Origin of the sequence: Variovorax gracilis (assembly GCF_030317115.1) — a bacterium.
In the GTDB taxonomy this organism is placed as follows: Bacteria; Pseudomonadota; Gammaproteobacteria; order Burkholderiales; family Burkholderiaceae_C; genus Variovorax; species Variovorax gracilis.
Genome location: NZ_JASZYF010000013.1, coordinates 54,179 through 108,394 on the forward strand (window position 1 = coordinate 54,179; position 54,216 = coordinate 108,394).

Below are 54,216 nucleotides of genomic sequence, written 5' to 3' on the forward strand. Positions count from 1 at the left end.
GAGCAGGCGCAGGCGTTCGTCCGGCACGGCATCGCCGCCGGTGGCGTCGGCACCGACTTCGTCGGCCAGGAGGAGCAGCAGGGTCTGCGCCGCGTCGTCCTGGACGCGGCTGTGGCGCCAGGCGTCCAGGGTGCGGTTTCGCGCGACGCTCAGCAGCCACGCTTCGGGCCGGTCGGGGACGCCGTCCGCCGGCCATCGCTCCAGCGCGCGGGCGAAGGCATCCGCAAGCGCGTCTTCCGACGCCGCGATGTCGCGCGTGCGCGCCGAGAGGATGGCGACCAGCCGCCCGTACGACTGGCGTGCGGCCTTCTCCGCAGCCGCGCGAGCCTCCTGGACCCCCGAGTCGGTCACATGTCGGGCGTGCTGAAGACCGGCCGGACCTCCACGCCCCCTGTGCTCGCACAAGGCGCGCGGGCCGCCCATTCGAGGGCAGTGTCGAGATCCGCCACGTCGATGACGAAGTAGCCGCCGAGTTGCTCCTTGGTGTCGGCAAAGGGGCCGTCCTGCACCTGGCGCTTGTCGCCGCGCACGCGCAGCGTGGTGCCGGTCATCGGCGGATGCAGGCCGTGGCCGTTCTGCACGATGCCGGACTGGCGCGCCGCTCCGACATAGGCCATCCATCCGGCGCGGTACGCCTGCGCTGCCGCTTCGTCCCGCTGGTCGAATTCCGACTGGGGCTGGTAGAACATCAACATGTATTGCATGGAACCTCCGCAAAGAGAGAAAGGAACATCGAGCAGGATCGCTCACAGCAATGACGGTGCGCAAGCGGTCATTTCGACAGGGCGTTCCGAAGATTCTGGGGCGCGGGTAAGCTCCGCGCCATGCAGACACTTCCCACCTACGACGACGTAGTCGCCGCGGCCGCGCGGCTCGAAGGCAATGCCCACCGCACGCCTGTGCTGCGTTCGCGGACCGCGGACGCCCGCTGGGGTGCTCAGTTCTTCTTCAAGTGCGAGAACTTCCAGCGCATGGGCGCATTCAAGTTTCGCGGTGCTTTCAATGCCCTGTCGAAATTCGATGCGGCCCAGCGCAAGGCCGGGGTGATCGCTTTTTCATCGGGCAACCACGCACAGGCCATCGCGCTGGCGGCCGGCATCCTCGGCGTGCCCGCCGTGATCGTGATGCCCAACGACGCGCCCGCGGCCAAGCTCGCCGCCACTCGCGGCTATGGTGCAGAGGTGGTGCAGTACGACCGTTTCACCGAAGACCGCGAAGCGCTCACGCGCCGGTTGGCCGGCGAGCGCGGCATGACGCTGATCCCCCCTTACGACCATCCCGACGTGATTGCGGGGCAGGGCACGGCGGTGAAAGAACTGATCGAGGAGGTCGGCGCGCTCGACGCGCTCTATGTCTGCCTGGGCGGTGGCGGCTTGACGAGCGGTTCAGCGCTCTCGGCGCGCGCCCTGTCGCCCGACTGCAAGATCTACGGCGTCGAGCCCGAAGCCGGCGATGACGGCCTGCAGTCACTGCGCGCGGGCCGCATCGTCCACATCGAAACGCCGAAAACCATCGCCGATGGCGCGCAGACCCAGCACCTGGGCGAATACACCTTCGGCATCATCCGGCGTGATGTGAACGACATCGTGACGGTGAGCGACGCGCAGCTTGTCGATGCGATGCGCTTCTTTGCCGAGCGCATGAAGATGGTGGTAGAGCCCACCGGCTGCCTCGCGTTCGCGGGGGCCTGCGCCGCAGGCGATGGCATTGGCGGAGCGCGCGTCGGCGTGATCATCAGCGGCGGCAACGTCGACCTGGGCCGCTTTGCGGCACTCCTGTCAGGAAACGCCTAGGCTTTGATTCCCTCCGCGCTGAGGTGAAGCACGCGATCGGCGCGCGCCGCTGCCGCTTCCGAATGCGTGACCAGCACCAGCGAGGCGCCATGTTCGCGCGTTTGCGCGATCAGAACATCCATGACGCGGGCGGCGGTGGTCGGGTCGAGGTTGCCGGTCGGCTCATCGGCCAGCAGCAGTGACGGGCGGTGCACCAAGGCGCGCGCAATGGCCACGCGCTGCAATTGGCCTCCGCTGAGTTCCTGGGGAAGGCGCTCGCCCAATCCCGCAAGGCCGACGGCGTCGAGCATCTGCGTCACTCGCGCATCGCTGGCGGGGCCGCGTTGGCCGAGCAGCATCAAGGGCAGCCCGACGTTCTGCGCGACATCCAGATGCGGCAGCACGTGAAAGGCCTGGAACACGAAGCCGACGTGCTTGCGGCGCCATAGCGCTCGTGCCTCGGCACGAAGTGCGCCGATGTCCGTGCCGTCGTGAATGACCGTGCCCGAGTTCCAACTGTCGAGCCCGGCCATGCAGTTGAGCAGCGTCGACTTGCCGACCCCCGATTCCCCGACGATTGCGACGAATTCACTGTTCGCGACGTCGAGCGACACGTGCTCGAACACCGGCACGTCGCCGTAGTGTTTGCCCAGGTCCGTGATGCGCAGCGTCATGCGATATCGACGACCTGCCGCACAACCTGCTCGATGGCGTCCGGGGCTTCCGCGGCGACCACGTGGCGCTGCGGCATGCTGCGCAGCCAGGTGATCTGGCGCTTGGCGAGCTGGCGCGTCGCTGCGATGCCGCGTTCGCGCAGCTCGGTGATGGGCCATTCGCCGTCCAGCGCTTCCCAGGTCTGGCGGTAGCCGACACAGCGCATCGACGGCAAATCCGCGACCAGGTCGCCCCGTGCGCGCAGGGCCTGCACTTCGGCGATGAAGCCGGCTGACAACATCGCGTCGAAGCGCGCGGCAATGCGTTCGTGCAGCCATGCGCGATCGGTGGGTTCCAGGGACAGGAGCGCGGCGGCCTGCCAGCCGCCGCCGGTGGCGCCCGCCGCATGAAAGCTCGACAGCGGTTGCCCGCTGCTATGCCAGACCTCGAGCGCGCGCTGGATGCGCTGGCTGTCGTTGGGCGCCAGACGCGTGGCGGTGATGGGATCGACTTCCGCGAGGCGGGCGTGCATTGCCGGCCAACCCAGCGCGACGGCGTCGGCTTCGAGCTGTCGGCGCACTTCCGGATCGGCTGCTGGCATGGCGTCGATGCCGTCGGCCAGTGCCTTGAAGTACAGCATCGTTCCGCCCACCAACAGCGGCAGCCGGCCCCGCGATGTGATCTCGCCGATCAGCCGCCTTGCGTCCTGCACGAATGCAGCGGCACTGTAGGCCTCGCGCGGATCGCGGATGTCGATGAGGTGGTGCGGCACTTCGGCACGCTCTTCGAGCGTGGGCTTTGCGGTGCCGATGTCCATGCCGCGATAGACCAGTGCGGAATCGACGCTGACGATCTCGACCGGCCGGGCCCGGGCGATGGCCAGCGCGGCCGCGGTCTTGCCGGACGCGGTCGGGCCGGCCAGGGCGACGTAGCGCGGAGCAGGGGAGGCCGTCGACGTGCCGGAAGCACCCGGCTCGGTTTGCGAAAGGGCCGGTACGACAGTGGGCGGCATGCGCCCGAGGTTAACAAAGCCGGTGGGCGGGGGCGTCCGCGGCGTGTCAGATCGCCTGTCCGGACAGCTTGGCTTGGGTGTGCGCGGTATCAGGCAGCGCGGGTCGCGAAGGCGTCGCAGCCGTTTCGGCTCCCGCGGCCATCTCGGCCGGCGACTCCTTCATGCGAAACAGTTGCGACAGGGCAGCTCGGTACTGCACCTGTCCGATCGAATTCGCGTTGTGATGCGAACCGCCTTCGACGAGGACAAACAGCTTGGGCACGGTTGCTGCGTCGTACAGCTTGCGGCCCAGCGTCGGGTTGATCAGGCTGTCGGCTGCGCCATGCACCACGAGCAGCGGCGCACCGATGTCCTTGACTTTGCTGATGGCCTCGAAGCGCTGCGTGATGAAGGGACCGAAGGGCAGCCAGCCCCACTTGAAGCTGCTCACTACATCGGCGATCGACGTGAAGGTGCTTTCCACGATGGTGCCGCTCTCGTCGGTCACGCGGGAAGCCAGGTCGATCCCGATCGCGCCGCCGAGCGAGTGGCCGAAGATGTAACGCGGCTGTTTGGGGTGCTTCGCTGCCAGCCAGGTCCATGCGGCGTAGGCATCTTCGCGGGCCGAGTCTTCCGACGGCAGTCCCTTGGAACTCTTGCCGAAGCCGCGGTAGTCGATCGCCAGCACCGCGAAGCCCAATTCGTGCATTCGGCGCATTCTCGGGGCAGAGCCGGCCACGTTGTACCGTGCGCCGTGCAAATACAGCAGGACGGGCGTATCAGGCGATTCGGGCGCGCCAGCGAGCCACAGGCCATGCAGCCGTGCGGGCTCGCCGGTGAGCGATGACTTGAAATCGATCCAGACGTCGTCCATTCCCTGGCTCATGGCTTGCGAATTGCCCCAGCTTCGGTCGCTGGGTTGGAAGATCCACTCGCGTTGGCGCTCGTCGAGGGTGGAACAACCGCCCGCCAGCAGGGCGACCAGGGCGGTGGCGGATGCGAAGAGGGTCCAGGATTTCATGAAGGCTGAAGGACAGGCGGATAGCCAGAAAGTTCAACGACAGACCCCATGCAACGCGCGTGCCCGGTCCCTCGATGACCCATGAAAACCCTCGGTTTGGGGTTCAACCAACGTCAAATGTGCGGATTTCCGCGCGCCGTGAGCCCGGAAACCTCCCGGTCGGCAGTTTGTAAGCGAACGAAAAGTAGCGCCTAACGACCGCGCATGAACAGCGAGTCCAACTCGCGAACCGAGAGCTGGCGCCATGTCGGGCGCCCGTGGTTGCACTGGTCCGAGCGCTCGGTCGCCTCCATCTGGCGCAGCAATGCGTTCATTTCGTCGAGCGTGAGCTTGCGGTTGGCGCGCACGGCGCCGTGGCAGGCCATGGTGGAGAGCAGTTCGTTCTGGGCGCGTTGCACGACGGTGCTGGCATCGTGATGGGCAAGTTCGGCAAGCACGCTGCGAGCGAGTTCGACCGGGTCGCCGTCTGCCAGCGTCCCGGGCACGGCGCGCACCGCCAGCGTGCGTGGCGAGAAGGGTGTGATCTCGAGGCCGAGCGACGGCAATACGGCGGCACAGGCCTCGGCCGTCGCTACTTCCTGGGGCGTGGCGGCGAAGGTGGCGGGGATCAGCAGCGGCTGGCTGGTGATCGAGGCGCCGTCCAACTGGGTCTTGAGGCGCTCGTACACGATGCGTTCGTGCGCGGCGTGCATGTCCACGATCACCAGGCCTTGGCTGTTCTCGGCCAGGATGTAGATGCCCTGCAGTTGCGCCAGTGCGCGGCCGAGAGGCCAGGCCTCGGATTCGGGGGGCGCGGCCGCATCCGGCCGTGCAGCGGGCGAGACAGCTTGCGGCGCCGCGGGTACTACCCAAGGGCTGCTCGCGACCGCGGGGGCCTCCGCGGGCTTCTCCTGCCGGTACGCCGGCCACATGGCCGCGGCATCGCCAATGCCGCGTTCCGCGGCAAAGTGCACTGCGGGTTGCGTCCACGACGCCGAGGCCGGCAGCATGCGCGGCTTGAAGAAGGGCTCGGCCGGCGCGGCGGTGGCGTCGCCGGAGCGGGGTGCGGCGAGTGCATCTTCGATGGCGTGGCGCACCGCCTGGTGCACTTCGCGCCCATCGCGGAATCGCACCTCGATCTTGGTCGGATGCACGTTCACGTCGACCCGCGCCGGGTCGATCTCCAGATAAAGCGCATAGACCGGCTGGCGCTGCCCGTGCAGAACGTCCTCGTAGGCGCTGCGAACGGCGTGCGCGAGCACCTTGTCGCGCACGAAACGGCCGTTGACGTAGAAGAACTGCTGGTCGGCCCGTGAGCGAGCCGCATCTGGAATGCCCGCGCGGCCGGTCACTCGCACCGGGCCGGCGGCGTGATCGACCGCGACGCTGTGCGTCACGAAATCGTCGCCGAGCGTGTCGGCGAGCCGTTGATCGCGGGTGATGGCGGCGCGCCACTGCTCGATCAACTTGCCCTCATGCCAGATCGAGAAGCCGACCTCGGGCCGTGCGAGGGCGTGACGACGGACGGACTCGATGCAATGTGCCAGCTCGGTCGCGTCCGTCTTCAGGAACTTGCGGCGCGCCGGCGTCGCGAAGAAGAGTTCGCGCACCTCGACGGTGGTGCCGGTCGCGCGGGCCACCGGGCGCAACTCGCCGGTGCGGCCGTCGAGCATGAAGGCGTTGTCGGCGCCCGCGAAGCGAGAGAGGATGCTCAGTTCCGCGATGGCATTGATGGCCGCGAGTGCCTCGCCGCGAAAGCCCATCGTGCCGACGGTCTCGAGATCGTTCAGGCTCGCGATCTTGCTCGTGGCATGCCGGCGCAGCGCGAGCGGCAGTTCGTCGCGCGGTAGTCCTTGCCCATCGTCTTCGACCGAGATCAGGCGCACACCGCCGGCGGAGAGCCGCACCGTGATCTGGCGCGCACCGGCGTCCAGCGCATTGTCGAGGAGCTCGCGCACCACGGACGCGGGCCGTTCCACCACCTCGCCGGCCGCGATCTGGCTGATGAGTTCGTCAGGAAGTTCGCGGATCGGGCGGCGTGCGGCCGGATCGACGGAAGTAGGAAGGGCGCTCACGCAATCATTCTAGAAGGGGCCTTGCGCCCCTGTCGCGATAATGCGCGCCATGGAAATCATCAGCTTTCTCATCGACTTCGTCCTGCATGTCGACAAACACCTCGAAGCCTTCGTCATTGCCTACGGGCCGTGGGTGTACGGACTGTTGTTCCTGATCGTGTTCGTCGAGACGGGGCTGGTCGTCATGCCTTTCCTGCCGGGCGATTCGCTGCTGTTCATCGTCGGCGCGCTGTGCGGAGCGGGGTTGATGAGCTTCGGGCTGGCGGTGCCGATCCTCCTGGCGGCAGCGATACTGGGCGACCAGTGCAACTTCAGCATCGGCCGTTACTTCGGCCCCAAGGTCTTCAAGTGGGAGAGCTCGCGCTTCTTCAACCGCAAGGCGTTCGACCAGGCCCATGCGTTCTACGAGCGCTACGGCGGCGTCACGATCATCCTTGCGCGGTTCATGCCGTTCATCCGCACCTTTGCGCCTTTCGTGGCCGGCGTGGCCGAGATGAATCGAGGCAGGTTCACGCTCTTCAACGTCGTGGGTGCGCTGCTGTGGGTGGTGGGCCTTTGCACCGTCGGCTATTTCTTCGGCAACCTTCCGCTCGTCAAGGAGCACCTCGAGAAGATCATCTGGGCGCTGATCCTTGTGCCGGGCCTGATCGCGATCTACGGCGCCTGGCGCGCCCGCGGCGCGTCCTCGGCGCGCTGAGTCGCCGGAACTACGGCCGCTGCCGGGGCGGCACGCGCGCCGTCAGCGGCCGCGGAACATAGGTGGGATCGAAATGGAACCCGCCGCCGAAGCGTGCTTCGATGTCCTTGCAACGCGCGGCGATGTCTTCCGGTGTCGGCTTGCGGCCGTTGTCGATCCAGTCGAGCAGTGCGGCGAACAGCGTCGGGTATTCGGCATCGCTCAGATAGCTGTGCTCGGATTCGCTGCTGAAGGTCTGCACCAGCAAGTCCGCAGTGCCCGCGCGTTCGCGCACATTGCGGTAGACCGATTCGAGTTCGACGAAGGCCGTCGGGTCGTCGATGGCGTGGAGGCCGAGCGTCGGTACGTTCACGCGGCCGGTCGGGTCGCTGTCGGCAGCCAGTTTGCGAACGGCGGCAGGGTCGGCACGGTAGCGCTGCACGCCGGAATTGAGCGCGACGTCGTCGCGCGAGCCGCTGTACATCACGCCGATGTTGCCGAAGGGGTTGCCCCCATCGAGTCGCTCCTGCACCACGTCGCGAAACAGAAAAGTCGCCCAGTTCATGTTGCCCACGAGTGAACGTTCGGGGATGCGAATCGTGTCGAGGATCGTGGCGAGATTGGCACGCTGTTGCGGCGTCCGATCCTCCGGGGACATGCGCACGCCGGTGCAGGCGTCGATGCGGCGCAGCAGTTCGGCGGACGTGAGTCTGGATTCGCGCGGCAGCCCTTGCCAGAGCGGGTAGGCAGGCTCGCCGGGCAGGGGATGGTTGTTGCAGACGTATTGATAGACGACACGCAAGTCCAACCGGTAGTCATAGGCTTGCGTTCCTCCGCCGAGCACGCCGCTGGTGAGGAGCAATCCGTCATACGGCCCTTTGCGACCATCTACGGTCGCGTAGAGCTCGGCCGCTTTCGCGGCGACGCCTGCACCGTAGCTCTGGCCGTGCAGCACGGTGCGCCGAGGTGCGCCGAAGGTCTGGACGAAGAGCGAACGCAGTCGCTCGGTGTCCTCGGCAGCCATCGTGACGCCATACCCGCCGCGCCGGTACGTGGATCCGGCCCACGCGTAGCCGGCCTTCACCGTGACGGCCCATCGCTGCAAGTCTTCGGTGGCGCGTGCCATGGTCGGCGCGCCCAACTCGGGGCCGCCATGCGCGTGCATGACGAGCACCCCGTTCCAGTCGGCAGGTATGGCGATCCAGTAGAACGCGTGCGCGCTGTCTTGCCCGCTGTAGCAGCGCGCGTCGATGGGCAATCCCTTGGGACATGGAGACGCGGCAGGCTGCCCGCCAGCGCCTTGCGGCTGCGGCTTGTCGTCGGTGATGGAACTGCACGCGCCAAGCGCGAAGGCGCAGGCAGCAATGACGGAGCGAAGAATGCTTTGTCTCATGCCGCGTTTATACGGTCCCTGGCTCGCCATGAAAAAGCGCGCCCGAAGGCGCGCCATCTCGATCTTCATCACCTCGATCAACAGGTCAATAGCGCGGACCGTTGTTGGGGTAGTAACTGTTGCTCGGGTAGTAGTTGCGTTGATTGCGTTCGTCGACGCTGCGGCCGACCTGGTTGCCGATCAGGCCACCGATGGCCGCACCACCGACCGTGCTGGCCGTGTTGCCGCCCACTGCATTGCCGATCAGCGCACCACCCACCGCGCCACCCGCGGTGCCGAGGTTCTGATTGGGCCCGCTTGCGCAGCCGGCCAAGGTTAGAACGCAAGCGGCAGAGGCTGCCGAGATCCAGAGTCTTGTCTTCATGATGTCCACCTTTCAGTGATTGGTGAATTCATTCTCTGGAGAAGCCTTCGCCGAGGTGTAGGAGATGGCCCCGGTGTAGTGCCCGAAAGGATGGTCGCCCCTTGCGCGACTGCAGCGACCCGCACTGCGCGACCACGGCTTGTTCAACTCGAGCGTCTGCGCGAAAGATGGATGCCGGCGATCATGCAGCGTACCGAGCCGCCCGCCATCTCGATCGTCGGCACCGCAAGCGGAACCAGCCGCGCCGAGCGCTCGATGACCGCCTTCTGCTGCGCCGTGAGGCTGTCGCAGGCGCGCTGCGAGAGCGCGAGGACGCGGCCGTCGCGCCCCGAGAGCTCGATCGCATTGCCCGCAAAGTTGGCAATCTGCTGCGCGCTCAACGCAATGACGTCGCGTCCCGATTCCTCCAGGCGTGCACGCACTTCTTTCGCGCGGCGGGTGTCGGAGATGAGGTCGAGGCCCGCCATGGCGAACTCAGTCGCGACGCACATCAGCACGTTGGTGTGATAGATCGGCTGCCCGCTCGGATCGGCCGAGTCGAAAGCCATCGGCTCGAAATTGAAATGCGTGCTGAAGTGCTCCAGCGCGACGGGGTCCGCACGATGGGAGCGCGCAACGTAGGCAACGCGCGCCATGTGGTCGAACACCATCGCACCAGTGCCTTCGAGGAAGAGGCCGTCGTGCTCCAGGCCGGAGTAGTCGATGACCTCCTGAACGCGGTACTCGGCCTTGAGCATCTCGATGACGTCAGGGCGGCGCTCGCGGCGGCGGTTCTCGCAGTACATGGGATAGAGCGCGACGTGGCCGCCCGGATGCGTGGAGAACCAGTTGTTGGGGAAGACCGAATCGGGTGTGTCGCGCTCGCCGCGATCCTCGAAGAGATGCACGCGCACGCCTTCGGCTTCCAGGCGCTCGGCCGCAGCCGTCACCTCGCGGTACGCAGAGCGGGCAACGGCTTGCGCGGATTCCTGTTCGGCCCGGCTCTGGAATGCGTTGTCCGCCGCTGTCTCCGGGTTGGGCGTGAAGCCGTGCGGCCGAATCATGACAACTGCGGAAGGCGCCTGGATCGAAAGGAAACGCGACATCTTGTGGGATCTCCTGTGACTGCACCGCGTGCTGCGGCATGCGTCCATTGTTCCAGCAGATGGTGCCAGAATGAATCATGCAACTTGTCATAAATACCAGAGATGCTTACATTGTGTCGATCAAAAGTGGCAATGTGCTAAATCAATGGACGACACCGATCGCCAACTCATAGCCCTGCTGCGCGACGACGCCCGCATGTCCGTCGTGGCGCTGGCGCAGAAGCTCCGTGTGGCGCGCGCCACCGTGCAGAACCGGATCAGCAAGCTGGAGAGCGACGGAACCATCGTGGGCTACACCGTGCGGCTTCGGCCGGACGCGGAGCCCCATCGCATCCGGGCCATGATGAGCATCGAGGTCGACGGGCCGCATGGCGCCGAGGTACGGCGCGCGCTGCGAGGTCACGCCAATGTCGTGACACTCCACACGACGAATGGCCGCTGGGACCTGATGGCCGAGTTGCGTGCCGATTCGCTCGAGGCCTTCGACCGCGTGCTCACGGCCATTCGCTCGATCCCCGGCATATCGAACAGCGAGACGAGCATCCTGCTGTCGACCTACAAGCTGTAGTCGGGTCAGTTGAGTGCGCCCGGGCGAGGTCGGGCGTCCACATACATTGATTCGAAATGCGGATGAATCGATCCAAACTTTCGATTTTACGGATGAAGCGGACAAGCCTAGAGTGCGTCCATGAACTCCATTGCCCGCCCCGCGCTCCTGATCGGCTGTGCCGCCGGTTTTTCTGGTGACCGCACGGACGCCGCCGGGCCGGTGGTCCAGACGCTCATCGCCCGTCTGCGAGACGGCCCCGATGGCCAACGTGCGTTCCTGATCTTCGAAACCCTGGCCGAGCGCACGCTGGCGCTGGCGCAACTGCGTCGCCGCAGCGACCCGGAAGCGGGCTACGAGCCACTGCTCGATGCGATGCTGCGGCCGGTGCTGGCGCGCTGCCTGGCGCACGGCATCCGGATCGTCAGCAACTTCGGCGCTGCCAACCCGCGCGCCGCCGCCCGGCACATCGCGCGCATGGCGCGCGAACTCGGCGCCGCGCCGCCGCACATCGCGGTAGTGGAGGGCGACGACCTTTCCGCGCCGGCGCAACTGGCGCTGCTGCGCGAACAACTCGGCGTGGAGATGGACGGAATCCGCCTCGTCAGCGCCAACGCCTATATCGGCGCCGAACCGATCGCCGCGGCGCTCGATGCGGGCGCGCAGATCGTGGTCTGCGGTCGCGTGGCCGATCCCTCGCTTGCCGTCGGGCCGGCCATGTCGCACTTCGGCTGGCGCAGCGATGACTGGGAGCGCCTGGGCCGCGCCACCATGGCAGGCCATCTTCTCGAGTGCGGCGCGCAGGTCTGTGGCGGCTACTTCGCCGACCCTGGCTACAAAGATGTGCCGGGCCTGGAGGCAGTCGGCTTTCCGATCGCGGAGATCGATGCCGACGGCTGCTGCACCGTCGGCAAGGCAGACGCCACGGGCGGCCTCGTGACGGAGGCGACGGTCAAGGAGCAACTGCTCTATGAAGTGCACGATCCCGCCGCCTACCTGACGCCCGACGTGGTGGCCGACATTTCCGATGCGGAAGTCCATGGGCTTGGAACGAACCGCGTGGCGGTGTCGGGTGTGCGTGGCCACGCGCGGCCGACGCACTACAAGGTCAACATCTGCCACGAAGGTGGCTGGCTGGCCGAAGGCGAGATTTCCTATGCGGGGCCGCGTGCCGAGGCGCGCGCGAGGCTGGCCGCCGATGTGCTGAAGAAGCGCCTGGCCGATCTGGTGCTTCGCGTCGATCTCATCGGGGCCGTCAGCGTTCTGGGCGACGACGCAGGCCGCACGCTCGCAGCGACGCCCGATGCAGGCTTGCGCGACATCCGCCTGAGGGTTGCAGCAACGCACGACGACCGTGCCCAAGCCGAGCGCCTCGCGCGCGAAGTCATGGCGCTCTACACCTGTGGGCCGGCCGGAGGCGGCGGCGTGCGCACCGCGCTCACACCGAGGCTCAACACCATCTCGTGCCTGCTGCCACGCGAGGCCGTGCCCGTGAGCTTCGCGATGATCGACGAGGAGATGCCCGCATGACGACGACCACCGACTTCCCGCTCTACCGCGCCGCGCATGGCCGCACCGGCGACAAGGGCGACCGCTCCAACATCAGCGTGATCGCCTGGCACCCGGCGCTCTATCCGTTGCTGGTGGAGCAGGTCACGCCCGAAGCGGTGGCGGCGCAGTTCCTGCATCGGGCGCCCGCTGGCGTGCGGCGCTTTCTGCTGCCCAGGCTGCACGCGATGAACTTCGTGCTCGACAGCGTCCTTGACGGCGGCGTGAACGATGCGCTGAACCTCGACACGCACGGAAAGGCGCTGTCCTTCCTCTTGCTCGACCTGCGGATACGCGTTCCGCAGGAACTGGTTTCACTGCTTGTCGGTAGTGACGCGTACTGAATTTTCAATCACCACTCTTCTGGAGACAAAACAATGAATCGCTTTCCGCTGACCGTGCTCACCTCCGCGCTGGCCATCGTCCCATTGCTTTCGCAGGCGCAGGCCTTCCCCGAAAAGCCCATCACGTTCGTGGTGCCCTTTGCCGCAGGCACGGCCACCGACCAGATTGCCCGGGCGCTCGGAAATGGCGTGACGGCGGAGACGAAGCAGCCGGTGGTCATCGACAACAAGGCCGGCGCCAGCGGGTTCATCGCCTCGCAGCAGGTCGCCAAGGCGCCGGCCGACGGCTACACCGTGCTGATCACCACCAACACCACGCACGCGGCCAACGAGCATCTTTTCAAGAAGCTGCCCTACGACCCGGTGAAGGACTACGCGCCCATCGCGGCATTGGGCAAGGGCGGTCAGATCATGGTGGTCAACCCGTCCTTCCCGGCCAAGACCGTCGCCGAGTTTGTCGAGATGGCGAAGAAGGAACCGGGCAAGTACAGCTTCGGCAGCGGCAGTTCGTCGAGCCGGATGGCGGGCGAGTTGCTGCAGCAGATGGCCGACATCAAGCTGCTGCATGTACCCTACAAGAGCAACACGCTCGCGGTGACGGACCTGCTCGGCGGCCAGATCAACATGATGATCACCGACACCGCGACCGGCCTCCCGCAGGTGAAGTCCGGCAAGTTGCGTGCGCTGGGCGTTTCAAGCGCCAAGCGGTCGCCGTTGGCGCCCGATGTGCCGACCATCTCCGAGGCCGGCGTGAAGGGCTACGAGATGGGCTACTGGTTCGCCGCGTACGCACCGGCGAAGACGCCACCCGCAGTCGTCAAGCGCCTGAACGAGTTGCTGGTCAAGGCCGCGAAGAGCGATGCGGCCAAGGCCGCGTTCTACGAGCCGACCGGCACCGAAGTGTTCACGACCTCGCCGGAGGAACTCGCGAAGTTTCAGGCCGGCGAATCACAGAAGTGGGGGCGCATCGTGAAGGCCGCTGGCATCGAGGCCGAATAGTCGCGGCCCTCGGCGCGCGAAACTAGAGTTGGCGGCTGCGCGCCAACGGCGGGTTTTGCGCGAAGTAGCGCTGAATCCCCCGCATCAGTGCATCCGCCAGGTCTTCCTGGTAGGCCGTGCTGCGCAGCTTTGCCTCTTCCTCGGGGTTGCTGATGAAGGCCGTCTCGACCAGCACGCTCGGGATGTCCGGCGCCTTGAGCACCGCGAAGCCGGCCTGCTCGACCTGTGGCTTGTGCAGCCGCGCGCCGATGCTGCGGATCTCGCCGAGCATCGCGCCGCCGAGCTTGAGGCTGTCGTTGATCTGCGCGGTGGTGCTCATGTCGAGCAGCGCGCGCTGCACCTGCGCCTCGTGGTTGCCCACGTTCACGCCGCCCACAGTGTCGGCCTGGTTTTCCTTGTTCGCGAGCCAGCGTGCGGCACTGCTCGATGCGCCGCCCTGGCTCAGCGCGAACACGCTCGCGCCTCGCGCCTCGGGCGTGGTGAAGGCATCGGCGTGGATGCTCACGAACAGGTCGGCCTGCACGCGCCGCGCCTTCTGCACGCGCACGCCGAGCGGCACGAAAAAGTCCGCGTCGCGCGTGAGAAAGGCGCGCATCGGGTTGCCGTTGACGCTGCTCGCATTGATGCGTTCGCGCAGCCGGTGGGCGATCTGCAGGACGATGTCCTTCTCGCGCGTGCCATTCGGTCCCATCGCGCCGGGGTCCTCGCCGCCATGCCCCGGGTCCAGCGCGACGATGATGATGCGGTCGGTCTGGCTCGCCGTGGCGACGCCACGCCCGGCGGTCACTGGGGGAGGCGGCGCGCTGACTACCGGTGGGGGCATGGGAATGGGCAGCGGGCCGACCGGCGCCGACGGGCGATTGGCCTGCGAGACTGACACCGGTGGTGTAGCGCGCGCCGATTGCTGCGCCATCAGGTCGCCCAGGGGATCGGCGGCCGCGGTGCCGGATCGCGATGGCGCGGCCGCGTCGCCCGGGGGGGGAGGAGCGGCGCCGGCCGCCGCGGTCTTCGGCGCGTCGCGCAAGCGCTCGGCAATCAGTGACTCGAGCGGATCGGCGGCCTGCTGCGGATAGAGGTCCAGCACGAGCCGGTCCTTGTACGCCGCAACCGGCGCCAGAGAGAACACCTGCGGCGCCACTGCCTGCTTGAGGTCGAAGACGATGCGCACGACGCCGGGCGCAAACTGACCGACGCGCAGGCCGTTGATGTACGGGTCGTCGGGCTTGATCTTGCCGACCAGCTCCCGCAGCGCGGGATTGAGGTCGATGCCGTTGATGTCCACCGCCAGCCGCGGCGGACTGCCGACCACCAGTTGCTGCGAGTTCAGCCGGCCGTCGGATTCGATGGTGACGCGCGTGTAGTCGGAGGCGGGCCATACGCGGACCGCGACGATGGTTGCGCCCTTCGCAATCTCGTGCACGCCCAGCAGCAATGCAATGCTGCCGCCTTGAAGCAGCGCACGTCGCTTCAGTCCGCGCTCCTTCATGCAGCGTCGGCAAGCAACAGGCTGCCGCGCGGCGTGTGCGCGCGAAGTGTCACTGTGCGGGTATCGTCGGTCATTGCTTCGATTTTAATAGCGAGGTCCGCAAGCGGAATGCGCCCCGCGGCGTTTTCGGGCCATTCCGCCAACTTCACGCCCGGTCCGGCGAAGATGTCACGGAAACCTGCATCCTCCCATTCGCGCGGGTCGCTGAAGCGATAGAAGTCGAAATGGAATATCGCGAGCCCATCGGGCGCCTCATGCGGCTCGACGACAGCGTAGGTCGGGCTCTTGATGCGGCCCGTGATGCCGAGCGCGCGCAGCAGGTGACGAACGAAGGTTGTCTTGCCCGCGCCCAGGTCGCCTTGCAACGAGATGAAGGCGTCGCGCAACGCCGGTGACTGCGCGAGGGCACGCGCCAATGCGTCCGTGTCGACTTCGGTGCGCCACACCAGGGTGGCGCTGTGCGTTTCTACAATCGGCAGGTGATCGGCAGCCATCAACTCGTGATTCGGATTCAGGCTTTGGCCCGGGAGCTCGGATTCTCCCAAATCGGGGTCGCGGGTGTCGATCTATCGAGTGCGGAGCCGGGGTTGATGCAGTGGCTGGCCGAGGGATTCCATGGCGACATGCACTACATGGCCGCCCATGGCACGCGGCGCGCGCGGCCGGCGGAACTGGTGCCGGGCACGGTATCGGTGATCACGGCCCGCATGGACTACCTTCCGCGAGCCACCCCTGACGACTGGCAGGCGATCGAGTTCTCGCGCCTCCAGCGGAAGGACGAAGGCATCGTGTCGCTCTATGCGCGCGGCCGGGACTATCACAAGGTCCTGCGCTCGCGCCTCTCGAAACTGGCGGACCGCATTGCCGAAGAGGTCGGGCCGTTCGGCCATCGCGCCTTCACCGACTCCGCGCCCGTGCTGGAGGCCGAGCTCGCGTCGCGCAGCGGGCAGGGCTGGCGCGGCAAGCACACGCTGGTGCTGGACCGCGAAGCCGGCTCGATGTTCTTCCTCGGCGAGATCTACGTCGACATGGCGTTGCCGCCGAGCGAGCCGGTCACGCCGCATTGCGGCAGTTGCAGTGCGTGCATCGACGTGTGCCCGACGCGGGCCATCATCGCGCCCCACCGGCTCGACGCGCGGCGGTGCATCTCATACCTGACGATCGAACACGCAGGCGCGATCCCCATCGAGTTGCGGCCTCTGATGGCCAACCGCATCTACGGATGCGACGACTGCCAGTTGATCTGCCCGTGGAACAAGTTCGCCAGGAAGAGTTCGCTGCCCGATTTCGACGCGCGAGACGGCCTCACCGGGCGTCAGTTGAGCGAACTCTTCGCCTGGAGCGAGGCAGACTTCCTGCGCTACACCGAAGGCAGCCCGATCCGGCGCATCGGCCATGAGCGATGGTTGCGCAACGTGGCTGTCGCGCTCGGGAATGCACTGCGCGCCGGGGATGACGGTGCGCGCGCGGCCCTGGCCACCCGCCGCGAACACCCGAGCGCGCTGGTGCGCGAGCACGTCGAGTGGGCGCTGGCCGTCAGTGCCGGATGATGGCGGAGATCTGGGCCGTTCCCGAGTCCAGCGAGCGCATCGAACTCAGGCGAAGCGAGGCGTACTTCAACGCGGGGTTGTTGATGAGCTTGCCGCTGAAATGCCCGTTGAAGCGCGCGTCCCTGCAGCCGCTCACGGTGAGCTCGATCGAGGCATTCGCGGGCGACACATAGTCCGTGCTCGACCCCATCATCATGCAGGCGGCTTCGGGGACATCGCCGTGCACCCGGCCGTCGAAGTCGATCTGCAGCGCGCCCGGGTAGACCTCCGGCGGCCCTTGCGCGCCCGTGTCCTGCTGCACCACGTAAAAGAGGAAGGGGCCGTTCCAGCCGCCCTGGTAGCGGGTGTAGTCCTGTGCGTGCGCCAAACCCGCCAAAGACGATGCTGCGATAACGGCCAAGAGGTAGCGGCGCATCGGGAGATGGTAGCCCGTGAAGGTCGCGGCTAGCGCGTGAGCGCCAGGGCAAAGGGCAGGCTCAGGACGCCGAGGAGCGTCGACAGCGTCACAAGCCCCGCCACGTAGGCGCCGTTGTAGCCCATGCGCGCCGCGAGCACGTAGGCGCTCGACGCTGTGGGCACGGCAGCGAAAGTCATCAGTACCGCCGCCTGCGCCGGGTCCAGCCTGAGCACGATCGCGAGCGCCCAGCCGATCAGCGGCAGCACCAGATGCCGGATGGCGAGCACCGACACCGCGAGCACCTTGCCTTGCGCGAGCGTCGCGAACTGCATGCCCGCGCCGGCCGCCATCAGCCCGAGGGCGAGCGAGGCAGCCCCGATGCGGGTGAGCGTCGGCTCGAGCCAGGTCGGGACGCCGAGTCCCAGAACGTTGGCGATCAGCCCGGTCAGGGTGGCGATGATCAGCGGATTGCGCGCAAGCTGCCGCGCGAAGCCGGTTTGCGCGTGGCGGGTCATCGGCCAGACCGCCGCGATGTTGAACATCGGCACGCACACGCCGATCAGCACCGCGATCATGAGCAGGCCCTCGGGCCCCGCCACGCGATCCGCCAGCGCGAGGCAGATGAATGAATTGAAGCGAAATGCGATCTGCGCGCTCGCCGCGTGGTCGCGACGATCGATGTGGGCGCCGATCCCCGGCACGAAGGGCAGGGAGTAAGCCAGCGCGATGCCGCTGAGCCCGACGCCCACGCCCGCGGTCAGCAGGTTGGAGGTGGCGCCGAAGTCGAGCGGGCTGCGAACGATCGAATGGAACAGTAGGACCGGGAAGAGGAAGTAATACACCAGACTCTCCACCTGATTCCACACGCGGCGGTCGAGCGCCGTGTAGCGGCACAACAGCCAGCCGCACGCGATGAGGGAAAAGTCGGGGAAGAGCAGTTGCGCATAGTTCACCCGTTCGAGGATATCCGCCGCGCGACATGGGTAATCCACGAGGTGGGGGGGCGAGCGACCCGTTAGCATCCGGGCTTTTCTTATTGGCCCAAGGAGGGCTATCCAAATGCAACGTCGTCAATGGAATGCGTTTGCCAGCGCAGCCGCGCTGTTCGCGCTCGCAGGGTCCAGCTGGGCGCAGGGTTATCCGAACAAGCCTGTCGAACTCTCGGTGCCGTTTGCACCCGGCGGCACCACCGACATCGTGGCGCGCGTGATCTCCGAACCACTGGGCAAGACGCTGGGCCAGCCCGTGGTGGTCATCAACAGGGCGGGCGGCGGCGGCATCGTCGGTGCGGCTGAAACGGCGCGGGCCGCGCCGGACGGCTACAAGCTCGGCGTCGCGACCGTGTCGAGCACGGCGGCCAATCCGGCGATCAACCCGAAGACGCCGTACGACCCGATCAACGATTTCACGCCGATCGTCAACATCGCGGCCACGCCCAACATCATCGCGGTGCATCCGGGCTTCCCGGCCAAGAACTACGCCGAATTCATCGCCGAACTCAAGAAGAACCCCGGCAAGTATTCGTATGCGTCGTCGGGCACGGGCGGCATCGGGCACCTGCTGATGGAGCTCTACAAGAACCTGACCAACACCTTCGTCACCCATATCCCGTATCGCGGCGCCGGCCCTGCGCTGAACGACGTCGTGGCCGGACAGGTGCCGATCATGTTCGACAACCTCCCGTCGGCGCTGCCGTTCATCCAGACCGGCAAGCTGGTGCCGATCGTGGTCTCGGCGCCCCAGCGCCTCGCCGCGCTGCCCAATGTGCCCACCTTCAAGGAAGTCGGCCTGGAGCCGGTGAACCGCATGGCCTACTACGGCATCCTCGGCCCGAAGGGCCTGCCGAAGGAAGTGGTGGACAAGATCAACGCGGGCGTCAAGAAGTCCGTGGAGGACCCCGGCGTGCGCAAGCGCATCGAGGACACTGGCTCGCTCATCGTGGCGAACACGCCCGAACAGTTCGCGGCGCAGATCAAGGCCGAGTACGAGGTCTACAAGCAGGTCGTGGCCAAGCAGAAGCTCAAGCTCGACTGATCCGGGACGCCCTCGCCCAAAGCCGCCCCTTTCCGGGCGACTTTTTCTTTTGTTATCTTGCATCGCATGACCGCGGCCACTGAAACGCGTACCGACACGCCCGAAATCGACGACTTCATCGACGCCCTGTGGCTCGAGGACGGTCTCTCCAAGAACACCCTGGCGGCCTACCGCCGTGATCTCGAACTGTTCGCTCAATGGATGAAAGCAGAGCGCGGCAAGGCCCTGGACGCCGCCCAGGAGAACGACCTGCAGGCCTACATGGGCGTGCGCCTTTCCGACAAGGGCAAGGCCACCTCGGCCAACCGGCGGCTCACCGTGTTCAAGCGCTACTACCGATGGGCCCTGCGCGAACAGCGCATCGCCGCCGACCCGAGCCTGCGGCTGGCGCCGGCGCGGCAGATGCCGCGTGCGATCAAGACCTTGTCGGAGAAGCAGGTCGACGATCTGCTCGCCGCGCCCGACGTCGACACGCCCCTGGGCTTGCGCGACCGCGCGATGCTCGAACTGATGTACGCGAGCGGGCTTCGCGTCAGCGAACTGGTCGAACTGAAAGTGTTCGAGATGAGCCTGAACGATGGCGTGCTGCGCGTCCTCGGCAAGGGGAGCAAGGAGCGGCTGGTGCCTTTCGGTGGCGAGGCGCGCCGCTGGATCGAGCGCTATCTGCACGACTCGCGCCCCCTGATCTTGGACGGGCAGCAGACGCCCGACCTGTTCGTGACCAGCCGCGGCGCGGGCATGACGCGCATGATGTTCTGGGTCATCGTGAAGAAGAACGCGCTGGCGGCCGGCATCCATGTGTCGCTGTCGCCGCACACGCTGCGCCACGCCTTTGCGACCCACCTGCTCAACCATGGGGCCGACCTGCGCGCCGTGCAACTGCTGCTGGGGCATGCGGATATCTCGACGACCACCATCTACACCCATGTCGCGCGCGAGCGGCTGAAGCAGCTACATGCGCAGCACCATCCGCGCGGCTGACACCGCGCCTTTGTCATTCGCCGCAGAATTGCGTGCTGAATTCGAGTCCGAGAACGGTCCAGGAGTTGTATCGATGCCTTTGAAATTTCCCCGGCGTGCCATCGCCCTGGCGCTGGGTCTTGCACTGTTTGCCGGCATGTCGCAGGCGCAAGTCATCCCGAAGACCATCCGCCTCGTCGTCGCCTATCCGGCGGGCGGTGTCAGTGACGTTGTCGCGCGGGCGCTGGCGGACAAGCTGGCCGCGCAGCTCGGCAGCACGGTGGTGGTCGAGAACAAGGCGGGCGCCAGCGGAACGATCGGCATGGACGCGGTCGCCAAGGCCGCGCCCGACGGCGCCACGCTGGGCTTTTCGGCCATCAGCCCGCTGGTGCTGAATCCGCACCTCGGCAAGTCGCCCTTCGATCCCCTCAAGGACATCGCGCCCGTGGCCAGCGTGATGTACTCGCCGGTGCTGCTGCTGGCGACGCCCGCCACGGGAACGCGCGATTTCCGTTCCTTGCTCGACGATGCGAGGGCGCGGCCCGGCGCAGTGCGCTGGGCAACGTCGGGCCAGGCTTCGCTCGGCCATGTGGTGCTGGAGCAATTGCGCGCGGCGGCGAAGGTCGACATCACGCACATCCCGTACAAGGGCGGTGGCCAGCAGTTGAACGACGCGCTCGGCGGCCAGTTCGAGATTCTCTCGACCAACGCGGGACCGACGGTCGCCGCGCAGATCAAGGCTGGCAAGCTCCGTCCGTTGGCAGTCGGCGCGCCGGCGCGGCTCGACAACCTGCCGAAGGTCGCCACGCTGGCCGAACTCGGCTATCCGGCGGCCAACCTGTCATCGCTCTTCGGCGTCTTCGCGCCTGCCGGGACGCCATCCATCCTGATCGAGAAGTACAACGTCGAGATCAACAAGGCCCTGGCCAGCGCCGACCTGCGCGCGAAGCTGCAGTCCACGGACAACGTGCCGACCGGCGGGCGCGCCGAAGAGTTCGCAAACGAGATCGCGGAAGAGTTCGAGAGCAATGGCCGCATCGTTCGTGCGGCGGGAATCCGCGCGGAATAGCTCTTGTCCGGCTGCGCTCAGGCTCGAGACAGCGCCTGCAGTTCTTCGTCCGTGAAGCCGGCCAGGGCGCGCGCCTCGAGGTTGAAGGGCGCGCGCAGGCGCGGCGCCTCGTGCCGCCGGTACAGCACGCGGTAGTGCGCGATCGGGTCGAGGCCCTCGCGCTCGCACAGCCAGCGGTACCAGCGGTTGCCGATCGCCACGTGCCCGACTTCGTCGCGCAGGATGATGTCGAGGATCGCGCAGGCGGCCAGCGCATCCGGTGTGTTCACGCGGCGCAGCTTGGCCTGGATCAAGGGCGTCGCGTCCAGCCCACGCGCTTCGAGCGTGCGCGGCACCAGCGCCATGCGTGCGACCACGTCGTCCCTGGTCTTCTCGCACATGTTCCACAGGCCGTCGTGCCCGGTGAAATCGCCGTAGCTGTAGCCCATGCCGCGAAGATGGTCGTGCAGCATCGTGAAGTGCTGGGCTTCCTCGTCGGCCACGCGCAGCCAGTCGCGGTAGTAGGCCTCGGGCATGCCGTCGAAGCGCCAGGCCGCATCGAGCGCAAGGTTGATCGCGTTGAACTCGATATGGCAGATCGAATGGATCAGCGCGGCGCGGCCTTCCGTCGTGAAGGGTGAGCGCTTCTCGACCGCGGTGGCGCAGACGCGCAGCGGACGTTCGGGACGGCCGGGCACGGCGGTTTCGTCGCCTTCGGTGCGGACAGGCTCCGTGGGGATCGAGTGCAGGGCCGACTGCGCTGCGGCGCGCGTCGCGGCCACCTTGAGGTCAGGATCGGTGAGGCGCAGAGCGGCCAGGGCGCCAAGGCGGGAGTGCATCCCTACAATTCTAGGTTTTCGACCTCTGGAGACACCGCAATGGCCCTTTATGAACTCGATGGCGTGGCGCCCCGGCTTGGCGAAGGTGCATGGGTCGCAGACAGTGCGCAGGTCATGGGCAACGTCGAGTTGGCCGAGAACGCGAGCGTCTGGTTCGGCTCGGTGCTGCGCGGCGACAACGAAGCGATGCGCATCGGGCGCAACAGCAACGTGCAGGACCTGGCGATGCTCCATTCCGACCCGGGCTGCCCGCTGACCATCGGCGACAACGTGACGATCGGCCACCAGGTCATGCTGCACGGCTGCACGATCGGTGACAACTCGCTCATCGGTATCCAGGCGGTGATCTTGAATAACGCGAAGATCGGCCGCAATTCGATCGTTGGCGCCGGCAGCGTCGTGACCGAGGGCAAGGAGTTTCCCGACAACTCGCTGATCATCGGATCGCCGGCCAAGGTGGTGCGCACGCTCGACGATGCCGCCGCGGCGAAGCTGCGGCATGGCGCCGAGCACTATGTGAAAAACGGCCGTCGCTTCGCGAAGGGCCTCAAGAAAATCGCCTGAAAGGGCGGGAGAGCGAGTCCCAATTGAGCGAGTTGCACAAGTTCCTGTTCGACGGTCTGCCGGTGCGCGGCATGGTCGTGCGCCTGACCGATGCCTGGCAGGAAATCCTGGCGCGTCGTGCGTCCAACACCGCCACCGGTGCCTATCCGGCTCCGGTGGCGGAACTGCTGGGCGAAATGACGGCCGCCGCCACGCTGATGCAGGCCAACATCAAGTTCAACGGGGCGCTCATCCTGCAGATCTTCGGCGACGGCCCGGTCAAGATCGCGGTCGCGGAAGTAAAGCCCGACCTGAGCCTGCGCGCCACCGCCAAGGTGGTGGGTGAACTGGCGGCCGATGTGCGCCTGTCGGACATGGTCAACGTCAAGAACAAGGGCCGCTGCGCGATCACGCTGGACCCGAAAGACAAGCTCCCGGGCCAGCAGCCCTACCAGGGCGTGGTGCCGCTGTTCGGCGACCGCGGCGAGAAGCTCGACCGACTCAGCGACGTGCTGCAGCACTACATGCTGCAGAGCGAACAACTCGATACCACGCTGGTGCTGGCGGCGGACGACAAGGTGGCCGCCGGCCTCCTGATCCAGCGCCTGCCGGTCAAGGGCGAAGCCAATCTCGAAGGCACGTCCCGCAGCGACCACGACCAGTCCAACGAGGACGAGATCGGTCGCAACGAGGACTACAACCGCATCTCCATCCTCGCGTCGAGCCTGACGCGCGACGAACTGCTGACGTTGGACGTCGACACGATCCTGCGCCGCCTCTTCTGGGAAGAGAAGCTACTGCGCTTCGAGCCGCAGGCCGGCCTCCTGGGGCCGCACTTCGCGTGCACCTGCGGGCGGACGCGGGTCGCGAACATGATCCGCGGGCTGGGCATGGAGGAAGCGGAAAGCATCCTCGCCGAGCGGGGCGACATCGAGGTCGGTTGCGACTTCTGCGGCAAGCAGTACCGCTTCGATGCGGTCGATGCCGCGCAGATCTTCACCGCGCCGGGGGATCAGATGCCGGGTACGGCTGTGGTTCAGTAGGGCGCGAACCAGCGAACCTGCGCCCGGAACCGGTCGCCGAACCGCACGGCGCCCAGGCCGCACGTCTCGAAGACATCGGGCTCCCTGCCTGCCGGCGCGGGGCCCGATTCGACCTTCATGGCCTTCCTGTCCGGGCGGCCTCGAAACGGCTGAACCGGATGTCCGGCGCGCTGGTGTTGTGGCGCGATGGCACCACCCGGCCGAAGCGGACCTCCGCCGCTTCGAGCGTGGAGACCGACGGCAGGTCGCGAGTCTGCATCGCCGAAGTGGGCGACGCCTTCCAGCTCAGCGCGCTCATGTCGGCGTTGTCGGCGGTCACGTACATCGAGCGCAGCATCGCGAAGGGCTGCTCGGCGCGCGTCGGTGGCTTCAGGGACACATCGAGCGCGGTGCGCTTCTCGCTGATCTCCGCGACCTTCAGGTCCGCGTGGCCGCCGCCGGCGAAGCGAACATGGAAGGCGAGCGGCTTGATACTGACGTCGATCGATGCGATGTTGACCACCGGTCGGCGGTCCATCTGGACCGGCCCCATCAGGAAGGACGAGCCGTAGACGCCGTCACCGAAGCGGGCCAGCGGCAGCGGCTTGAGGCGCCAGTAGCCGTCGGCCGGATACATCACGAGCGCTTCGAGGGGCTTGGCGCCCGCCTTCTTCGCGTAGACCTGCAGGAGATGGATGTCGTCCTCCGTGCGCTTGCCGACACGCACCGGCACCCGGTGCGGCCGCCAGAAACTGGGCAGCGTGAGGCCGACGATCATCCAATCCTTGCCGTCGTGCAACACGACGCGGCGCGGCTTGAACGGGAAACTTGGGTCGGTGGGATGCGCACCGCCATCGAAATTGCAGTTGGAGAAGTCGGGCGCCGTGACGTCTGCCTTGATGTTCGCCAGGTAGGGCGGTTGCAGCGCCTCGACCCGGAAGCGGGTGATACCCCGGCCGCTGAGGGTCAAGGACACGTTGTCTTCCTCGGCGCAGGCCGTGGGGCGAGTCTGGTTGCCGACGGTCACGCTGGCGGGTGCGGCCCATGCCGATGCGCAGGCGAAGGATGCCGCGGCCAACGAAGCAGCGGCGATCCGAACTTGGAGATGCGATGAACTTGCCATGAGTCTTGGTGGATCTGTTGCACTAGGGGCGCCGGGCCACGAGGTCACTGAACAGCCGGTGCTCGCACGCGGGGTCGGAACACTTGTCGCATGGCCAGAACCACAGACGCTGTTGCTCGCCGGTGCGTCCCCTGCTCGACGCATTGGCCGCTGCTTCCGCGCTGGCGTTGATGGCGTTCCACGCACTGGCCAGCCGCTCCGGGCCGCGGCCGTGGATCACGGTGTAGGGCGCTCCCGCGCGGGCGAGGGCCGCGCGCAGCGATGCGTCCATCCGCTCGCGTTCCGCCTCGTCGCCGCTGCACGGCAGGTCGAGCGCCATCAGCAGCGTGATCGCGTAGCCGCGGTGGGCCGTCATCGCGTTCGCAAACAGCGCGTCGTTCCCGAACAGGGTGTCGCTGTGGACCGCTGTCGTCAGGGCTGTCGTGTCGGCCACGACCACGCCTCGTTCAGCTGCGGACGCGATGAGACGGGTCTGTTCGCGGGCGATCGCGGCCAGTTGGGCGTCGTCTGGCGTGCGCTCCTCGCGCATCCGCCATTCGTGCGAGACATCCGCCACCAGGGTGACCGCGACGCCGCGCTGCGCCAGCCGGGCGGCGAGCGCGTTCGCGAGTTCGGTCTTTCCGGTGCTTGGGGCGCCGAGCAGCGCGATGACGCAGCCAGCGGGGAGATCGGGCGTCATGGGGCCGCCGGGATCGAGGCCATTCAGCGCGTGATCTGCACGAAGACTTCGTTGGGCTTGACCATGCCGAGCTCCTGCCGGGCACGCTCCTCGACCATCTCCAGCCCTTCCTTCAGGTCGTTGACCTCGTTGGCGAGCCGTTCGTTGTTCAAGGCGGCGCGGGCGTTGGCTTCCTTCTGGTCGGCCAGTTTCTCCTGCAACTGCGCGACCTCGCGCACGCTGCCGCGCCCGGTCCACAGCTGCCACTGGAGGATCAGCAGCAGGAGGACCAGGATGATCGGGACGATGCGCGATCGCATGGCGCCTGATCCCGGGAAGATCAGCGCAGGTTATAGAAGGCTGCGCGACCCGGATAGGAGGCGACGTCGCCGAGGTCTTCTTCGATGCGCAGGAGCTGGTTGTACTTGGCGATGCGGTCCGAGCGGGACAGCGAGCCGGTCTTGATCTGGCCGGCGTTGGTGCCGACGGCAATGTCCGCGATGGTGCTGTCCTCGGTTTCGCCCGAACGGTGGCTGATCACGGCGGTGTAGCCCGCGCGCTTGGCCATCTCGATGGCGGCAAAGGTCTCGGTCAGGGTGCCGATCTGGTTGATCTTGATCAGGATCGAGTTGGCGATGCCCTTGTCGATCCCTTCCTGCAGGATCTTCGTGTTGGTCACGAACAGGTCGTCGCCGACCAGTTGCACGCGCTTGCCGAGGCGTTCGGTCAGGTGCTTCCAGCCGTCCCAGTCGCCTTCGTGCATGCCGTCCTCGATGCTGATGATCGGATACTTGTCGACCCACGTGGCGAGCATGTCGGTCCAGCTTTCGGCGGTGAGGCTGAGATTCTCGCCGGAGAGCACGTACTTGCCGTCCTTGTAGAACTCGCTTGCGGCGCAGTCGAGGCCCAGGGCGATCTGCTCGCCCGCGGCGTAGCCGGCCTTGTCGATGGCTTCGAGGATCAGCTGGATCGCGGCTTCATGGCTCTCGACGCTCGGCGCGAAACCGCCTTCGTCGCCCACGGCGGTGCTGATGCCGCGGTCGCCCAGGATCTTCTTGAGCGCGTGGAACACTTCGGCGCCATAACGCACTGCCTCGCGGAAGCTCTTGGCGCCCACGGGGATGATCATGAACTCCTGCAGGTCCAGGCTGTTGTTCGCATGCGCGCCGCCGTTGATGACGTTCATCATCGGCACTGGCAGCTGCATGCCGCCCATGCCGCCGAAGTAGCGGTACAGCGGCAAGCCCGATTCTTCTGCTGCGGCGCGAGCCACGGCCATCGAGACGGCCAGGGTCGCGTTGGCGCCCAGGCGTGCCTTGTTGTCCGTGCCGTCGAGATCGTTCAGCGTGCGGTCGAGAAAGGCCTGCTCGCTCGCATCGAGGCCCAGCACGGCCTCCGAGATCTCGGTGTTGATGTTCTCGACGGCCTTGAGCACGCCCTTGCCGAGGTAGCGGCTCTTGTCGCCGTCGCGCAGCTCGATCGCTTCGCGCGAGCCGGTCGATGCGCCCGAGGGAACGGCCGCGCGGCCCATGGTGCCCGATTCGAGCAGCACGTCGCATTCGACGGTGGGGTTGCCGCGGCTGTCGAGAATTTCACGCCCGACGATGTCAACGATTGCACTCATTGTTCTCTTGCTCCGAAAAAACTTGCTAGTTAATCACACAGCGCTCAAAACCTGACGCTCCTATACACCTTCGACAACGATCATTCGCATGATCGCCGCGCCCTGGCGCGCGGCCCGCGCCTTGCCGTATTCCGGCGAATTATTGAATTTCTTGGCTGCCTCGACGGTCGGGAACTTGAGGAGCACCAGGCGCTGGGGATTCCAGTCGCCCTCGAGCACTTCGACCTTGCCGCCGCGCACGCAGACTTCTGCGCCGTGCGCCTTCATGGCCTCGGTGGACCACTTCTTGTATTCCTCGTACTGCGTCGGGTTCGTGACTTCGACGTTGGCGATGATGTAGGCACTGGTCATTGTTGAAAGATGTCCTCTAGGAATGAGTTCTTCTTGGCGACGCTGTCGAGCGCCAGCAGCGTCTCGAGCAGGGCCTTCATGTGCTTGAGCGGCACGGCATTGGGGCCGTCGCTGAGCGCCTTGGCCGGGTCCGGATGCGTTTCCATGAACAGGCCGGCCACGCCCACTGCGACGGCCGCACGCGACAGCACCGGCACCATTTCGCGCTGGCCGCCGGAACTTGTGCCTTGGCCGCCGGGCAACTGCACCGAGTGTGTGGCGTCGAAGACCACCGGCGCGCCCGTCTCGCGCATGATCGCGAGCGAGCGCATGTCGGAGACGAGGTTGTTGTAGCCGAAGCTCGCGCCGCGTTCGCAGGCCATGAAGCTGTCTTCAGGCAAGCCCTTTTCCCTGGCGGCCGCACGCGCCTTGTCGATCACGTTCTTCATGTCGTGCGGCGCGAGGAACTGGCCCTTCTTGATGTTGACCGGCTTGCCCGACTGCGCCACCGCGCGGATGAAGTCGGTCTGGCGGCAGAGGAAGGCCGGCGTCTGCAGCACATCCACGACCTGGGCAGCGGCCGTGATGTCGTCCTCGGTGTGCACGTCGGTCAACACCGGCAGGCCCAGCTCGCGCTTGACCTTGGCGAGGATGTCCAGGCCCTTGTCACGACCGGGGCCGCGAAAGCTGGTGCCGGACGAGCGATTGGCCTTGTCGAAGCTGCTCTTGAAGATGAAGGGGATGCCGAGCGAGGAGGTGATTTCCTTCAGCGTGCCGGCCGTGTCCATCTGCAGCTGCTCGGACTCGACCACGCACGGTCCCGCGATCAGGAAGAAGGGCTTGTCCAGCCCGATGTCGAATCCGCACAGTTTCATGCAACCCCCGCGCTTGTCACCTTGTGTACCGCGCTGCCTCCCAAGGGGGCATTCGCGCCTCGAAGCGGTCCAGCGGCGCTCATGCCACCACCTTCAGTGCCTTCTTGTCCGAGTCCGCATTCTGGTGCTCGAGCGCAGCCTTGATGAACGCGTTGAACAACGGATGGCCGCCCCAGGGTGTCGACTTGAACTCGGGGTGGAATTGCACGCCCATGAACCACGGGTGGACGTTCTGCGGCAGTTCGACGATTTCCGTCAGGTGCTCGCGCTGGGTGAGCGCCGAAATCACCAGGCCCGCGCTGCGCAGTTCGTCGAGGTAGTTGACGTTGGCTTCGTAGCGATGGCGGTGCCGTTCGGTCACGACGTCGCCATAGATGCTGTGGGCGAGGGTGCCCGGCGCCACGTCGGAGCTTTGCGCGCCGAGGCGCATGGTGCCGCCGAGGTCGGACTTCTCGTCGCGGACCTTGACCGTGCCGTCGCTGTCCTTCCATTCGGTGATCAGCGCAATCACGGGGCAGGGAGTCTGCGGGTCGAATTCAGTGCTGTTGGCGTTCTTCAAGCCGGCCACGTTGCGGGCGTACTCGATGGTCGCGACCTGCATGCCGAGGCAGATGCCCAGGTAAGGCACCTTGGTCTCGCGGGCGAAACGCGCCGCCGAGATCTTGCCTTCGACGCCGCGCTGGCCGAAGCCGCCGGGAACGAGGATCGCGTCGTACTTGCCCAGTCGCGCGACGTCTTCGCGCGTAATGGTTTCGGAGTCGATGTAGTCGATCTTCACGCGGGCGTGGTTCTTCATGCCTGCGTGGCGCAGCGCCTCGTTCAGCGACTTGTAGCTGTCGGACAGGTCGACGTACTTGCCGACCATCGCGATCGACACTTCCTTTTGCGGATGTTCGACCTCGTAGACCAGGTCGTCCCAGCGCGTGAGCTTGGCCGGCGGTGTGTTGATGCGAAGCTTGTCGCAGATGAGGCCGTCCAGGCCCTGCTCGTGCAGCATGCGTGGCACCTTGTAGATGGTGTCCACGTCCCACATCGAGATCACGCCCCACTCGGGGACGTTGGAGAAGAGCGAGATCTTGGCGCGCTCGTCGTCGGGAATCGGCCGGTCGGCGCGGCACAGCAGGGCGTCGGCCTGGATGCCGATCTCCCGCAGCTTCTGCGCCGTGTGCTGTGTCGGCTTGGTCTTGAGCTCGCCGGCCGCGGCGATCCACGGCACGTAGCTCAGATGCACGAAGGCCGAATTGTTGGGGCCCATGCGCAGGCTCATCTGGCGCACGGCTTCGAGGAAGGGCAGCGATTCGATATCGCCTACCGTGCCGCCGATCTCGACGATGGCCACGTCGACCTCATGTGCCGTGCCGATGCCGGCGCCGCGCTTGACGTATTCCTGGATCTCGTTGGTGATGTGCGGAATCACCTGCACGGTCTTGCCGAGGTAGTCGCCGCGGCGCTCCTTCTCGAGCACGGACTTGTAGATCTGGCCGGTCGTGAAGTTGTTCGCGCGACGCATGCGCGTCGTGATGAAGCGCTCGTAGTGGCCGAGATCGAGGTCGGTTTCGGCGCCATCGTCGGTAACGAAGACTTCGCCGTGCTGGAACGGTGACATCGTGCCGGGGTCGACGTTGATGTAGGGGTCCAGCTTGATGAGGGTGACTTTGAGGCCGCGCGACTCGAGGATCGCGGCGAGCGAGGCGGAGGCGATTCCCTTGCCCAGGGAAGACACCACACCACCGGTGACGAAGACGAATTTGGTCATGCCAGTTCCGAACGTGCAGGTCCGGGAAGTGGGAAATAGGGATTATAGGTGGGGGCACTTGCCCCTTTACACTGCCGGCCATGCAAGAACTCGCAGGCAAACATATCGTCTTGGGGCTCACCGGGGGCATCGCCTGCTACAAGTCGGCGGAGTTCTGCCGGCTGCTGGTCAAGTCGGGCGCCACCGTACAGGTCGTGATGACCGAAGCCGCCGCGCAATTCATCACGCCTGTGACGATGCAGGCGCTGTCCGGGCGCCCCGTGTACACCTCGCAATGGGACGTGCGCGAACTCAACAACATGCCCCATATCAACCTGAGCCGCGAAGCCGATGCAATCGTGCTGGCGCCAGCCAGTGCCGATTTCATCGCGCGGCTCGTGCAGGGGCGTTCCGACGAACTCCTGAGCCTCATGTGCCTGGCGCGCCCGATGGACCGCGTGCCGCTGCTCATTGCACCGGCCATGAACCGCGAGATGTGGAGCCATCCGGCAACGCAGCGCAACCTGCGGCAGGTCGATGCCGACGGCGCCCTCGTCTTGGGCGTGGGCAACGGCTGGCAGGCCTGCGGCGAGACGGGCGACGGCCGCATGCTCGAAGCCGATCAACTGTTGGACGAAGTCATTGCCCAGTTCCAGCCCAAGGTGCTCGCAGGCCAGCATGTGGTCGTGACGGCCGGTCCGACCTTCGAGGCACTCGACCCGATCCGCGGCATCACGAACCACTCGTCCGGCAAGATGGGCTTTGCTATTGCCCGTGCGGCGCGCGATGCCGGCGCCGAGGTCACGCTGGTGGCCGGCCCCGTGCATCTGCCGACGCCGCGTGGCGTGCGCCGTGTCGACGTGTTGTCTGCACAGCAGATGCTGGAAGCCACCCTGCATTCGGTCCGGACCGCGTCGATCTTCGTCGCGACCGCCGCCGTGGCCGACTGGCGCCCGGCCGCGCACAGCCAGCAGAAGATCAAGAAGGACGGCACCGGCAAGCCGCCCATGCTGCAGTTTGTCGAGAACGAAGACATCCTGCTGACCGTCGCCCAGGGTGCGCGCGCCCAGGGCGGTCAGTTGTTCTGCGTGGGTTTCGCCGCCGAAAGCGAGAACCTCGCCGAACATGCCAAGGCCAAGCGCGAGCGCAAGGGCATTCCGCTCCTGGTCGGAAACATCGGGCCGCTCACGTTCGGCCAGGACCACAACAGCCTGCTGCTGGTCGACGCGAAGGGCGTGCGGGAGCTGCCGCGCGCCCCCAAGCTCACGCTGGCGCGAGAGCTGGTCGCGGAGATCGCGGCCCGCTTGCCCGCCGGGCTCCACCCATGAAACAACAGCCATCCCAATTTCAAAGGCGCAATCAGTGAAAGTCGACGTTCGAATCCTCGATCCCCGCATGCAGGACCAACTGCCGGCGTATGCAACCCCTGGCAGCGCCGGACTGGACCTCAGGGCCTGTCTCGATGCGCCCATCACGCTGGAGCCGAATGCTTGGCAATTGGTGGGAACGGGTATCGCGATCCATCTGGCTGATCCCGGTTTTGCGGCCATGATCCTGCCGCGCTCGGGGCTCGGCCACAAGCACGGCATCGTGCTGGGCAACCTGGTCGGCCTGATCGACAGCGACTACCAGGGCGAACTCAAGGTGAGCGCGTGGAACCGCAGCGACACGCCTTTCGTGTTGCAGCCCATGGAGCGGCTGGCCCAGCTGGTGATCGTTCCGGTCGTTCAGGCGCGGTTCAACGTGGTGGCCGAATTCCCGCCCAGCGAGCGCGGCGAGGGTGGGTACGGCTCGACGGGCAAGCACTGAAAAGGCGGGGGCGAGAGCCGCTGTAGGCCCGGTCCTTCAACAGCGCACCGGGGGCGCCCACGCGTAAAGAATGGAACCGGAGACGTCGTCGCGCGTCGAAGGTTTCAACATGTGTTCAACGTCATCGAGCGCGCCGTCGCTGCGTTAATTCACATGCCCGGGGCGCATCGGTCGTGCCGTTTCGAGGAACTACATCATGAAAATCTCCATTCGTTCGCTTTCCGTCACCGCCTCCTTGGCGGCCATCGCCACACTGACTGCCTGCGTGGCGCCCGCACCTGTCTATCAGACCTCCCGCTATCCGTACCAGCCGGTGCAACCGATCGCACAACCAGGCCCGTACGTCGAGTACGGCCGCGTTGCCAACATCGAGGTGCTCCGCAGCGAGACCGCGGGAACCGGCTCCACCGGCGTCGGCGCCATCGCCGGTGGTTTGCTCGGGGGGGTGGCCGGCAATCAGATCGGCAAGGGCAACGGCCGGACTGCAGCGACCGTTGCGGGTGTGGTCGGCGGCGCGTTGCTGGGCAACAGCATCGAGTCGAATCGCAACGCTCCGCGCGCCTATGAAAGCTATCGCGTCTCGATCCAGACAGACAACGGCGGCTATCGCGCGTTCGACGTGCCGTCGCCCGGCGACCTGCGCATCGGCGATCGTGTCCGCATAGACAACGGACAGATTTCACGGTTCTGACCTCCGTGCGCCAACGTGAAAAGCCGGGCAATGCCCGGCTTTTTCATGAGTGCTGGGGATGCGTTCAGTGAAGCAGGTCGTTGCCGGGCGCCGTGTTCGGAACCTTGAAAAAGCCCGTGCCTGCTGTGCCCCGACCGATCTCTTCTTCGGTCGCTTCGCGCACGGACTTCACGGTCATGTCCAGACGGATCGCTATGCCCGCCAGCGGGTGGTTCCCATCCAGCACCAAATGGTCCGGATAGATTTCGCTGACCGTATAGAGCACGTCCTTGGGCATGTCGGGGTTCACGCCTTGCGGCAACGCAGCCCCGTCGAAAGTCATGCCTTCCTCCGTGCCTTCGGGGAAGAGGGTGCGGGGCTCGAGGAAGAGCAACTGGTCGTTGAAGTCGCCGAAAGCCTGTTCGGGTTCGAGTTGAAGCTGCACCCTGGCGCCCGGGCCATGGCCCATAAGAGCGGCCTCGATGGCCTCGAAAAGATCGTCGCCGCCGACCAGGAATTCGACAGGGTCATCGAGCACGTCCAGAACTTCGCCCAGCGTGTCTTTCAGCGTCCAGGTCAGGCCGACCACGCATTGTTCAGAGATTTCCATACGAGAATTCTCCCATGGAGATTGATCACCCCTTGACCTTGCTCGGTGGACTGAGCGCTCAACAGTTCATGCGCCGCCATTGGCAAAAGAAGCCACTGCTGGTACGACAGGCCGTGCCCGCGATGGTGCCACCGATTGCGCGTCCCGAACTGCTCGATTTGGCGGCACGCGAGGAGGTCGAGTCTCGCCTCATCCAGCATGGCAAGTCGGGGTGGACGCTCAGGCATGGCCCCTTCGCGCGCCGATCGCTGCCTTCCCTCAAGCAACCCGGCTGGACGTTGCTGGTGCAGGGGGTCGATCTTCATGACCAAGGTGTGCATGAATTGTTGCAGCAGTTCCGATTTGTTCCCGATGCCCGGCTCGACGACGTGATGATCAGCTACGCGAGCGACACCGGCGGCGTCGGCCCGCATTTCGACAGTTACGACGTGTTCCTGCTGCAGGCGCAGGGTCGACGTCGCTGGTCGATCGGCAAGCAGCGCGATCTGCGCCTCCAGCCGAATGTCCCGCTCAAGATCCTCGCGCAGTTCGAGCCCGAGCAGAGCTTTGTGCTCGAAGCGGGCGACATGCTCTATCTGCCGCCGCGCTATGCGCACGATGGCGTTGCAGATGGCGATGACTGCATGACCTATTCCATCGGCCTGCGCTCGCCGGCCGCTGCGCCGCTGGGCGCTGACCTGCTCGCGCGCATCGCGGAGGCCCAGGCTGATGCCGCGCAGGACGCGGCAACGCGAGCGGCGGTGCACTATCGCGATCCGTTGCAGCCTGCCCTTGACACCCCGGCGGCGATGCCGCCCGCCCTGCAGGCTTTTGCCCGGGAGGCCGTGCTGGCCGTCATGCGCGATGGCGACATCGTCGACCGCGCGCTCGGCGAATCGATGACCGAGCCCAAGCCGACGGTCTGGTTCGACCAGGGCGAAGCGCCGTCCGAATTGAACGCCGTCGCCCTCGACCGCCGCACGCGGATGCTTTACGACGAGCGGCATCTCTATATCAACGGCGAGAGCTTTCGTGCCTCCGGCCGCGACGCGAAGCTCATGCGGCGTCTCGCCGATCAGCGAGAGCTCGGGCCTCGCGAGCTCGCGAGCGCGAGCGCAGATGCACTCGCGCTCCTGAGCGACTGGTGCGAAGCAGGGTGGGTGCATGCAGAGTGAAACACCTGTTGCCGAATTGCCCGATGGCCCATTCGATGGGCGCCATGCATTTCGCGCGCACCTGCAGACGGCTCTGTCGGCCGCGGCGAGGCAGAACTGGCGCGAAATCGTCCTGAGCGATCCCGACTTCGACGACTGGCCGTTGGGCGAGCGCGCCATCGTCGATGCGCTTCAGGCCTGGTCGGCGGCGGGGCGCAGTTTCGTGCTGCTGGCGCAGGGTTTTCGTGTCTTCGAGCGGGAACACGCACGCTTTGTCCACTGGCGGCGCATGTGGAGCCACATCGTGGAATGCCGCGCCTGCGACGGACCCGGCCTGCCCGAGGTGCCGAGCGCGATCTGGACGCCGTCATGGTTTCTGCATCGCATCGACGTCGATCATGGCCGCGGTGTCTGCGGACGCGATCCCGAGGGCCGTCGTGCATTGCGGGAGCGCCTTGACGAATGCCTGGGGCGTGCGCGGCCGGCTTTTCCGGCATCGACGCTTGGCTTGTAAGCCAATGCCGCGAATCGCACTGCAATACATACTCTGCGGAGGGTGCAGGTCTAGAATTTTTTCTTTGAGACCTTCATCCAAAGGAGCCCTGTAATGAAGAAGTCTGCATTGATCGCTTCGCTGATCGCCGCTGCCGCACTGACCGCATGCGGAAAGAAGGAAGAGCCGCCGGCCGTGGTTGCACCACCGCCTGCCCAGGTCACTCCGCCTGCCGCACCTGCGCCCGCGCCGGCACCCGATGCATCGGCGACCCCGTCTCCCAATGCGTCTTCCGCTCTCGATGCGGCCAATGCCGCGACGGAAGCAGCCAAGAAGAATGCGGAAACACCGCCAGCAAAGCCCTGAAGTTCCGAATCACAAGTGCAACTGCAACAACCACCGGGCCGCCTTCGGGCGGCCTTTTTCATGCGCTCGAAGATTCACAGGTCGAGCCAGGGCGAGCCATCGGCCGCGGTGGCCGTGAGCATCTCGTCCTCGTTCGAGCCCAGTGCTTCGGCCATCGCGCGCCGCACGATGTCGGGCTTGTTGTTCTGCTCGCTCAGGTGTGCGCCCAGCACGTGGCGAAGGCCGGAGTGCAGTACCGCCTTCGCGATGGCCGCGGCTGCCGCGTTCGAGAGATGGCCGTAGTTGCCGCCCACGCGTTGCTTGAGGAAGGGCGGATAGGCAGACCCGGCCAGCATGTCGCCGTCGTGGTTGAACTCGAGGAGCAGCGCATCGAGCCCCATCAGCCGGTCCAGCACATGCGGCGTGGCATGCCCGAGGTCGGTCAGCACACCGAGGCTGCGGGCGCCATCGGTGCAGCGCAGTTGCAGGGGCTCGCGCGCATCATGTGGCACGGTGAAGGGTTGAATCACGAGATCGCCGACCTGGATGTCGAGGCCGTCGCGTGCGAGGTGCAGGCGTCCTTCATAGTCGCGCCCCCCGGTTGCCAGCCAAGTGCCTTCGCTCATCCATACTGGAATCCGCTCGCGCCGCGACAGCGCATGCGCGCACCCGATGTGATCGCCGTGCTCGTGCGTGATGAAGATCGCATCGATGTCCGCGGCTTCAAGTCCTGCCCTGGCAAGCCGGGCATGCAAGTCGCGCAGCGTGAAGCCGCAGTCGACCAGCAGCCTCGAAGTTCGCCCGTTGCTGGTCGCTTCGACCAGCGTGGCGTTGCCGGTGCTGCCGCTGCCCAGACTGCGGAAGCGCAGCATCGGCAAGACCTTATTTCAGGTCGTCGGCGATGACCTGCACGATGCGCTGCGCGTTGGCCGAAGTGTCCGGCGCGCCGTTGCCGTCGAGCACCGAGACCGTGCTGCTCGCATCACCCTGGCCCTTGACCAGGATGCGGAACTTGAGCGGCGCCTCGGTCTTGCCCGAGCCGAAGGTGAACAGCTTGCCGAAGAAGCCGGGGTCACTCTTGTTCGGGTTCGGCGGCACATAGCGAACGAAGTACGTACCGGCCGCGCGGTCCCGGTCCTCGACGGTGAAGCCGGTGCGGTCCAGCGCCAGGCCCACACGGCGCCATGCGCGCTCGAAGCCTTCACTGATCTGCACCACCGGCTGGCCGCCGACATTGGCAACGCGTGCGGTCTGCACCGGCGCGCCGGCCGAGGCGATCACCTTGGACTGCTCTTGCGAGACGCCGAGCTTCACCATCAGGCGACGAAGGAATTCGGTCTCGAGTTCGGGGTCGCTGGGCCGGGGCTGCCACACCGTCTGGTCTTGGCGCGAGCTGCTGTAGACCTCTTGCATGCCCCGGTGGGAGATGAAGATCTCGGTGCCGTTGGGCGTGCGCTCCATGCGCGTGCGGAAGCGGTCCAGCTCACCCGTGGAGTACATCGACTCGACCAGCTTGCCCAGGGTTCCGCGGATGATGTCCTGCGGCAGCTTGGCACGGTTCTCGGCCCAGTCGGTTTCCATGATGCCGAGGTTGCGCTGCTCGGTGGTGATCAGGAAGCCGCTTTCCTGCCAGAAGTCCTTGACGGGATCCCAGAGCTGATCTGCGGGGCGGTTGATGACCAGCCAGCGTTGCGAGCCCGAGCGCTCCATGCGCACGTCGCCGATGTTGGTGAGAGCGGTCGGAAGGCCGGGCGCGTTGGCCAGGCCCTGCTGATAGGAGTTGGCCGTGACGGCACCGCCCGGCACCGCGTAGCGGTTGTCGCGCGACAGTTGCGTCAGGTCGGGCGGCACTTCGAGGGTGGGGGCCTTGCCCGCGCTCTTGTAGTCGATCTTGTCGGTCTCGAGGACAGAACAGGCGGCGAGGCTGGCGACAAGGGCCAGCAGTGCGAATCGCGAAATGGTATTCAACGTCGTCTTCCTTCTTGGAATATCTAACTCAATCGGTGCGCGGCCGCGGCGCCCGCAGTTTCAGAGCGCAGCCAGCGCAAAAGGTTGCCGGCGTTCGACAACGGCAAGGTAAAGATGGATCAGTCCTTGAGCAGGCCGCTGGCGCGCAGAGCGGACTCGACCACCGGCTGGCCGGATTCGGCGAGCGGGGTGAGCGGCAGGCGCAGTGCGCCACCGCACAGCCCCAGCCGTGCCATGGCCCACTTGACCGGAATCGGATTGGGTTCGACGAAGAGATGGCGATGCAGGGGCATCAGCTCGAACTGGATCTGCATCGCGCGACGGACGTCGCCGGCGATGGCGGCCACGCACAGCTCGTGCATCTTGCGCGGTGCAACGTTGGCGGTGACGCTGATGTTGCCCTGGCCGCCGCACAGCATCAGCGCGACCGCGGTCGGGTCGTCGCCGGAATACACGGCGAAGGACTTCGGCAGGTCGCGAATGAGCCACTGGGCGCGCTCGATATTGCCGGTCGCTTCCTTGATGCCGATGATGCCGGGCACTTGGGAGAGGCGAAGCACGGTGTCGTGCGCCATATCGGCGACGGTGCGGCCGGGCACGTTGTAAAGCACGGTCGGGAGGTCTCCCACCGCTTCGGCGATCGCCTTGAAATGCTGGTACTGGCCTTCCTGCGTCGGCTTGTTGTAGTAGGGCACCACCTGCAGCTGGCAATCGGCGCCCACGCCCTTGGCGAACCTGGCGAGTTCGATGGCTTCCTTGGTGGAATTGGCACCGCAGCCCGCCATCACGGGAACGCGGCCGCGGGCCTGTTCCACCGAGACGCGGATGATCTCGCAGTGTTCCTCGACATCGACCGTCGGCGATTCGCCGGTGGTGCCGACCACGCCGAGACAATCGGTGCCTTCGTCGATGTGCCAGTCGATCAGCCGGCGCAGGGCGGGATAGTCGACACTGCCGTCGTCATGCATCGGCGTGACGAGCGCGACGATGCTGCCTGTCAGTTGCTCCAAGGGAAATCTCTTTGTCGGTGGACGAAAAGCAGACATTCTACTAACTCGGCCCGGCCGCGCGGCTCCGCCGGGCGGGCCCCCGGAGGGGCCGGTCAGCCGGCGTCCAGCGGATGGCGGCGCAGCGCCGGGTCGGAGGCGCCCGAAGGCCGGACGGCCGCGACGCGCTGGACGAACCGGTCCGGCGCCGCAAGGAACCCATCTTCATAGCCGACGACACGCAGACCCGCGCAGGCCACAAGCAGTTCGCCCGGCTGTAACAGGAAATCGGGCCGGGACGGCTTGCCGACGGTTTCGTTGCCCGCGGCAAAGGTTTCATACAGCAGCACGCCGCCGGGTGCGACGGCCGCCACGATGTCGGCCAGTCGCTCCCGCCAGAGATAGTTGGTGACGATCACCCCACCGAAAGCCTGCCCGGCAAACGGCCACGGCCCGGATTCGATGTCGGCCAGCACGGTTCGGCCGAAGGGCGCCGCTGCGGCGATCGCTTCCGGCGACCGGTCCACGCCGGTCGTGGGATGGCCAAGTTCGGCGAACCAGTGCATGTGACGCCCCGAGCCGCAGGCCACGTCCAGCACCGTGGCGCCCGGCGCCAGCAGGTGAGACCAGCGCACGATCCAGGGCGAAGGCGCAAGCGTCGAGTGGTTCAAAAACATGCCCAGATCTGGTCGATCAGCGTCACGAGGAACCCCGGACGCGTGTAAAGCGCGAACACCGCCGCCAACGCCAGCGCGGCCGCGCCCAGCCAGCCGGCTTGAACGAGGCGATGGCGCGTCAGTTCGGACATCGCGGTGTTCAGGCCGGCTGCGGCGTCGGACGCACGATCGCGCTTTCCTTCACCGGCAGGTTGATGAGCGCCGCGCCCACGCCCAGCGCAATGGCGATGTACCAGACTAGGTCGTAGCTGCCGGTCCGGTCGTAGAGGTAGCCGCCGAGCCAGACGCCCAGGAACGAACCGACCTGGTGGCTCAGGAACACGATGCCGCCCAGCATCGACAAGTGGGCGACGCCGAAGATCTGGGCCACGATGCCGCTGGTGAGCGGCACGGTCGAAAGCCACAGGAAGCCCATCACGCTGGCAAAGACGTACACGGTCAGGGGTGAGATCGGCACGATCAGGAAGAGCGCGATCGCCACCGCTCGACTGATATAGATCGCCGCCAGCAGCTTGCGCTTGGCCAGCCGAGCGCCCAGCGAACCGGCGATGTAGGTGCCGAACACGTTGAACAACCCGATCAGCGCCAGCGCGTAGCTTGCGACCTCGGGCGACAGCCCCTTGTCTCGCAGATAGCTCGGCATGTGCACGCCGATGAACACCACCTGGAACCCACAGACGAAATAACCGGCCGTGAGTAGCACGAAGCTGGGGTATTTGAAGGCCTCCTGCATGGCCTGCATGATGGTCTGGCTGCGGCGCACGCTGGTGGTCGCTTCGTGCCGGGGCTCGCGCAGGCCGAAGGCCAGCGGCACGATGATCAGCACCATGGCGGCCAGCACCAGCAGCGCCGTCTGCCAGCCCAGGCGGGCGATCAACTGGCCCTCCACCGGCACCATCAGGAACTGCCCGAAGGAGCCGGCCGCCGCGGCCACGCCCATCGCCCAGGAGCGCTTTTCGGCAGGGATCTGGCGACCGATGACGCCGTAGATGACCGCGTACGTCGTGCCCGCCTGCGCCGCGCCGATCAGGACACCCGCGGTGAGCGCGAACATCAATGGCGTGGGAGACAACGCCATGCCGACCAGGCCCAGCGCATAAAGTGCGGCGCCTGCCAACAGGACGCGAAACGCACCCAGCTTGTCCGCCAGCATCCCCGCGAATACGCCAATCACGCCCCACGACAGGTTCTGAATGGCGATCGCGAAGGAAAAAGCCTGCCGCGACCAGCCCTGCTCCTGCGTGATCGGCTGGAGCCAGAGCCCGAAGCCGTGGCGAATGCCCATCGACAGCGTGACGATCATGGCGCCGCAAACGAGGACCTGCTTGAGGCTGAGAGGCTGGCTGGGGGAGGAAGTCATCCCGGGCAATGTACCCAAAAGCGAAGGTCCGTGTCGGCGGGACGCCCGGTCTCGATTGTTGAAATTTTCGAGCGGCTTTGATGCGATAGGGGAATGCCTCGCCTGGGAAACTTCCTGGGGGCCGCAAGACCAACGCCTAGAATCCCGCGCCATGGCAAGCAAGGAACCAGGCAGTTACGGCGAGGCGTCGATTCGCGTCCTCAAGGGCCTCGAGCCCGTCAAGCAGCGGCCGGGGATGTACACCCGCACCGACAACCCGCTGCACATCATTCAGGAAGTATTGGACAACGCCGCCGACGAGGCGCTGGCGGGGTACGGCAAGAAGATCAAGGTCACGCTCCACGCCGACGGCTCCGTCAGCGTCGAGGACGACGGCCGCGGCATTCCGTTCGGATTGCACCCGGAGGAAAAGGCCCCGGTGGTCGAGCTGGTGTTCACCCGGCTGCACGCGGGCGGCAAGTTCGACAAGGGCGCGGGCGGTGCGTACAGCTTCTCGGGCGGCCTGCATGGGGTGGGCGTCTCGGTGACCAATGCGCTTTCGAAGCGCCTGGAAGTGACTTCCTACCGCGAAGGCTCGGTGGCGCAGATCGCGTTCTCGGCCGGCGACGTGGTCGAGCTGCTCAAGCTTCGGCCGCAGGAAAGCGCGGCCGCGTCCAATGGCGACGGCCCGCGCGACCGCCGCCAGGGCACCACGGTGCGCGCCTGGCCGGACGCCAAGTATTTCGAATCCCCGGCGCTGCCGATCAACGAACTCACGCACCTGCTGCGCAGCAAGGCGGTGCTGATGCCCGGCGTCACGGTGACGCTGGTGGTCGAGAAGACCAAGGAAACCCAGACCTGGCTCTACAAGGGCGGCCTGCGCGACTACCTGATGCAGACGCTAAACGGCGACCCGGTGATCCCGCTCTTCGAAGGCGCGGGTCATGCCGACAAGAACGCCGACAACTTCGCCGAGGGCGAGGGCGCCGAATGGTGCGTAGCCTTCACCGAGGACGGCCAACCGGTGCGCGAGAGCTACGTCAACCTGATCCCGACCAGTGCCGGCGGCACGCACGAAAGCGGGCTGCGCGATGGCCTGTTCAACGCGGTCAAGAGCTTCGTCGAACTGCATTCGCTGTTGCCCAAGGGCGTGAAGCTGCTGCCCGAAGACGTCTTTGCGCGCGCTTCGTACGTGCTCTCGGCCAAGGTGCTCGATCCGCAATTCCAGGGCCAGATCAAGGAACGGCTCAATTCGCGCGATGCCGTGCGGCTGGTGTCGAGCTTCGTGCGCCCGGCGCTGGAGCTGTGGCTCAACCAGCACGTCGACTACGGCAGGAAGCTCGCCGAACTGGCGATCAAGGCCGCGCAGACGCGCCAGAAGGCCGGCCAGAAGGTCGAGAAGCGCAAGGGCTCCGGCGTGGCCGTGCTGCCCGGCAAGCTGACCGACTGCGAGAGCAAGGACATCGCGCACAACGAAGTCTTCCTGGTCGAGGGCGACTCCGCCGGCGGCAGCGCCAAGATGGGCCGCGACAAGGAAAGCCAGGCCATCCTGCCCCTGCGCGGCAAGGTGCTCAACACCTGGGAGGTGGAGCGCGACCGGCTCTTCGCCAACACCGAAATCCACGACATCTCCGTCGCGATCGGCGTCGATCCGCATGGCCCGGACGACACGCCCGACATGACGGGCCTGCGCTACGGCAAGGTCTGCATCCTGAGCGATGCGGATGTGGACGGATCGCACATCCAGGTGCTGCTGCTCACTCTGTTCTTCCGTCACTTTCCCAAGCTGATCGATGCAGGGCACGTCTACGTCGCCAAGCCGCCACTGTTCCGCGTCGATGCACCGGCGCGCGGCAAGAAGCCGGCCTCGAAGGTCTATGCGTTGGACGAAGGTGAGCTCACAGCCATCCTCGACAAGCTGCGCAAGGACGGCGTACGCGAAGGCGCGTGGAGCATCAGCCGCTTCAAGGGCCTGGGAGAAATGAGCGCAGAACAGCTGTGGGAGACCACGCTCAACCCCGATACGCGGCGCCTGCTGCAGGTGCGCCTCGGTCGCTTCGACGCATTGGGCACGCAGGGCGAGATCACCAAGCTCATGGGCAAGGGCGAAGCCGCCGCGCGGCGCGAACTGATGGAACTGCGCGCGGACGACGTCGAGGTGGACGTCTGAGCTTGCCCGTCGGCAGGATTCGGTCGCTCCGTCGGCCTGCTTGAAGTGGTCGAACAGGCCCGCGCGGCCCTTGTCGTCCGGCGGCTTCAGGACACGAAGGCCGATGGAACCACCGGCACCTCGCCGAGCGCCTGCCGCAGCACGGCCCAGTGCATGGCTTCGTCGCCGAGGATGCTCGCCGCGGCCTTGGAGAGGTCGCGGTCGCCGAACAGCGGGACGGCACCCAGGTAGGCGCTGACGGCGCCTTGTTCCAGCTTGGCCGCGAAACGGAGTACGTCCGCTTGCGACTTCAACTGCTCGACCGGGAAGTCGTATGTGCTCTTTGCGAGCACAGGCTTGCCGCCCAGTTTCGCGACCGTCGCGGCCAGCACGGCCGCATGCGCCCTGTGATGCCCCTGGAAGGTCACGGCGAGGTCGAGCACCGGCTTCTCCAGCAGCTTGCTTTCCGCACCGACCTGGTAGGCCGCGATGGCCTCAAGTTCCGCACCGAGCGCCGTGTTGAGGATCTGCACGTCCCCCGCAGTGTCGCCGCCCGCCTTCGCGGCCAACGCGTCCCTCCCGGCGAGCAGCGCGACTGCTGCGCCTGACAGCACGAGTCCCGATCGGCCCAGGAACAGGCGGCGCGCGGCGATGGGCGTGGGCATTTGAAAGAAGGACATGACGTCTCCTTGTGATTGGATTCAGGGGGTGGGCTGCTGGCCCGACGCATCGCTGGCGATCGCGGACATCACGTGGGCGACGATGTCGTCGCAGCGCTTGCCCGCGAACGAGAAGGCGTCTCCGATCGCCAGATCGACTTCGCGCGACAGGGCCTCGCGCAAAAGGCCGCGCGCCCGGAAGTAGCGGCTGCGCACGGTGGCTTCCGGAATCTCCAGCGCCGCCGCGACCTCTTCGATGCTCATGTCCTCCACGGCGCGCAGGACGAACACGGTCCGAAAGGCTTCCGGGAGCGCATCGATCCGGGTTTCGATCAGGCTGCGGAATTCGCCGCGCATGGCCTGGCGTTCGGGCTGTTCGTCCGGATCTGCGTGCATCCATGTCTCCCCTTGCGTTTCGGCCGCATCGCTGGCGGTGTCGAGCGGAATAACCTGCGCGCTGCGGCGTCCGCGCAGCCGGCCGAGTGCTTCGTTCACGACGATCCGCACAAGCCAGGTCGAGAGCCTGGCCTCCGCCCTGAAGCTGGCGAGCGAACGCCAGGCGCGCACGTAGGCTTCCTGCAGCGCGTCCTGTGTCTCTTCGTCGTTCTGCAGGATGCTCCGGCCCGTGCGGAACAGCAGGCGGTTGTGCCGACGCATGATGTGCTGGAAGGCGAGGGTGTCGCCTCGCGCGGCGCGCATCGCCAGTTCGGCATCTGCCAGAAGGCTGGATGTCGCGGCGGAATCAAGGGGTTCGATGTTGTGCATGGTGATGTCTCTGCCCATTGGATGGACGCGGGTGGTGTCCTGTTCCCAGGCGCTCCGAGGGACGTGCCGTGGGGCACATCGACGACAATGTCCCCCATGACGGTTCAAGACAAGCTGTTGACTACTTGCGGGAACCCTGCGCGCTGGCGCAGTGCCGGCTGATCGCCGACGCACCGCGGGCGCTGACCTTCCACCAGCGATGAATTTCTCACGTGCTCTGGCTCGCGGCCGGTTGCTGCCGGCCCTGCTGTTCGCGCTGCTGATGTGGCAGCCGCATGCCCGCGCCGGCGACATCTACGGCTATGTCGATCAGAAGGGCGTGGCGCACTTCGCATCGGAGAAGCTCGACGAGCGCTACCAGCTCTTCTTCCGAGGCGGCCAGAGCTTCGACACCGCGAACGGCATCGGCCCCCTGGGCCGGGCGCGCAAGGGCACGATCGACGGCAAGGTCCCGCGGGCTTCGCAGACCCTGCTGGCGCTGTTCGAGGCTTCGCCCAGCTACAAGGTGGCGAAATCCGCGCTGCGCGACGCATCGCGCAAACACGACATCGACTACGAGTTGCTGCAGGCGCTGATCGCGACGGAGTCTGGCTTCGACGCGCAGGCGGTGTCGCCCAAGGGCGCGCTCGGGCTCATGCAACTCATGCCCGCGACAGCGCAACGCTATGGGGTCTCGGCCGACCAGCGCGCGACCATCGAGAAGAAGCTGTTCGACCCGCGCATCAACATCGCCACCGGATCCCGACACCTGCGCGACCTGATCGCGATGTTCCCGGGCCAGATTGAACTGGCGCTCGCGGCCTACAACGCGGGCGAGGGCGCAGTCCAGCGCGCCGGCAACAGGATTCCCAACTACCCCGAGACGCAGAACTACGTGCAGACAGTGCTTCAGCTCTACGCCTATCTCAAGCCATCGGCGGGGCTGGGCCGCGGCAAGGGGCCCGCGCGCATCCGGATGGAAATGACGGTTCCGCAGGGCGGGGCCATCGGTCGTGGCAATATGCCGCCCGCTTCCGGGGAGTTGCCGGCGATGCCGGCCATCCCCGAGGCGCCGCCCGCGGTGCCTTGAGCGCACCCGTGCCTTTCGATCCGATGAAGGAAATCGCCATGCAACGTCGAAACCTCGTGCTCGCTACAGCGTCAGCCGCCGTGGTCGGCATCGCGCGTGCGCAAGGGGCGTCGCCGCGCCTGCCCGTGGCACCTTCCGCCGACGAGCCCTACGCGCGGCTGCAAGGTGGCGTGCCCCACCACATGACGCCCGAGCAGGAAGCGCAGCGCTTCACCGAAAGCCCGGCGCCCGCCGGCCCGCCGGGGCGATGGGCGCCGCGCGCGGCCTTGCCGATCCCGCGCAGCGAGATGGCCTGGGCCACCGCCGCGGCGGGTCGCATGCACGTGGTCGGCGGCTACGGCGAAGGCGCGGTCAACCGCGACTACCACCACATCTATGACCCGGCATCCGACCGCTGGCTTTCCGGCGCTCCGCTCCCGCGCGGCGCGAACCACGTCGCCGTCGCCGCGGATGCGGGCCGGGTCTATGCGTTCGGCGGCTTCGTCGAACAGAACCGAAGGTCGGACACCAACGCCTACGCCTACGAGATCGCTGCAGACCGCTGGGTGGCGATCGCGCCCTTGCCGCGCCCGCGCGGTGCGGCTGCGGCGGTGGTCGTGGATGGCGCGATCCATCTGATTGGCGGTGCCTCCGAGCCCGCGAGCGAGCGCGCCAGCGTGGGCTGGCACGAGGTGTACGACCCGAAGACCGACCGCTGGTCCGCGCGAAAGGCATTGCCGGGCGCGCGCGACCACGTCGGCTGCGTGTCGCACGGCGGCCAGATCCACGTGATCGGCGGGCGCTTCAACACCTTCGAATACAACACCGACCTGCACCACGTCTACCTGCCGGCGCGGGACACCTGGGAATTGCGCTCGCCGCTGCCCACTGCGCGCTCGGGCCATGGCCTGGTGGTCTACCGCGGGCGCTGCTACGCCATGGGCGGCGAAGGCGGCATCCTGGTGGGCGGCGTGCCGCGCCAGGCCAAGGTCTTCGGCCAGATGGAAAGCTACGATCCGGCAACCGACACCTGGCAACGCCACGCGCCGATGCCCACGCCACGCCATGCGGTGGGCGCGGCCGTGATCGGCGACTGGATCTACGTCGCCGGCGGCGGTGCCGTCCTGGGCGGCGCCGTGCAGTCGGCCGTGCATGAAGCATTCACACCGGGCTGAGCGCGCAACGGTGCGCTGACCCCCGATTCATTTCCCCTCTCATTTTTTTCCCATGGACTCCCAACCTTCGCTCGATCTCCAGAGCCCCGAAGAAGACGGCGCGCTGACGCTGGCCGACTATGCGCAGACCGCCTACCTCGAGTACGCATTGAGCGTCGTCAAGGGCCGTGCGCTGCCTGACGTCAGCGACGGCCAGAAGCCGGTGCAGCGGCGCATCCTCTATTCGATGTCGCGCATGGGCCTCGGCTACGGCGGCGCCAACGGCACCGTCGGCGCCAAGCCGGTCAAGAGCGCACGCGTGGTCGGCGACGTGCTCGGCCGCTTTCATCCGCACAGCGACCAGGCCGCCTACGACGCGCTGGTGCGCATGGCGCAGGACTTCTCGCAACGCTATCCGCTGGTCGACGGCCAGGGCAACTTCGGCAGCCGTGACGGCGATGGTGCAGCGGCCATGCGCTACACCGAGGCGCGCCTCGCCCGCATCACCAGCCTGCTGCTCGACGAAATCGACGAGGGCACGGTCGACTTCATTCCCAACTACGACGGCTCGACCGAAGAGCCGCGGCTGCTGCCCGCGCGCCTGCCTTTCGCGCTGCTCAATGGCGCGAGCGGCATCGCGGTCGGCCTGGCCACAGAGATCCCGAGCCACAACCTGCGCGAGATCGCCGATGCCTGCGTGGCGCTCATCAAGAGCAACGGCAAGCTGTCCGACGAGGAACTGCTCGGCTTCGTGCCCGGCCCTGACTACCCGGGTGGTGCGCAGATCATCAGCAGCGCAGCCGACATCGCCGACGCGTACCGGACCGGTCGCGGCTCCCTCAAGGTGCGCGCGCGCTGGAAGATCGAGGAGTTGGCGCGCGGCCAGTGGCAACTCGTGGTCAACGAACTGCCGCCGGGTGTCAGCACCCAGAAGGTGCTGGAGGAAATCGAGGAACTCACGAACCCCAAGGTCCGTGCCGGAAAGAAGGCGCTCACGGCCGAGCAGACGCAACTGAAGGCCGCTGTTCTCTCCGTGCTCGACGTGGTGCGCGACGAGTCGAGCAAGGACGCGCCGGTGCGCCTGGTGTTCGAACCCAAGACCTCGCGCATCAGCCAGGAAGAGTTCATCACCACGCTGCTGTCGCAGACCTCGTTGGAAACCTCTGCGCCTATCAACCTGACGATGGTGGGCATCGACGGCAAGCCGACGCAGAAGTCGCTGCGGCAGATGCTCAACGAGTGGATCGCCTTCCGCGAGATCACGGTCGAGAAGCGGTCGCGCCATCGACTCGGCAAGGTGGAAGACCGCATCCACATCCTCGAAGGCCGGCAACTGGTGCTGCTGAACATCGACGAGGTGATCGCCATCATCCGCGCCGCCGAGGACCCGAAGGCAGCACTGATCGCACGTTTCAACCTCAGCGAACGGCAGGCAGAGGACATCCTTGAAATCCGCCTGCGCCAGCTCGCGCGGCTGGAGGCCATCAAGATCGAGCAGGAGCTGAAAGGCCTGCGCGAAGAGCAGAAGAAGCTCGAGGACATCCTCGGCAGCCCGGCCGCGTTGCGCCGGTTGCTTGTGAAGGAGATCGAGACCGATGCGAAGAGCTTCGAAGACCCGCGCCGCACACTGATCCAGGCCGAGAAGCGCGCCGTCGCCGAAGTGCGCGTGGTCGACGAGCCGGTCACTGTCATCGTGTCGCAGAAGGGTTGGGTCCGCACGCAGAAGGGCTGGGCCAGCGAGCGCGCGGCGGGTGCCGGGGCGCCTGAATACAGCTTCAAGTCAGGCGATTCGCTGTACGGCGCCTTCGAGTGCCGCACCGTCGACACGCTGCTCGTGTTCGGCACCGCCAAGGACAAGGGCGTGCGCGTCTACAGCGTGCCGGTGGCGTCGCTGCCGGGCGGTCGCGGTGACGGCCAGCCCGTCACGACGCTGATCGACCTGGACAGCGGCACGCACGTGGCGCATTACTTCGCGGGACCGCTCGGTGCGAACCTGTTGTTGTCGAACACCGGCGGTTACGGCTTCATCGCGTCGGTCGAGAACATGATTTCGCGACAGCGCGGTGGAAAGGCCTTCGTCGACGTGGGCGAAGGCGAGCAGATGTGCCGGCCTTCGCTTGTCGGTGGTGCGGGCGGTGCCGAGCCGCTGCCGGCGGCCACGCACGTCGCCTGCGCCTCCACGGGCGGTCGCATCCTCACCTTCGACATCAACGAACTCAAGGCGCTGCCGAAGGGCGGGCGCGGGCTCACGCTCATCGACCTCGAAGCCAAGGACACGCTTGCAGGCGCGGCGGCCTACACGCGCAGCGTGAAGATCGAAGGCATCGGTCGTGGCGGCAAGGAGCGCGAGGAGACGTTGGAAATCCGCACGCTCAACAACGCGCGCGCCAGCCGTGCGCGCAAGGGCAAGGCGGCCGATCTCGGCTTCAAGCCCGCGAGCATCGTGCGCGTCCAGTAGCACGGCACACGGGGGGACGCAGATGGAAATCGGAATCCTGGGCCTGGTCATCGCCGTGGTCAGCGGCCTTGCCAGCTACGCGCTCGGCCGCTGGCTCTCCAACAAGCGTCGGCAGAAGAAGGCCGATCAGGCGCGCGCCATCGCCGAAGCCGGGCAGAGCCGGCAGGTGCGGCGCGCTCGCGAGCGCCAGCGGCGGCGCTGATCCGCCCGGCCTTGCGGAGGCGGGGCTACTTCAGCCCTTGCCACCAGCGCACATTGGTGCGCGGCTGGCCGACCGTCAGCACCTCGCCGATGGCCGGCGTGGCGAGTTCGATCTTCTGTCGCTCCGACAGATCCGCGATGCGGTCCAGCGGGTCGTGCCACGTGTGGAAGGCGAGGTCGAAGGTGCTGTTGTGCACCGAGAAGAGCACCTTGGCCCGCAGGTCCTGAAAGGCCTGCACGCTTTGCTCGGGTGTCATGTGCACCGAGGGCCAGTAGGCGTCGTAGGCACCGTTTTCCATCATCGCGAGGTCGAAGCCGCTGAAGCGCTCGCCGATCTGGCCGAAGCCCTTGAAGTAGCCGGAGTCGCCGCTGTAGAAGATGCGCTGGTCGCCGCTCTGGATGACCCACGATGCCCACAGCGTCTTGTCGCGGTCGTCCAGCGTACGTCCCGAGAAATGCTGGGCCGGCGTGGCGGTGAGCTGCACGCCGTCATGTTGCCCGGCCTGCCACCAGTCGAACTCGGCGATTCGATCGGCCGGCACGCCCAACTCCACGAGCCGCGCGCCCACACCCAGCGGCACGAAGTAACGGTTCACGCGTTTCGCCAGGTATTCGATGGTCGCGATGTCGAGATGGTCGTAGTGGTCGTGCGAGAGGATCAATCCCTCGATCGGCGGCAACTGTTCGAGCGTGAGCGGCGGTTTGTGGAAACGCTTGGGGCCGATCCACTGGAAGGGCGATGCGCGTTCGCTGAAGACCGGGTCGATCAACCAGAACTTCCCACGCAGCTTGAGCAGATGGGAAGAGTGACCCAGGCGGATCACGTGATTGCCCTGCGCGTCCAACGCCTCCAACTGCGCGGTGGTGAGCGGGCGCACCGGGATCGGGTCGGTCGGTACCGTGTCGGTCTTCGTGCCGACGAGGAATCGCGACCAGATCTTCCATTGGCTCGCCGAGGGCAGCGCGTCGGGATTGGGCGGATTGCGGAAACCGCAGCCCTGGAACTGCGGGGATGCGGCGTAGGGCGTCTCGCAGGCGCTGTGGCTGGCGCAACTGGCGAGCAGCGCGCAGGCCGCCACCAGGAGGCCACCGCACCACTGGCGCAGCCTTGGCCGCGAAGGCCGCGAATTGGATGCCGGTGCTGCAGATGCGGTGTTGGCTGTCATGTGGATAGGGCTCCCGGTAGCGGTGTCGACTCGCGCCGGGCGAGCTTAACCAATGCGGCCCTGCGGTCCGGCATAGACCGTTCGCTCCATTGATGCGCCGGGGCAAGCATGAAATATTGCGACCGAACGACGAGGACCCGCATGGACGAAACCATCCAGAAGCTGGTCGCCGAGCGTCGCCGTGCGCTTGATGGCGCCGATGACGGCCGTCGGCCCTGGGGCCTGGCACTGTCCGGTGGCGGCATCCGCAGCGCGACCTTCTGCCTGGGGCTGCTCAAGTCGCTGGCGGCGCAGCGGCAGTTGCTCAGGTTCGACTTGATGTCGACGGTTTCCGGAGGTGGCTACGTCGGCGCCATGCTGGGCCGGCTCTGCACGAACGCGAAGTCGGCCGATGAGGTGCGCGAGATCGAGCGCGCGCTCGGCGACGTCGATCGCGCGCGCTTCGGCTGGTGGCTGCGTGGCAATGGTCGCTACCTCATTCCGGGCGGCTTGCGTGACACGCTCTTCGCCGCCGCGCTCTACCTGCGCAACCTGCTCGGCACGCACATCGAACTCGCGATCGCTGCCAGCCTGATCGGCATCGTGCTCGCGGCGACCAATCTGTTGCTGTGGGACGCGGTCTTCAGGGCTGTGGACCTCAACAGCATCTCGCCCGACAACGCGAACGGCGCGACTGCGCTCACCAGCGTGCAGTACGTGCGCCTGCTGGTCGAATGGGCGACACAGTGGCCGACCCTGTGGTTCACGCTCGTCGGGCCTTTCATCGCCTCGGTGGTTCTGGCTTGCGCCTACTGGTCGGTGCGCGACAAGCCATCGACATCGTCGATGCTGCTGCAAGTCGCCATGTGGGTGGCGCTCGGTCTCGGCGCCTGCTGGATCGGTCCGCCGCTGCTGCGGCGCTACAGCGGGCCGCCCTGGCTGGCTCCGGCCTTCGAGGTCTTTGCGCTGTGCTGGGTCGTCTCCTTGCTGTGGGTGCTGTACCGCAGCCGTGTGCGATCGGCGGCCGAGTTGCGCAACGAGTTGACGGACTGGCTGGCGTCGGTAATCAACACGGCGCTGTTGATCGTGATGCTCGGCCTGCTCGATCGCAGCGCCTGGTGGCTGGCGGCGGAGACGCCGCGGCAGTCCATCTCCTACGGTGCGGTATTGCTGGTCGTGGCCGCGGGGCTTCGCGGCGTGCTGCCGATGCTGCTCTCCCATCGGCAGGAGATCCCCGGCGTCGGCAAGACCCTCGTGATGACGCTCGCGAGCGTGCTGGGCCTGGTGCTGGCCTTCTGTCTTGCCGCATGGTGGGTGAGCGTCGTGTATTCGGTGGTGCTGCTGCCCGTGTTCACGCCCGCGGGGCTGGACTTCATGCGCGGCTGGGCCTGGCTGGGCACCATCGCCGTGATCCTCGGCACCTACGCGCTGGTGACGGGGCGCAACTTCGCCTTTCTCAACGTCTCGTCGCTGCACATGTTTTACAAGGCGCGCATCGTTCGGGGCTATCTCGGTGCGGCCAATGCGCGCCGGCTGGGCGCGAGCCCGACGGACAAGATGTCGGGCCTGGAGCCGCCGCAGGTGCCCGTGGGGGAGGTCGACTCGCACGACGACATCTCGCAGCTCCACTATGCGCCGCAGACCCATGGCGGCCTGGTTCATTTTGCGAATGTCTGCATCAACCAGACTCACGGCACCAAGGACAAGCTCTTCAATCGCGACCGCAAGAGCCTGCCGCTCACCGTCGGGCCCTGCGGCTGGATGCAGGCAGCCGGCGCGCCCTGGACACAGGCCCATGGCGACGGCGCGCTCTCGCTCGGCGCATGGACCGCGATCTCGGGCGCGGCCTTTGCGCCCGGCCTCGGCCGGCTGACCAAGCGCGGCATCTCGGCGTTGTCGGTCTTTGCGGGCCTGCGGCTCGGGTACTGGTGGAACAGTGCCGACGCCGGCATCGTGCAGCGCGGCGCCGTCGTGCATGCGAGCCCGTTGCTGATGAAGACACGCTTCATGCTGCTCGAATGCTTCGGCGCGTTCCCGGGCAGCAGCTCGGCGAACTGGTACCTGAGCGACGGCGGCCATTTCGAGAACACGGGCGCCTACGCGCTGCTGCGGCAGGAGGCCGCGTTGATCGTGATCGCCGACTGCGGCGCCGATCCGGACTACCGCTTCTGCGACCTGGAGATCCTCATCCGCCGCGCGCGCATCGATCTCAATGCGGAGATCACCTTCATGAAGCCGCGGCCGGGCGCCGATTGGACGCACCTTGCCTCCTTCGGCTCGCTCAACGACCTCGCGTCGCCGAGCAGCCAGGCCTGCCTCGCGCTGGCGCAGGTGCGCTACGCGAGCGGGGCCATGGGGCAGATCGTGCTGGTCAAGCCCAACGTCTCTGCCGCACTGCCTGTGGATCTCGTGAACTTCAAGGCCGCCAATCCGCTGTTTCCTCAACAGCCGACCACCGACCAGTTCTTCGACGAAGCGCAGTGGGAAAGCTACTTCCGCCTTGGCGCCGAGATCGGCGATCGGCTCGAGGAAGAGATGCTCGAGCACGTCGCCGCAGGCGCAGCCGGCTTGTTCGTGCCCGACGACGGGCAACCGAACTCCACGCCGCAAGCGGCGAAACCCGGCGACAAGGACAGCGCCGCTGCAGCGGCTGTGGGCTCGATGAGCCGCCTCCAGGCCCGGGTCCTGAAGGCAGGGGCGGTCACGGCGTCGATCGGCATCGGGACCGCGGCCACCTTTGGCGTCGCGGCATGGCAGGGCATCGACAGTTGGCGCGCACAACGCGCTGAAGCGGAGCGTTCGGAAAACAGCGCATTCAAGGATCTCACCGAACGCTGGGCGCACCTGCGCAACGGGACAGGCGGCGGCGATGCGCCGGCCCTGCTGGCGGCCGAGCTGCTGCGCACGGGCGACTTGCTGTGCCGCGAAGGCAGCGACAACTTCATGGCGAACTTCCGTTTGTCCGTGCGCATCGTCGACGACGCCAAGCAGGCCTGTGCGAACGAAACCGTGGAGCAGCGTGCGCCGGCCTGCGCGCGCCTGCTCGACCCCGGCAACGGCATCGACTGCCTGCAGCCTCCACCGGCCCAACCGTGCGCGCCGCGCTATTGGGCGCGCGACTACACGGGTCAGACGGGGTCGAAGCAGAACTGCAGCGGCATCCTGCCGGAGCCCTTTGCCATTGCCGTGCGGGTGCGTGACCTGGTGACGGGGTGGCGCGGCGAGACGCGGGTGGCGGCCGCGCCGCCGCCCTACGCACCCTCGACCGGTTCAAACGGTTCGGCCCCCGCGCCGGCGCCGATCCCGCCCGACGTCTGCGAAGGCGCTGTCGTCTACATCCAGACCTACGGCACCGCGTTCCGCGACAAGGCACGCCTATGGCGCGGGCCTTGGCGCGAACTGGGTGCCTCCGTGCCGCCGATCGAGGACGTGCTCAGCACCTCGCGTCGCCAGGGGCGGGCGCCACCCGTGGGCCATCCGGCACCGACCGTGGTCATCCGCGAAGAGTCATCGCGCGCCTGTGCGCAGGCACTTGTCCAGACCGCTCCGACGCCGACCGGACAGCCCTGGGTCGTCAAGCTGCTGCCGCGCCCGATCAATGCCGATCCCGGCGCGATCGAGGTCTGGTTGCCGAGGCCTTAGCGAGGCTCCCTAGTCGGATCCGGGCCGCCACACCCTCGCCAGCACGCCCAGCTTGGTACGCAGCGTGTGACGCTCGTCCGACAGCGCGTCGATGAAGTCGGACAGCCGCTTCGACTTGACCATGGTGTAGACCGTGAGCCAGGTCGTGAATGCGAAGGTCAGGCCGAACCAGAGCAGCTTGCGCCACATCGGCGATTCAGCTTCCGCCAGCAGGTTCATGCCGAGGAAGCCGGTCGTGATGGTGCCGATCAGGCCGAAAAGCGTGACCACCGTGAGCCGTACCACTGTGTTGGCCTGCCGGCGCAAGCTGTCGGCATCGAGGTACGTGTTCATGTCGGCGATGCGCTCCTTGACTTCGTCGTAGAGCGGGTCGAGGCCAAGGTGCGTGGTGCACAGATGCGACAGCGCGCGCACCTGTGCCTGTTCGGAGATCTCGTGGAACCAGTAGCGGTGCGTGAAGCGCAGGAAGCCTTCGAAGCTGGCCCGGATCGCACGCTTGAAGCGCTTGACGCTCGCGACGTCGTGAATGTCGAGGTTGCGCAGCGCCTCGACCAGCCGGTCCGAATACATCAGCAGCGCCGCCTTCTGGAAATGCGCGATGAGGAAGAGCAGGAAGTGCTGGTGCCGGAACTGCGCCAGCACGCCGCGGTCGCGGCAGCAGAAGAACTCGGCGTGGGCATCGCCGACCACGATCAGCGCCCGCCCGTTGCACAGGTAGCGCGTGTTGGGCGCCGCGCCGGCATTGACCCAGAAGCGGTCGTAGCAGTAGCGCTCCTCGAAATCGGCCATGCTGTCCTCGGCGAAGGGCAGCGGACCGCCGCCGGAGACGACGGGGTCCGCGGCACCGCTGACCAGGGCCAGCCGCACGAAGTCCGTGCGCGACAGGCGGCGAGGGTCGTCCAGCGCGAGGTAGGCCATCACCGGCATGCGGTAGTACTCGATCTGGCGGAATCGCAGCGCGCCGGCCTCGTCCGAATGGTCGCTCACGAGCGGTCGCATCAGCCACGCCCAGTGGGCGGCCAGGCGCGGTGCGCGGTGCTCGGCCACATGCGACATGAAGGCTTCGCGCTGCTGCGCATCGGACCTCGACAACACGCTGCCGTCGGCCGCGAGCCATTCGACGTTGCTCATGCAGTGCAGAGCCTGCCCCTGCGCATCCCAGCCGCCGGGATAGGCTCGGCCGAAGCGATAGAGGATCTCCTGCGCCTGCGGCAGGCTCAGGTCGTCGACACCGACTTCGACATTGAGCAGTACCACGTCGACGTCGAAGAAGAAGTACAGGTCGACGTGCAC

At 66.6% G+C, this 54,216-nt stretch carries 57 protein-coding genes (2 of these 57 only partly in view); 24 read left to right on the forward strand and 33 right to left on the reverse strand.

What is annotated here, in order from left to right; all coding sequences use genetic code 11:
• Positions 1-351, reverse strand: the 5' portion of a protein-coding gene (locus QTH97_RS22880) for an RNA polymerase sigma factor (RefSeq protein WP_286570762.1). The gene continues 894 nt to the left of window position 1, outside the view; 351 of the gene's 1,245 nt are visible here — the first part of the coding sequence; its start codon is at positions 349-351; its stop codon lies off the left edge, out of view.
• Positions 348-704 carry a YciI family protein gene (locus QTH97_RS22885; protein WP_286570763.1) on the reverse strand — a complete coding sequence of 119 codons (357 nt, stop codon included), beginning with the start codon at positions 702-704 and terminating at the stop codon, positions 348-350. Before QTH97_RS22885 ends, QTH97_RS22880 begins: the two co-directional genes overlap by 4 nt.
• 120 nt (positions 705-824) lie before the next feature.
• Between QTH97_RS22885 and QTH97_RS22890 the strand changes: the two genes are divergently transcribed.
• Positions 825-1,793: a threo-3-hydroxy-L-aspartate ammonia-lyase gene (locus QTH97_RS22890; protein WP_286570764.1), complete on the forward strand. Its 969-nt coding sequence runs from the start codon at positions 825-827 to the stop codon at positions 1,791-1,793.
• Here QTH97_RS22890 and QTH97_RS22895 read toward each other — a convergent pair.
• The 4 genes from QTH97_RS22895 to mutL all read right to left on the reverse strand — a co-directional run bounded on the left by QTH97_RS22895 (position 1,790) and on the right by mutL (position 6,492).
• A complete protein-coding gene (locus QTH97_RS22895; protein ID WP_286570765.1) occupies positions 1,790-2,446 on the reverse strand; it encodes an ABC transporter ATP-binding protein in 657 nt (218 codons plus the stop codon). The two genes, QTH97_RS22890 and QTH97_RS22895, sit on opposite strands and share 4 nt — an antisense overlap.
• A complete protein-coding gene (gene miaA, locus QTH97_RS22900; RefSeq protein ID WP_286570766.1) occupies positions 2,443-3,438 on the reverse strand; it encodes a tRNA (adenosine(37)-N6)-dimethylallyltransferase MiaA in 996 nt (331 codons plus the stop codon). Before miaA ends, QTH97_RS22895 begins: the two co-directional genes overlap by 4 nt.
• A 46-nt stretch (positions 3,439-3,484) precedes the next feature.
• On the reverse strand, positions 3,485-4,438 hold the full coding sequence (locus QTH97_RS22905; protein ID WP_286570767.1) for an alpha/beta hydrolase: 954 nt from the start codon (positions 4,436-4,438) through the stop codon (positions 3,485-3,487).
• Positions 4,439-4,629: 191 nt separating this feature from the next.
• Positions 4,630-6,492 carry a DNA mismatch repair endonuclease MutL gene (gene mutL, locus QTH97_RS22910; protein ID WP_286570768.1) on the reverse strand — a complete coding sequence of 621 codons (1,863 nt, stop codon included), beginning with the start codon at positions 6,490-6,492 and terminating at the stop codon, positions 4,630-4,632.
• A gap of 49 nt (positions 6,493-6,541) precedes the next feature.
• Here mutL and QTH97_RS22915 point away from each other — a divergent pair, with 49 nt between their 5' ends.
• Positions 6,542-7,189 carry a DedA family protein gene (locus QTH97_RS22915; protein ID WP_286570769.1) on the forward strand — a complete coding sequence of 216 codons (648 nt, stop codon included), beginning with the start codon at positions 6,542-6,544 and terminating at the stop codon, positions 7,187-7,189.
• Positions 7,190-7,199: 10 nt separating this feature from the next.
• On the opposite strand, the gene QTH97_RS22920 is transcribed toward QTH97_RS22915, so the two are convergent.
• The 3 genes from QTH97_RS22920 to ctlX form a co-directional block, all read right to left on the reverse strand.
• Positions 7,200-8,561, reverse strand: coding sequence for a hypothetical protein (locus QTH97_RS22920; protein WP_286570770.1), 1,362 nt, complete (start codon positions 8,559-8,561; stop codon positions 7,200-7,202).
• Between the two features lie 85 nt (positions 8,562-8,646).
• Positions 8,647-8,925, reverse strand: coding sequence for a YMGG-like glycine zipper-containing protein (locus tag QTH97_RS22925; protein WP_286570771.1), 279 nt, complete (start codon positions 8,923-8,925; stop codon positions 8,647-8,649).
• 143 nt (positions 8,926-9,068) lie between these two features.
• Positions 9,069-10,010 (reverse strand): citrulline utilization hydrolase CtlX, encoded by a 942-nt coding sequence (gene ctlX, locus QTH97_RS22930; RefSeq protein ID WP_286570772.1) that lies wholly within the window; start codon positions 10,008-10,010, stop codon positions 9,069-9,071.
• Positions 10,011-10,155: 145 nt separating this feature from the next.
• Here ctlX and QTH97_RS22935 point away from each other — a divergent pair, with 145 nt between their 5' ends.
• The 4 genes from QTH97_RS22935 (at position 10,156) to QTH97_RS22950 (ending at position 13,448) form a co-directional block, all read left to right on the forward strand.
• A complete protein-coding gene (locus tag QTH97_RS22935; RefSeq protein WP_286570773.1) occupies positions 10,156-10,578 on the forward strand; it encodes an Lrp/AsnC family transcriptional regulator in 423 nt (140 codons plus the stop codon).
• A gap of 120 nt (positions 10,579-10,698) precedes the next feature.
• Positions 10,699-12,087: an acyclic terpene utilization AtuA family protein gene (locus QTH97_RS22940; RefSeq protein ID WP_286570774.1), complete on the forward strand. Its 1,389-nt coding sequence runs from the start codon at positions 10,699-10,701 to the stop codon at positions 12,085-12,087.
• Complete coding sequence (locus QTH97_RS22945) at positions 12,084-12,449, forward strand: AtuA-related protein (RefSeq protein WP_286570775.1); 366 nt, start codon at positions 12,084-12,086, stop codon at positions 12,447-12,449. Before QTH97_RS22940 ends, QTH97_RS22945 begins: the two co-directional genes overlap by 4 nt.
• A gap of 33 nt (positions 12,450-12,482) precedes the next feature.
• Positions 12,483-13,448: a Bug family tripartite tricarboxylate transporter substrate binding protein gene (locus QTH97_RS22950; protein WP_286570776.1), complete on the forward strand. Its 966-nt coding sequence runs from the start codon at positions 12,483-12,485 to the stop codon at positions 13,446-13,448.
• Positions 13,449-13,470: 22 nt separating this feature from the next.
• On the opposite strand, the gene QTH97_RS22955 is transcribed toward QTH97_RS22950, so the two are convergent.
• Positions 13,471-14,934 (reverse strand): N-acetylmuramoyl-L-alanine amidase, encoded by a 1,464-nt coding sequence (locus tag QTH97_RS22955; protein ID WP_286570777.1) that lies wholly within the window; start codon positions 14,932-14,934, stop codon positions 13,471-13,473.
• On the reverse strand, positions 14,931-15,428 hold the full coding sequence (gene tsaE / locus QTH97_RS22960; protein WP_286570778.1) for a tRNA (adenosine(37)-N6)-threonylcarbamoyltransferase complex ATPase subunit type 1 TsaE: 498 nt from the start codon (positions 15,426-15,428) through the stop codon (positions 14,931-14,933). The genes QTH97_RS22955 and tsaE overlap by 4 nt, the downstream gene beginning before the upstream one ends.
• Between tsaE and queG the strand changes: the two genes are divergently transcribed.
• Positions 15,414-16,484 carry a tRNA epoxyqueuosine(34) reductase QueG gene (gene queG / locus QTH97_RS22965; RefSeq protein WP_286570779.1) on the forward strand — a complete coding sequence of 357 codons (1,071 nt, stop codon included), beginning with the start codon at positions 15,414-15,416 and terminating at the stop codon, positions 16,482-16,484. The genes tsaE and queG overlap by 15 nt on opposite strands.
• On the opposite strand, the gene QTH97_RS22970 is transcribed toward queG, so the two are convergent.
• Together QTH97_RS22970 and QTH97_RS22975 are read right to left on the reverse strand one after the other, a co-directional pair.
• On the reverse strand, positions 16,471-16,899 hold the full coding sequence (locus tag QTH97_RS22970; RefSeq protein ID WP_286570780.1) for a hypothetical protein: 429 nt from the start codon (positions 16,897-16,899) through the stop codon (positions 16,471-16,473). The two genes, queG and QTH97_RS22970, sit on opposite strands and share 14 nt — an antisense overlap.
• Before the next feature lie 29 nt (positions 16,900-16,928).
• Positions 16,929-17,834: an AEC family transporter gene (locus tag QTH97_RS22975; protein WP_286570781.1), complete on the reverse strand. Its 906-nt coding sequence runs from the start codon at positions 17,832-17,834 to the stop codon at positions 16,929-16,931.
• Between the two features lie 106 nt (positions 17,835-17,940).
• Between QTH97_RS22975 and QTH97_RS22980 the strand changes: the two genes are divergently transcribed.
• The 3 genes from QTH97_RS22980 to QTH97_RS22990 all read left to right on the forward strand — a co-directional run bounded on the left by QTH97_RS22980 (position 17,941) and on the right by QTH97_RS22990 (position 20,944).
• Positions 17,941-18,915 (forward strand): tripartite tricarboxylate transporter substrate binding protein BugE, encoded by a 975-nt coding sequence (locus QTH97_RS22980; RefSeq protein ID WP_286570782.1) that lies wholly within the window; start codon positions 17,941-17,943, stop codon positions 18,913-18,915.
• 66 nt (positions 18,916-18,981) lie between these two features.
• On the forward strand, positions 18,982-19,896 hold the full coding sequence (gene xerD, locus QTH97_RS22985; protein ID WP_286570783.1) for a site-specific tyrosine recombinase XerD: 915 nt from the start codon (positions 18,982-18,984) through the stop codon (positions 19,894-19,896).
• 73 nt (positions 19,897-19,969) lie between these two features.
• Positions 19,970-20,944, forward strand: coding sequence for a Bug family tripartite tricarboxylate transporter substrate binding protein (locus QTH97_RS22990; RefSeq protein ID WP_286570784.1), 975 nt, complete (start codon positions 19,970-19,972; stop codon positions 20,942-20,944).
• Positions 20,945-20,961: 17 nt separating this feature from the next.
• Here QTH97_RS22990 and QTH97_RS22995 read toward each other — a convergent pair whose 3' ends face one another.
• Positions 20,962-21,762 (reverse strand): ferritin-like domain-containing protein, encoded by an 801-nt coding sequence (locus tag QTH97_RS22995; RefSeq protein WP_286570785.1) that lies wholly within the window; start codon positions 21,760-21,762, stop codon positions 20,962-20,964.
• A gap of 39 nt (positions 21,763-21,801) precedes the next feature.
• Between QTH97_RS22995 and QTH97_RS23000 the strand changes: the two genes are divergently transcribed.
• A complete protein-coding gene (locus tag QTH97_RS23000; protein WP_286570786.1) occupies positions 21,802-22,326 on the forward strand; it encodes a gamma carbonic anhydrase family protein in 525 nt (174 codons plus the stop codon).
• 23 nt (positions 22,327-22,349) lie between these two features.
• Complete coding sequence (hslO, locus tag QTH97_RS23005) at positions 22,350-23,348, forward strand: Hsp33 family molecular chaperone HslO (protein WP_286570787.1); 999 nt, start codon at positions 22,350-22,352, stop codon at positions 23,346-23,348.
• Here hslO and QTH97_RS23010 read toward each other — a convergent pair.
• From QTH97_RS23010 to pyrG, 8 genes are all read right to left on the reverse strand, one after another.
• Positions 23,342-23,467, reverse strand: coding sequence for a hypothetical protein (locus tag QTH97_RS23010; RefSeq protein ID WP_286570788.1), 126 nt, complete (start codon positions 23,465-23,467; stop codon positions 23,342-23,344). The two genes, hslO and QTH97_RS23010, sit on opposite strands and share 7 nt — an antisense overlap.
• Entirely contained in the window at positions 23,464-24,450 is a 987-nt protein-coding gene (locus QTH97_RS23015; protein WP_286570789.1) for a hypothetical protein, read from the reverse strand. The genes QTH97_RS23010 and QTH97_RS23015 overlap by 4 nt, the downstream gene beginning before the upstream one ends.
• A gap of 22 nt (positions 24,451-24,472) precedes the next feature.
• Positions 24,473-25,129 (reverse strand): AAA family ATPase, encoded by a 657-nt coding sequence (locus QTH97_RS23020; protein WP_286570790.1) that lies wholly within the window; start codon positions 25,127-25,129, stop codon positions 24,473-24,475.
• A 23-nt stretch (positions 25,130-25,152) separates the two neighbouring features.
• The gene (gene ftsB, locus QTH97_RS23025; RefSeq protein WP_286570791.1) at positions 25,153-25,428 is read right to left on the reverse strand and encodes a cell division protein FtsB; all 276 of its coding nucleotides are present in this window, start codon (positions 25,426-25,428) and stop codon (positions 25,153-25,155) included.
• Positions 25,429-25,448: 20 nt separating this feature from the next.
• Positions 25,449-26,732 carry a phosphopyruvate hydratase gene (gene eno / locus QTH97_RS23030; RefSeq protein WP_286570792.1) on the reverse strand — a complete coding sequence of 428 codons (1,284 nt, stop codon included), beginning with the start codon at positions 26,730-26,732 and terminating at the stop codon, positions 25,449-25,451.
• A 60-nt stretch (positions 26,733-26,792) separates the two neighbouring features.
• Positions 26,793-27,083: a DUF1330 domain-containing protein gene (locus QTH97_RS23035; protein ID WP_286570793.1), complete on the reverse strand. Its 291-nt coding sequence runs from the start codon at positions 27,081-27,083 to the stop codon at positions 26,793-26,795.
• Entirely contained in the window at positions 27,080-27,937 is an 858-nt protein-coding gene (kdsA, locus tag QTH97_RS23040) for a 3-deoxy-8-phosphooctulonate synthase (RefSeq protein ID WP_286570794.1), read from the reverse strand. The genes QTH97_RS23035 and kdsA overlap by 4 nt, the downstream gene beginning before the upstream one ends.
• Before the next feature lie 79 nt (positions 27,938-28,016).
• Positions 28,017-29,693, reverse strand: a complete 1,677-nt coding sequence (gene pyrG / locus QTH97_RS23045; RefSeq protein WP_286570795.1) for a CTP synthase — start codon at positions 29,691-29,693, stop codon at positions 28,017-28,019.
• Between the two features lie 80 nt (positions 29,694-29,773).
• Between pyrG and coaBC the strand changes: the two genes are divergently transcribed.
• The 3 genes from coaBC to QTH97_RS23060 all read left to right on the forward strand — a co-directional run bounded on the left by coaBC (position 29,774) and on the right by QTH97_RS23060 (position 32,172).
• Positions 29,774-31,000 (forward strand): bifunctional phosphopantothenoylcysteine decarboxylase/phosphopantothenate--cysteine ligase CoaBC, encoded by a 1,227-nt coding sequence (gene coaBC / locus QTH97_RS23050; RefSeq protein ID WP_286570796.1) that lies wholly within the window; start codon positions 29,774-29,776, stop codon positions 30,998-31,000.
• 34 nt (positions 31,001-31,034) lie between these two features.
• The gene (dut, locus tag QTH97_RS23055) at positions 31,035-31,481 is read left to right on the forward strand and encodes a dUTP diphosphatase (RefSeq protein ID WP_286570797.1); all 447 of its coding nucleotides are present in this window, start codon (positions 31,035-31,037) and stop codon (positions 31,479-31,481) included.
• Positions 31,482-31,677: 196 nt separating this feature from the next.
• Positions 31,678-32,172, forward strand: coding sequence for an outer membrane lipoprotein (locus QTH97_RS23060; protein ID WP_286570798.1), 495 nt, complete (start codon positions 31,678-31,680; stop codon positions 32,170-32,172).
• A 64-nt stretch (positions 32,173-32,236) separates the two neighbouring features.
• Here the strand turns inward: QTH97_RS23060 and QTH97_RS23065 are convergent, their stop codons facing one another.
• Positions 32,237-32,761, reverse strand: a complete 525-nt coding sequence (locus QTH97_RS23065) for an FKBP-type peptidyl-prolyl cis-trans isomerase (RefSeq protein WP_286570799.1) — start codon at positions 32,759-32,761, stop codon at positions 32,237-32,239.
• A gap of 14 nt (positions 32,762-32,775) precedes the next feature.
• Here QTH97_RS23065 and QTH97_RS23070 point away from each other — a divergent pair, with 14 nt between their 5' ends.
• From QTH97_RS23070 to QTH97_RS23080, 3 genes are all read left to right on the forward strand, one after another.
• Positions 32,776-33,915, forward strand: a complete 1,140-nt coding sequence (locus tag QTH97_RS23070) for a JmjC domain-containing protein (protein WP_286570800.1) — start codon at positions 32,776-32,778, stop codon at positions 33,913-33,915.
• Positions 33,905-34,408 carry a hypothetical protein gene (locus QTH97_RS23075; protein WP_286570801.1) on the forward strand — a complete coding sequence of 168 codons (504 nt, stop codon included), beginning with the start codon at positions 33,905-33,907 and terminating at the stop codon, positions 34,406-34,408. The genes QTH97_RS23070 and QTH97_RS23075 overlap by 11 nt, the downstream gene beginning before the upstream one ends.
• Before the next feature lie 93 nt (positions 34,409-34,501).
• The gene (locus tag QTH97_RS23080) at positions 34,502-34,753 is read left to right on the forward strand and encodes a hypothetical protein (protein WP_286570802.1); all 252 of its coding nucleotides are present in this window, start codon (positions 34,502-34,504) and stop codon (positions 34,751-34,753) included.
• Between the two features lie 74 nt (positions 34,754-34,827).
• On the opposite strand, the gene QTH97_RS23085 is transcribed toward QTH97_RS23080, so the two are convergent.
• From QTH97_RS23085 to QTH97_RS23110, 6 genes are all read right to left on the reverse strand, one after another.
• Entirely contained in the window at positions 34,828-35,604 is a 777-nt protein-coding gene (locus tag QTH97_RS23085) for an MBL fold metallo-hydrolase (RefSeq protein WP_286570803.1), read from the reverse strand.
• A gap of 10 nt (positions 35,605-35,614) precedes the next feature.
• Positions 35,615-36,700, reverse strand: coding sequence for an NlpB/DapX family lipoprotein (gene bamC / locus QTH97_RS23090; RefSeq protein WP_286570804.1), 1,086 nt, complete (start codon positions 36,698-36,700; stop codon positions 35,615-35,617).
• Positions 36,701-36,819: 119 nt separating this feature from the next.
• Positions 36,820-37,746 carry a 4-hydroxy-tetrahydrodipicolinate synthase gene (dapA, locus tag QTH97_RS23095; protein ID WP_444813464.1) on the reverse strand — a complete coding sequence of 309 codons (927 nt, stop codon included), beginning with the start codon at positions 37,744-37,746 and terminating at the stop codon, positions 36,820-36,822.
• 56 nt (positions 37,747-37,802) lie between these two features.
• On the reverse strand, positions 37,803-38,363 hold the full coding sequence (locus tag QTH97_RS23100; protein WP_286570806.1) for a class I SAM-dependent methyltransferase: 561 nt from the start codon (positions 38,361-38,363) through the stop codon (positions 37,803-37,805).
• Positions 38,354-38,494, reverse strand: coding sequence for a hypothetical protein (locus tag QTH97_RS23105; RefSeq protein ID WP_286570807.1), 141 nt, complete (start codon positions 38,492-38,494; stop codon positions 38,354-38,356). The genes QTH97_RS23100 and QTH97_RS23105 overlap by 10 nt, the downstream gene beginning before the upstream one ends.
• Positions 38,495-38,502: 8 nt before the next feature.
• Positions 38,503-39,723 carry an MFS transporter gene (locus tag QTH97_RS23110; RefSeq protein WP_286570808.1) on the reverse strand — a complete coding sequence of 407 codons (1,221 nt, stop codon included), beginning with the start codon at positions 39,721-39,723 and terminating at the stop codon, positions 38,503-38,505.
• 151 nt (positions 39,724-39,874) lie between these two features.
• Between QTH97_RS23110 and QTH97_RS23115 the strand changes: the two genes are divergently transcribed.
• A complete protein-coding gene (locus tag QTH97_RS23115) occupies positions 39,875-41,872 on the forward strand; it encodes a DNA topoisomerase IV subunit B (protein WP_286570809.1) in 1,998 nt (665 codons plus the stop codon).
• Positions 41,873-41,958: 86 nt separating this feature from the next.
• Here QTH97_RS23115 and QTH97_RS23120 read toward each other — a convergent pair whose 3' ends face one another.
• Positions 41,959-42,531, reverse strand: coding sequence for a ferritin-like domain-containing protein (locus tag QTH97_RS23120; RefSeq protein WP_286570810.1), 573 nt, complete (start codon positions 42,529-42,531; stop codon positions 41,959-41,961).
• Positions 42,532-42,552: 21 nt separating this feature from the next.
• Positions 42,553-43,275, reverse strand: coding sequence for an RNA polymerase sigma factor (locus QTH97_RS23125; protein WP_286570811.1), 723 nt, complete (start codon positions 43,273-43,275; stop codon positions 42,553-42,555).
• Positions 43,276-43,474: 199 nt separating this feature from the next.
• Here QTH97_RS23125 and QTH97_RS23130 point away from each other — a divergent pair, with 199 nt between their 5' ends.
• From QTH97_RS23130 to QTH97_RS23145, 4 genes are read left to right on the forward strand one after another with little or no spacing between them, the layout of a single operon-like run.
• Positions 43,475-44,344: a lytic transglycosylase domain-containing protein gene (locus QTH97_RS23130; RefSeq protein ID WP_286570812.1), complete on the forward strand. Its 870-nt coding sequence runs from the start codon at positions 43,475-43,477 to the stop codon at positions 44,342-44,344.
• Between the two features lie 38 nt (positions 44,345-44,382).
• Positions 44,383-45,498 carry a Kelch repeat-containing protein gene (locus tag QTH97_RS23135; RefSeq protein WP_286570813.1) on the forward strand — a complete coding sequence of 372 codons (1,116 nt, stop codon included), beginning with the start codon at positions 44,383-44,385 and terminating at the stop codon, positions 45,496-45,498.
• Positions 45,499-45,550: 52 nt separating this feature from the next.
• A complete protein-coding gene (gene parC / locus QTH97_RS23140; RefSeq protein ID WP_286570814.1) occupies positions 45,551-47,935 on the forward strand; it encodes a DNA topoisomerase IV subunit A in 2,385 nt (794 codons plus the stop codon).
• 22 nt (positions 47,936-47,957) lie between these two features.
• Positions 47,958-48,137, forward strand: coding sequence for a hypothetical protein (locus tag QTH97_RS23145; RefSeq protein WP_286570815.1), 180 nt, complete (start codon positions 47,958-47,960; stop codon positions 48,135-48,137).
• Between the two features lie 25 nt (positions 48,138-48,162).
• Here QTH97_RS23145 and QTH97_RS23150 read toward each other — a convergent pair whose 3' ends face one another.
• A complete protein-coding gene (locus QTH97_RS23150) occupies positions 48,163-49,302 on the reverse strand; it encodes an MBL fold metallo-hydrolase (protein ID WP_286570816.1) in 1,140 nt (379 codons plus the stop codon).
• A 141-nt stretch (positions 49,303-49,443) separates the two neighbouring features.
• Here QTH97_RS23150 and QTH97_RS23155 point away from each other — a divergent pair, with 141 nt between their 5' ends.
• Positions 49,444-52,923, forward strand: coding sequence for a patatin-like phospholipase family protein (locus QTH97_RS23155; RefSeq protein ID WP_286570817.1), 3,480 nt, complete (start codon positions 49,444-49,446; stop codon positions 52,921-52,923).
• 9 nt (positions 52,924-52,932) lie between these two features.
• Here QTH97_RS23155 and QTH97_RS23160 read toward each other — a convergent pair whose 3' ends face one another.
• Positions 52,933-54,216: the 3' portion of a magnesium transporter CorA family protein gene (locus QTH97_RS23160; RefSeq protein ID WP_286570818.1), read on the reverse strand. The gene runs 420 nt beyond the window's last position; the window shows 1,284 of its 1,704 coding nt (coding positions 421-1,704); its start codon lies beyond the right edge, outside the window; its stop codon occupies positions 52,933-52,935.

Bases quoted from the DNA above. Each gene is read 5' to 3' on its own strand.
- QTH97_RS22885 (WP_286570763.1), bottom strand. From the start codon at position 704: ATGCAATACATGTTGATGTTCTACCAGCCCCAGTCGGAATTCGACCAG.
- QTH97_RS22890 (WP_286570764.1), top strand. From the start codon at position 825: ATGCAGACACTTCCCACCTACGACGACGTAGTCGCCGCGGCCGCGCGG.
- QTH97_RS22895 (WP_286570765.1), bottom strand. From the start codon at position 2,446: ATGACGCTGCGCATCACGGACCTGGGCAAACACTACGGCGACGTGCCG.
- miaA (WP_286570766.1), bottom strand. From the start codon at position 3,438: ATGCCGCCCACTGTCGTACCGGCCCTTTCGCAAACCGAGCCGGGTGCT.
- QTH97_RS22905 (WP_286570767.1), bottom strand. From the start codon at position 4,438: ATGAAATCCTGGACCCTCTTCGCATCCGCCACCGCCCTGGTCGCCCTG.
- QTH97_RS22915 (WP_286570769.1), top strand. From the start codon at position 6,542: ATGGAAATCATCAGCTTTCTCATCGACTTCGTCCTGCATGTCGACAAA.
- QTH97_RS22920 (WP_286570770.1), bottom strand. From the start codon at position 8,561: ATGAGACAAAGCATTCTTCGCTCCGTCATTGCTGCCTGCGCCTTCGCG.
- QTH97_RS22925 (WP_286570771.1), bottom strand. From the start codon at position 8,925: ATGAAGACAAGACTCTGGATCTCGGCAGCCTCTGCCGCTTGCGTTCTA.
- ctlX (WP_286570772.1), bottom strand. From the start codon at position 10,010: ATGTCGCGTTTCCTTTCGATCCAGGCGCCTTCCGCAGTTGTCATGATT.
- QTH97_RS22935 (WP_286570773.1), top strand. From the start codon at position 10,156: ATGGACGACACCGATCGCCAACTCATAGCCCTGCTGCGCGACGACGCC.
- QTH97_RS22940 (WP_286570774.1), top strand. From the start codon at position 10,699: ATGAACTCCATTGCCCGCCCCGCGCTCCTGATCGGCTGTGCCGCCGGT.
- QTH97_RS22945 (WP_286570775.1), top strand. From the start codon at position 12,084: ATGACGACGACCACCGACTTCCCGCTCTACCGCGCCGCGCATGGCCGC.
- QTH97_RS22950 (WP_286570776.1), top strand. From the start codon at position 12,483: ATGAATCGCTTTCCGCTGACCGTGCTCACCTCCGCGCTGGCCATCGTC.
- QTH97_RS22955 (WP_286570777.1), bottom strand. From the start codon at position 14,934: ATGAAGGAGCGCGGACTGAAGCGACGTGCGCTGCTTCAAGGCGGCAGC.
- tsaE (WP_286570778.1), bottom strand. From the start codon at position 15,428: ATGGCTGCCGATCACCTGCCGATTGTAGAAACGCACAGCGCCACCCTG.
- QTH97_RS22970 (WP_286570780.1), bottom strand. From the start codon at position 16,899: ATGCGCCGCTACCTCTTGGCCGTTATCGCAGCATCGTCTTTGGCGGGT.
- QTH97_RS22980 (WP_286570782.1), top strand. From the start codon at position 17,941: ATGCAACGTCGTCAATGGAATGCGTTTGCCAGCGCAGCCGCGCTGTTC.
- xerD (WP_286570783.1), top strand. From the start codon at position 18,982: ATGACCGCGGCCACTGAAACGCGTACCGACACGCCCGAAATCGACGAC.
- QTH97_RS22990 (WP_286570784.1), top strand. From the start codon at position 19,970: ATGCCTTTGAAATTTCCCCGGCGTGCCATCGCCCTGGCGCTGGGTCTT.
- QTH97_RS22995 (WP_286570785.1), bottom strand. From the start codon at position 21,762: ATGCACTCCCGCCTTGGCGCCCTGGCCGCTCTGCGCCTCACCGATCCT.
- QTH97_RS23000 (WP_286570786.1), top strand. From the start codon at position 21,802: ATGGCCCTTTATGAACTCGATGGCGTGGCGCCCCGGCTTGGCGAAGGT.
- QTH97_RS23010 (WP_286570788.1), bottom strand. From the start codon at position 23,467: ATGAAGGTCGAATCGGGCCCCGCGCCGGCAGGCAGGGAGCCCGATGTC.
- QTH97_RS23015 (WP_286570789.1), bottom strand. From the start codon at position 24,450: ATGGCAAGTTCATCGCATCTCCAAGTTCGGATCGCCGCTGCTTCGTTG.
- QTH97_RS23020 (WP_286570790.1), bottom strand. From the start codon at position 25,129: ATGACGCCCGATCTCCCCGCTGGCTGCGTCATCGCGCTGCTCGGCGCC.
- ftsB (WP_286570791.1), bottom strand. From the start codon at position 25,428: ATGCGATCGCGCATCGTCCCGATCATCCTGGTCCTCCTGCTGCTGATC.
- eno (WP_286570792.1), bottom strand. From the start codon at position 26,732: ATGAGTGCAATCGTTGACATCGTCGGGCGTGAAATTCTCGACAGCCGC.
- QTH97_RS23035 (WP_286570793.1), bottom strand. From the start codon at position 27,083: ATGACCAGTGCCTACATCATCGCCAACGTCGAAGTCACGAACCCGACG.
- kdsA (WP_286570794.1), bottom strand. From the start codon at position 27,937: ATGAAACTGTGCGGATTCGACATCGGGCTGGACAAGCCCTTCTTCCTG.
- pyrG (WP_286570795.1), bottom strand. From the start codon at position 29,693: ATGACCAAATTCGTCTTCGTCACCGGTGGTGTGGTGTCTTCCCTGGGC.
- coaBC (WP_286570796.1), top strand. From the start codon at position 29,774: ATGCAAGAACTCGCAGGCAAACATATCGTCTTGGGGCTCACCGGGGGC.
- QTH97_RS23060 (WP_286570798.1), top strand. From the start codon at position 31,678: ATGAAAATCTCCATTCGTTCGCTTTCCGTCACCGCCTCCTTGGCGGCC.
- QTH97_RS23065 (WP_286570799.1), bottom strand. From the start codon at position 32,761: ATGGAAATCTCTGAACAATGCGTGGTCGGCCTGACCTGGACGCTGAAA.
- QTH97_RS23070 (WP_286570800.1), top strand. From the start codon at position 32,776: ATGGAGATTGATCACCCCTTGACCTTGCTCGGTGGACTGAGCGCTCAA.
- QTH97_RS23075 (WP_286570801.1), top strand. From the start codon at position 33,905: ATGCAGAGTGAAACACCTGTTGCCGAATTGCCCGATGGCCCATTCGAT.
- QTH97_RS23080 (WP_286570802.1), top strand. From the start codon at position 34,502: ATGAAGAAGTCTGCATTGATCGCTTCGCTGATCGCCGCTGCCGCACTG.
- QTH97_RS23085 (WP_286570803.1), bottom strand. From the start codon at position 35,604: ATGCTGCGCTTCCGCAGTCTGGGCAGCGGCAGCACCGGCAACGCCACG.
- dapA (WP_444813464.1), bottom strand. From the start codon at position 37,746: ATGTCTGCTTTTCGTCCACCGACAAAGAGATTTCCCTTGGAGCAACTG.
- QTH97_RS23100 (WP_286570806.1), bottom strand. From the start codon at position 38,363: ATGTTTTTGAACCACTCGACGCTTGCGCCTTCGCCCTGGATCGTGCGC.
- QTH97_RS23105 (WP_286570807.1), bottom strand. From the start codon at position 38,494: ATGTCCGAACTGACGCGCCATCGCCTCGTTCAAGCCGGCTGGCTGGGC.
- QTH97_RS23110 (WP_286570808.1), bottom strand. From the start codon at position 39,723: ATGACTTCCTCCCCCAGCCAGCCTCTCAGCCTCAAGCAGGTCCTCGTT.
- QTH97_RS23115 (WP_286570809.1), top strand. From the start codon at position 39,875: ATGGCAAGCAAGGAACCAGGCAGTTACGGCGAGGCGTCGATTCGCGTC.
- QTH97_RS23120 (WP_286570810.1), bottom strand. From the start codon at position 42,531: ATGTCCTTCTTTCAAATGCCCACGCCCATCGCCGCGCGCCGCCTGTTC.
- QTH97_RS23125 (WP_286570811.1), bottom strand. From the start codon at position 43,275: ATGCACAACATCGAACCCCTTGATTCCGCCGCGACATCCAGCCTTCTG.
- QTH97_RS23130 (WP_286570812.1), top strand. From the start codon at position 43,475: ATGAATTTCTCACGTGCTCTGGCTCGCGGCCGGTTGCTGCCGGCCCTG.
- QTH97_RS23135 (WP_286570813.1), top strand. From the start codon at position 44,383: ATGCAACGTCGAAACCTCGTGCTCGCTACAGCGTCAGCCGCCGTGGTC.
- parC (WP_286570814.1), top strand. From the start codon at position 45,551: ATGGACTCCCAACCTTCGCTCGATCTCCAGAGCCCCGAAGAAGACGGC.
- QTH97_RS23145 (WP_286570815.1), top strand. From the start codon at position 47,958: ATGGAAATCGGAATCCTGGGCCTGGTCATCGCCGTGGTCAGCGGCCTT.
- QTH97_RS23150 (WP_286570816.1), bottom strand. From the start codon at position 49,302: ATGACAGCCAACACCGCATCTGCAGCACCGGCATCCAATTCGCGGCCT.
- QTH97_RS23155 (WP_286570817.1), top strand. From the start codon at position 49,444: ATGGACGAAACCATCCAGAAGCTGGTCGCCGAGCGTCGCCGTGCGCTT.